This window comes from Tabrizicola sp., assembly GCF_016792905.1.
Lineage (GTDB): Bacteria > Pseudomonadota > Alphaproteobacteria > Rhodobacterales > Rhodobacteraceae > Tabrizicola.
Map to the genome: position 1 here is coordinate 54,371 of NZ_JAEULP010000036.1, position 53,738 is coordinate 108,108.

The following is a 53,738-nucleotide window of genomic DNA, read 5'->3' on the forward strand; positions in this document are numbered from 1 at the left end:
ATTCTCCCGCCGCGGTCATTCGGCGATCTCCGGGCGGCGGCCGTGGCCGTGGACGAGGACGATCGCGAAATAGGGGCAGTCGTGGTCCTCGACCTCGGCCAGCCGCGCGACCCTTTGGCCGGGCATCGTGCCGCGTTCCACCAGCCAGGCGGAATGGAGCCGCCCGGTCCGCTCCAGCGCGCGGCGGACACGGGGCAGGTTGCGGCCGGTCTTCATCACCACCAGCGCGTCCGACCGTTCCATATGCGCGACGAGATCCTCCTCGGGCAGGGTGCCCATCAGGACGGTGAGCACGTCATCGCCCCAGGTGATCGGCGTGTCGGTGGCGTTCCAGCAGCCGGTCATGCCGGTGATGCCGGGGATCACCTCGACGGGAACGCGGCCTTGCAGGCGGGAGTGGAGATGCATGAAGCTGCCGTAGAAGAACGGGTCGCCCTCGCAGAGGACGAGGACATCTTCGGTGGCGGCAAGGGTGGCAAGCCGGTTCGCCCAGTCATCATAGAACCGGGCAAGGGCGTCGGTGTAGGCGGGGCTGTCGAAGGGAAGCTCGGTCGTGACCGGGTATTCCATCGGGTATTCGGTGGCTTGGGGCGACAGCATCCCCTCGACGATCCGCCGGGCCTGACCGGCGCGGCCCGCCTTGCGGAAATAGGCGACATGGCGGGCTTCGCCGATGGCGCGGGCGGCCTTCAGGCTCATCAGTTCCGGGTCGCCGGGGCCGAGGCCTGCACAGATCACGCGGCCCATGGTCATTCCTTCCGGCTGGCGAGGGCGTTGACCGCCGCCACGGTGATGGCGCTGCCGCCAAGGCGGCCCTGGACGATGAGGGAGGGGACCGGCGGGGCTTCCATCAGTGCGTCCTTGGATTCGGCGGCACCGACGAAGCCCACCGGGCAGCCGATGATCGCCGCCGGGCGCGGGCAGGCGGGGTCTTCCAGCATGTTCAGGAGGTGGAAGAGCGCGGTCGGGGCGTTACCGATGGCGACGATGGACCCGGCAAGGTGGGGCCGCCAGAGTTCGAGCGCGGCGGCGGAGCGGGTGTTCTGCATTTTCTTGGCGAGGTCGGGAACCTGCGGGTCGTGCAGGGTGCAGATCACCTCGTTGCCCTTCGGCAGGCGGGCGCGGGTGATGCCCTCGCTGACCATGCGGGCGTCGCAGAGGATGGGGGCGCCGTCTTCAAGGGCCGCGCGGGCGGCGATGGCCATGCCGGGGGTGAAGCGGATGTGGGGGGCGAGGTCGACCATCCCGGCGGCGTGGATCATGCGGACGGCGACGGTTTCTTCCTCCGGGGTGAAGCGGGCGAGGTCGGCCTCGGCCCGGATCATGGCGAAGGAGGCAAGGTAGATCGCGGCGCCGTCGGTTTCATAGAGATGGGGCATGGAGGGCTTTCAGGTGGTCTTCGATGGCCGTGGGGGTGAGGCCCGTCAGGCTGGGGGTGTCGGAGGCGGTGCCGTTGCGGACCAGGTCGTAGCCTTGTCCGGTGGCGGTGAGAGTCAGGTCCGCGCGGCCAGGATGGGCACAGCCCTTGGCGCAGCCGGAAAGGTGGAGGATCTGGCCCTTTGGCAGAAGGGGAGCGAGCTGGCGGGCGAGGGTCCGGGTGTCGCCGAGAGCCTGCGGGCAGCCGGGGGCGCCGGTGCAGGCGGTGACGCGGAGGATCGGGTCGGCGGGATCGGTGATCAGGCCGGGGATCGCCGGGAGGCTGGTCGCGCCGACGATCAGGAGCATCCGCCAGGGGGTCGGCCGGATTTCGTGGCCGAGGGCGGCGAGGGCGTGCAGGGTTTCGGCCCGCATCTGGCCGAAGGCGAGGGCGACGAGGGCGCCGTCGGAGTGAAGGCCGGGTGTGGGCGTCGGCAGCGGTTCGGCGGGGGCGAGGGTGCAGCCGGGGGGGACGGTGCCTTTGGCGACAAGGGCGGCCATGCGGCCCCGGCCATCGGTCACGCCGCCGTTGGCGACGAACCAGTCGGCCATGGCGATGGCATCGGCCGCGAGGTCGGTGACGGGCTGGCCGAGCGGGTGGCCTTCGGGGCGCAGGATCAGGTTTCCGTCGGCGGCGCGTTCGACGCGGATGTCGACGGAGGCCCGGGTCAGGACGGGTCTTGGCCCGGTGTCGAGGGCGAAGCCGAATTTGCCGGGGAGGCGGGGCATCCGGGTCAAGGCCGCGGTGAGGGTGGCGGCGAGGGCGTCGATGTCGTCGGCAATCTGGCGGGCTGCGTGCCCCCCACCCCCATCCCCTCCCCACGAGGGGGAGGGGAGGCGCGGGGTGGCGGTGTTGTGCGAAACAGGGGCCGGTTGCGGCTCCCTCCCCCCGCTGTGGGGGAGGGGTGGGGTGGGGGGGCTGGTCCGGAAGGGCGTGACGATCAGGTTGCGAAGGGTTTCAGTCTCGACATCGGGGTCGATCAGGCCCTGGGCGCGGAGGTCCTCGATCAGCGGGCCGTGGCTGGCGCCGGTCACGCCGCGCAGTTGCAGGTTGGCGCGGGCGGAGAGGTCGATGATGCCGTTGCCGTGGGTTTCCGCCGCTTGCGCGATGGCTTCGGCCTGAGCCGGCGTCAGGCGGCCCAGCGGCGGGCGGATGCGGGTGACGAGGCCGTCTCCCGACTGCATCGGGTGCAGGGCGCCGGGGCACCAGCCCTTGATTTCCCAGGCGGTCATGCGGTGTGCCTCCGCGTTGGGGCGGTTCTTGATCCGAGCGCTTCGCGCAAGCCTTTTGTCTCGCCTCTGCGCGCGAAGGGCGCGCAACCGGCTCGGGCCTTGCCTCCGGCGGGGATATTTCCGGACATGAAATGAGGCGCGTTCATGCGGCACCATCCAGCGTCGCGGCGATGGAGTTGCGGCGGGTCTGCCAGAGGCCCGCATCGCGCAGGCGGCGGAAGAGGTCTTCCATGGCGGCAAGAGCGGCGGGGTTTTCGCGGCTCAGGAAGTCGCGGACTTCGTCGCGGCCGAGGGTGGCCCCGTGGTAGAGGTCGAAGAGATGCGGCGGGACGACCTGCGCCAGATGGGCGAAGGCGGCCATGTGGTCGAGCGTGGCGGCGATTTCCGCCCCGCCGCGGAAGCCGTGATTCATCATGCCTTCGGCCCAGTGCGGGTTTGCAGCGCGGGCGCGGACCACGCGGGCGATTTCTTCGGTCAGGGTGCGGGCGTGGGGTGTGTCGGGGCGGGTGGCGTCGAGATGGTAGAGGGTGGGTTTCGCTCCGCCGAGCTTCGCAACGGCAGCGGCGAAACCGGCCTCGTGCGCGGCGTAGTCGGCGGCGATCAGGACATCGGTTTCGGGCAGGTCCTGGGCGTGGACGAAGGCTTCCGCTGCGAGGACCCGGGCTTCCAGTTCGCTGCGGGCCTCGGAGGACTGGCCGTCGGGGCCGATGGCCCAGCTTGAGGCGTTGAGCCAGGCTTCGCCGGCGGCGGCGCGGGCTTCGTCGGTGAAGCTGTCGGCGGCGGTGCCCATGCCGAGGCCGTAGAGGCCGGGCTTGGGGCCGAAGACCCGTGCGGCCCTGGTGGTGTAGGGGTTGTCCTCGGCCGCCTCGTCGCGTTGGGCCAAAGCTTCGGCCCCGGCCTCGAAGAGTTGCGCGAGGCCGGGGAAGACGTCGCGGAAGAGGCCCGAGACGCGGAGGGTGACGTCGATCCTCGGTCGGCCAAGGAGGGCGAGGGGGAGGATCTCGAAGCCCGAGACGCGGGCGGAGCCGTCGTCCCATTTCGGCGCGAGGCCCGCGAGGTGCAGCGCCATGGCGAATTCCTCGCCCGCGGTGCGCATGGTGGCCGACCCCCAGAGGTCGACCACCAGCCCGCGCGGATAATCGCCGTGGTCCTGCAGGTGGCGGCGGATCAGTTCCTCGGCCAGTTTCACCCCCTGGGCATGGGCGTTGCGCGAAGGCACGGCGCGGGGGTCGACGGAGAAGAGGTTGCGTCCCGTGGGCAGGACGTCGCTGCGGCCTCGGTTGGGCGATCCGGCGGGGCCGGGGGCGACTTTTTGACCGTTGAGGGCGGCGAGGAGGCCTTCACGTTCCCCTGCCCCGTCGCCGAAGATGTGCAGGCCGACTCCGTACTGGCTTTCCTTCAGGTCGCAGACGAAGCGATCGATCCGGGTGATCGCTTCGGCCGGGGTGGCGTTGGCGGAAAGGCCGAGGTCGGCGGCAACGCCCGATGCGCTGGCCTCGTCACGGATCGCGGCGATCAGCCGGGTGCGGCGGGCGGGGTCGAGGCCGTCGGCGGTGGAATACTCGTCGAGCAGGCGTTCGAGGCGGAGAAGCTCGGGGGGGACAGCGCTTTGCGTCAGGGGTGGCGGCAGGTGGCCGAGCGTGACGGCGCCGATGCGGCGCTTGGCCTGTGCCGCCTCGCCGGGGTCGTTGACGATGAAGGGGTAGATCACCGGCAGGGGGCCGATCAGGGCCTCGGGCCAGCAGGTTTCCGACAGGGCGACGGATTTGCCGGGCAGCCATTCCAGCGTGCCGTGCGCACCCATGTGGATCAGAGCATGGAGGCCCTGGGACCGGAGCCAGAGGTAGAAGGCGACATAGGCATGGCGCGGGGTGCGGGAGAGGTCGTGGTAGTCGGTGTCGCGGGTCTTCACCTCGCCGCGTTCGGGCTGGAGGGCGATCAGGACATTGCCCCGGCGGGTGGCGGGGAAGTGGAAGGCGCCGTCCTTGAGCTGGGGGTCGGTGGCGGGGTCGCCCCAGGCTTCTGTCAGGCTCTGGCGGAGGGCTTCCGGCAGGGTGGCGAGGGCGGCCTCGTAGGCGGCAAGCGGCCAGGTGAGGGTTTCGGTCAGGGCCTGCGGCAGGGGCGCGCCTTGGGTGGTCGTGTAGCCCTCGGCTGCGAGGACTTGGAGGAGGGCTTCGGTCGAGGCCAAGGCGTCGAGGCCGACGGCATGGGCCATCTGGTGCGCGCGCCCGGGATAGGTGGAGAGGATCAGAGCAAGGTGGCGGTCTGTGGCGGGGGTGGCGGCGAGGCGGTGCCAATGGGTGACGCGGTCGACGACGGCCTTGATCCGTTCGGCATCGGCACGGTGCGCGAAGCGGGAGAACTGGAGGTCAGGGTGGCGCGTGCCGGGCGACTTGTGGCTGACGAGGCCTGCGAGGATGCGGCCATCCACCTCGGGCAAGACGACGTGCATGGCGAGGTCGGCGGGCGAGAGGCCGCGGTCGGAGGCGGCCCAGTCACGGCGGCGGGCGGTGGAGAGGGCGACCTGGAACACCGGGCAGGGGACGGCGTCGAAGGGGGTGGTGCCGTCGTCGGCCCGGGCGGAGAAGGCGGTGGCGTTGAGGATCGCGACCGGCGGGGTGGCGATCAGGTGGGTGGTCAGCCAGTCGGCGAAACCGGGGGTCTTCAGGCTGGGGGCGAACACGCCATAGGCCGCGAAGCCCTCGGCGCGCAGGGCGTGGATCAGCGCGTCGACCGGGGCGTTGTCGGCGGAGGTCAGGTAGCTGCGGTAGAAGGCGACCAGGACGGTGCCTTTTGTCGTAGGCGCCCCCCCCTTCCCATCCCTCCCCCATGCGGGGGGGAGGGAGGCGCGGGTTGAGGTGTCGGGATGATCCTGCGCGGACGCCTGGAAGGAACCCCGTCCCGGGCTTGACCCGGGACCTCCGTTTCCGGGGCGCGCGCCAGTGTCGGACAGAGGTCCCGGGTCAAGCCCGGGACGGGTATTCTCGGCCGCTGGCGCAGGAATGACGCCGCAGTCAGGATCGTAGAAGCCCATCTGCGGCACGGTCTTCTCGCCGCTCACGGGGGCGGCGTAGATGCCTGCGGCCAGCGCCAGCTGCGCGAGAGCGGCCTGCGCGGCGACCGCCCCGCCTTCGTCGCAGAGCGCCTGCAATCGGCGGAGGGTGGAGACGGGGAGCGTGGAGAGCTGGTCGAGCCGTTCGTCCGGGCGGCCGTCGGCGGGAAGGATGGCGAGCGCCATGCCCCGGCGACGGGCGAGGTCCTGCAGGGTGGCAAGGCCATAGGGCCAGTAGGCCTCGCCCCCGATCAGGCGGACGAGGATGGCCTTTGCGCCGGAAAGGGTGCGCTCGGCATAGGTGTCGACCGAAACCGGATGTTTCAGCGCGACGAGATTGGCGAGGCGAAGGGTGGGCAACCCGGCACGCCCACGATCCCACCCCGCCGCGAAGGCCCCGAGGTCGCTGTCGGAGAAGGACAGCACCACCAGATCGGCCGGGTCCTGGCCCAGGTCGAACGGGGTGTCCGTTTCCTCCAGCCCGTGGCTTTCGCGGAAGACGACGTGCATCGGTCAGGCCCCCCGGTTGGGGAAAGGGACCCCGCCCCGGCGCTGCGACGGCCCCCCCGGCCTTGGCAAGCACGGACGTCGGGGTCCCGGGTCACGCCCGGGACGCCACGATCCCGTGACCGAGGTCTGCGCCCCCCCCCTCCCCGGCCCTCCCCCACGTTGGGGGCAGGGAGGCGCGGTGCGGAGGCGGCGGGACCAAGTGATGCCCGTCGGCGATCGGCGCGAGGCGTGGGTCAGGCGCCTCCCCTCCCCCGCGTGGGGAGGGGCTGGGGGTGGGGGGCATCGGACAAGCACAACGCATGAGGGCGGGCGTGCCCCCCCTCCCCATCCCTCCCCCACGCTGGGGGAGGGCGGCGCGTTTTCTGCGATGCTGGCGCGGATGCCCATCCCGGATCAGGCCCCCAGCACCCTGCGGATCGCCGCTTCGTCGATGTCGTCATGCTCGGCGATGACGACCAGTTGCGACCGGCGGGGCGCGGCTCCCCACGGCTTGTCGAACTGGGTCCGCACCCGCTCGCCCACCGCCTGCACCAAGAGCCGCATCGGCTTGCCGACGACGGCGACATGGCCCTTGACGCGCAGGATGCGGTTCTCTCGGGCAAGGCGCTGGATCGCGGCGGTCAGGGCCTCGGGGTCCGTCACCTCGGGCAGGTCGATCACCACGGAATCGAAATCGTCGTGCTCATGGTCGTCGGCCCCGTCATGATGCGAGGGGCGCGCGGCAAGGTCGTCCTCGGCGGCGGCGGCAAGGCCCAGGACGACGCGGGGGTCGATCACGCCTTCGGTCATGGCCAGCATCGGGACGGGGCGGTTCATCTCGGCGGCGATGACCTCGCGGGCGGCTTGAAGGCCCGCCTCCCCCGCCAGATCGGCCTTGGAGAGAAGGATCAGGTCGGCGCAGAGGATCTGGTCTTCGAAGACTTCGGAAAGCGGCGTTTCGTGATCAAGGCTGGCATCGGCGGCGCGCTGCGCCTCGACCGCCGCCACGTCGGGGGCGAAGCGGCCTGCGGCCACCGCCTCGGCATCGGCGAGGGCGATGACGCCGTCGACGGTGATCTTCGAGCGGATCGCGGGCCAGTCGAAGGCCTTGAGGAGCGGCTTCGGCAAGGCGAGGCCGGAGGTTTCGATCAGGATGTGATCCGGGCGCTGCGGCATCGCCATCAGCGTCTCGATCGTCGGGATGAAATCGTCGGCCACGGTGCAGCAGATGCAGCCGTTCGCCAGTTCAACGATGTTCTCCACCGGGCAGTTTTCATCGGCGCAGGATTTCAGGATGTCGCCATCCACCCCCACGGTGCCGAATTCGTTGACCAGGATCGCGAGGCGCTTGCCCTGCGGGTTCTGCATCAGGTGGCGGATCAGGGTGGTCTTTCCGGCGCCAAGGAAGCCGGTGATCACGGTCACGGGGATTTTGGTGAGATCAGTCATTCGGCGGCCTCTTCTAGGGGCGGATGGGGTGGGATGCGGGCGATGCTCTGCTTGCGGAAGACAGTCGGGCGGTCGCGCCAGGGAACGATGCCGTCGGCACTGGCCGCGTATTTCCCCGCGCCGTCAAGGATTGCGGGGACGTCGTCAAGGGTGAGGCGGCCGTAGACATAGGACCAGGCGCCAGGCTTGGTCAGCGACACCGCGCAGCCGGTGTTGCAGGCGGACAGGCACTCGACGCCCACGATGCGCACGCCATCGGGCGCGCCTGCCCGTTTCAGGGCGGCATAGAGCCGCAGGCCGGGGGGCAGGTCGCCCTCGGCCACCGGCGCACCGGCCTTGCAGGTCGTGCAGACGTATAGGGTCGCGCCCATCGCAGCCTGTCCAATGGCATCGGGGGCATGGGCCAGCGAGGGCGCCTTCACCCTCACCCGGTCGCGGAACACCCCGTCCGCCGGTTCATCCTTTGCGCGGGCAGGTCTCCCGGCTTGCGGATACGGGGGGATCCCCCCACGGCCCCCGCCTTCCCGGCATCCGCCAGTGGCATTGGGACCTCTCCGGTCACGGTCGCGGGGGCGGCTGCTGTGGGTCGTTTCCGACCTGTCGCATTCCCTCTTCGCCTGTCATAAACAGGAACCAGCGCCAGCCCACCTGAGGCAAGCACCCCCCCGTTGTCAAGGACACGACCGACCATGACCGAGCATGTTGCGACACCCGAGGCCGACGACCTGGCCCGCCACGCCCAGAAGATGGCCAAGAAGAAGGCCGCGCGGGACAAGATCATGGCGGGAAAAGAGGGCGAAAAGGGGCTGATCATCGTCCACACCGGGGCGGGGAAGGGGAAGTCGTCGAGCGGGTTCGGGATGATCCTGCGCTGCGTGGCCCACGGGATGCCGTCGGCGGTGGTGCAGTTCATCAAGGGGGCCTGGGATACCGGGGAGCGGCGGCTGATCACCACGCATTTCGCCGACCTCTGCCAGTTCCATGCGATGGGCGAGGGCTTCACCTGGGAGACGCAGGACAAGACCCGCGACATCGCGGCGGCGCGGGCTGGGTGGGAGAAGGCGAAGGAGCTGATCCGGAACCCGGAGATCAGGATGGTGTTGTTGGACGAGATCAACATCGCGCTGCGCTACGACTACCTGGACATCGGCGAGGTGCTGGAGTTCCTGAAGACCGAGAAGCCGCCCTTGACCCATGTCGTCCTGACCGGCAGGAATGCGAAGGAGGAGCTGATCGAGGCGGCGGATCTGGTGACGGAGATGACGCTGGTGAAGCACCCGTTCCGGTCGGGGATCAAGGGCCAGCCGGGGGTGGAGTTCTGAGCCTGTCCACGGTGGACAGAATTTTCGAGCCAATGATATCAATTACTTGATCGTGGACGTTAACAGTCTGGCAAGAAGTCAACAGGAGAGCGAGTGATGCAGAAGACGGGATTGATGCTGATGGCGGCGCTGCTCTTGCTGACGATGGCAGGCTGTGCGCCGCTGATCATCGGCGGGGCCGGGGCCGTGGTCGCCGACGAGGTCGTCGAACAGGACAAGGGCGGCGACGGTCTGTTCTGACGGAGAGTCGGGCTGAAGCCCGACCTACGGAGTGGGAGTGGTGGGTTGGCACCCACTCTACGAGGGCCGCGTCAGCGTTCCGAGGAATGCGCCGAGGTGGATGAGGCCTGCGGGCCAGAGCCCAAGGTCGGCCGCATTGCCCATATGGCCAGCCTGGCCCATGTCGACGAGCGCGGCCCGCCAGGCTGACGCAAAGACCTCGGCACGGTCGAAGGCGACATAGGAATCGTCCCGGCTGGCAAGGACCATCGCGGGGAACGGCAGGGGTTCCAGCACCATCGGGGCAAAGCCGCTGGTGGCTGCCTCGGGCCAGATGTCGGCGGGTCCGCGGTCGGAGGGGGCGACCATGAAGGCCCCCGCGATGCGCGAGGTGTCCGCGGTCTGGGCCCAATGCATGATCAGCGACGTGCCGAGGCTGTGCGCGATCAGGACCACGGGCCGCCGGGCGCGGGAGATATATTCATCAAGCCGGGCCGCCCAGGGGCCAAGCTTCGGCGACACCCAGTCGTCCTGCTCGACCCGCGTCATGTTGGGAAGTGCTGCCTGCCAGTGGCTTTGCCAGTGATCCGGACCGGCATTGTCGCGGCAGGGGAGCAGCAGGAAATCGAAGGACTTGAGGACATCTGGCATCGCCGGGCCTTTCGGGTTCGAAACCGGGGCGCCGCGAGCCTGCGGCACCAGGCCATCGTAACCCGGATGAGATTGCGGGCGACAGGGTCGCGCCAAATTTCCGGTCGGATGGGCACTGATCCATCGCGGCACGGCCTGCGTATCAGTCTGATGATGCGAGAAGCCTGCGGAGCCGCTATGACGGAAAGTATCGGCCTGCCCTCTTTCGGGGCGATGGCTGAAAAGGTCGGTCTGCGCCGGAAGAGGGAAGCGGCATTGGCGGGGGCGGAAGACGAAACGGATTGGGCCGGTCTTCTTGTACGGGTGCGCGACCAGCAGGATCGCGCAGCCTTTGCGGTGCTGTTCCGGCACTTCGCCCCGCGGGTAAAGGGCTACCTGATGAAGTCGGGCGCGGGGGCAGCACTGGCCGAGGAATGCGCGCAGGACGTGATGGCGGTGCTGTGGCAGAAGGCGCATCTTTTCGACCCAGGCCGGGCCAGCGTGGCGACCTGGGTCTTCACCATCGCGCGCAACCGGCAGATCGACGCCCTGCGCCGTGCGCGACGGGCCGAGCCGGAGGCGCTGGACTGGGGACCGGCACCCGAACCGGACCAGTCCGACGCGCTGGCGCTGCAGGAGGAAACCGCGCTTCTGGGGCAGGCGCTGGCGGCGCTTCCCGGTCCGCAGCGGGTGCTGATCGAGCGCGCCTTCTATGGCGATCTGTCGCACGGCGAGATTGCGGCCGAGACCGGGTTGCCGCTGGGAACGATCAAATCGCGCATCCGGCTGGCGCTGGACAAGCTGCGCCGCCAGATGACGAACAGGGACGACGGACGGACATGACGATTCGCCACCATCTTTCCGAGCCACTGCTGATGGCCTATGCCGCCGGGCACCTGCCCGAGGCGTTCAGCCTGGTGGTGGCGACGCATCTGTCGCTGTGCGACGACTGCCGGGCCCGGGCGGGTGCCTTCGAGGCCGTGGGCGGGGCGTTGCTGGATGCAGGGAACGAGACCGCGATGGGCGACCAGGCGCTGGACCGGGCGCTGGCGCGGCTTGACGGACCCTTGCCGCCCCAACGGCCCGAGGCGCGGGCGGCGGGCATCTTCCCGGCGCCGCTGGCGGGCTATGTCGGCGGCGATCTTGCAACAGTGCGCTGGCAACGGGTCGGCGGCGGGGTGCGGCAGGCGATCCTGCCGACCGGCAAGGGGGCGATGGCGCGGCTGGTCTACATCCCGGCGGGCAAGGCCGTGCCGGACCACGGCCACCAGGGGATCGAGCTGACGCTGGTGCTGCAGGGCGCCTTTGCCGACGCGGCCGGCCGCTACGACCGGGGCGATGTCGAGATTTCCGATGACGCCGTCGTGCATACTCCGACCGCGCTTGCAGGGCTGGACTGCATCTGCCTGACCGCCGCCGAAGCCCCGTTGCGGTTCCGCGGCCTGATCCCGCGCGTGGCGCAGCGCTGGCTGCGGATCTGATCAGAGGCCGGAGAGGCGGACGGCGACGACCGGGCAGTCCCCGGCCAGCGTGACCGCCTCTTCAGCAAGGATAAGGTCCCCGGGCGATAGATCGCGACCATTTGCCCGGCAGGGGCCGAGGGCATAGAGCGCCAGAAGACCCCCGGCAGGCAGGTGATCGTTTTGCGCGATCCAGACCGTGGGTTTCGGCAGGGACTTCGCGGTCATCACGTTGAAATCGTCGGACTGACGGCCGCCGGTTTCGCTGGCCATGACCTCCACATCGCCGGGAAAGGCCACCGGAACCAGCGGGTCGCAGCGCAGGTTCAGGCCCGCTCCGGTCAGCCGGAAGCCGGGGCCGGAGAGAACGGTCAGGTTCCGCTCGATGCCGGGGAACAACGAGAAGGGACCATCCTCGACCACCGAAGCGCGTGAGAGCCGCACCAGAAGCTGGCCGTCCTTTTCCAGCCGCCAAAGCTCGGTCGTCAGGCCCTTGCCATTCTTCCAAGGCTGACGCGTGTAGTCGGCGGGCGTGAGGTGGATCATTCGGCGGCGGTCTGGCCGATGACCTTGGCGGGGTCATCCGGGGCCAGTTCCTCGAAGTCGAAATTGTCCAGCCGACGGGCGCGCTTGGTGGCCTTGTCGGAGGAAATCTTGATCTCCTCGATGTCCTTCGCCGCCTGGCCGAAATGGCGGTCGAGGTTTTCCACCCGCGCGCCAAGGCGCTCGACATCGGTGTAGAGGAGCGAAAGCTCGCGGCGGATCGCGCCTGCCTGTTCGCGCATCCTTGCGTCCTTCAACACGGCGCGCATGGTGTTCAGCGTCGCCATGCAGGTGGTGGGCGAGACGATCCAGACTTTCGCAGCAAACCCCTCGCGCACGAGGTCGGGGAAGTTGGCGTGCAACTCGGCGTAGACCGCTTCCGAGGGCAGGAACATCAGCGCGCCGTCGGCGGTTTCGCCTTCGAGGATGTATTTCTCGGCAATGGCGCGGATATGGCTGCGGACGGCGGCGCGCATCTGTTGTGCGGCCTCTTGCGCAAGGCGGGGTGTGTCGGCGCGGCGCAGGGCCTCGTAGGCCTCCAGCGGGAACTTGGCGTCGATGACGATGGGGCCGGGGGGATTGGGCAGGTGGATCAGGCAGTCGGCACGGCGACCGTTGGAGAGGGTCGCCTGCATGGAATAGGCGTCCTTCGGCAGGGCCTTCTGCACGATGTCGTGGAGCTGGATTTCGCCGAAGGCGCCGCGGGTCTGCTTGTTCGACAGGATGTCCTGGAGAGACAGGACATTGCCGGACAGCTTCTCGATATTGGCCTGGGCCTTGTCGATGGTTTCCAGCCGCTGCTGAAGTTCGCCCAGGCTGCGGGCGGTTCTCGTGGAGGTGCCGTGCAGGGCCTCGGTCATCTGGCGCTGCACCTCGGCCAGCCGCTGTTCCATCACCTGCAGCATGGCGGTCTGGCTGACGGCCTGCGCTTCGGAAACGTGGTGGAGGCCCCCGGCGAGGCGTTCCTGCCCGTCGCCCAGCAGCTGGACGCGGGAGGAGAGCCAACCGATTTCGCGCATCAGCGGTTCCGCGGCGGTGGCCGAGCGGCTGGTGCTGCGCAGGATCAGGATGAGGAAGCCGAGCAGGACAAGCGCGACCCCGGCGAGAAGCAGCATCTCGGGATCGTTCCAGCGGAAGGTCTGGCCAAAGAGCGTGATCATCGGCGGCCGAACAGGCGTTCGATGTCGTGGAGCGACAGCTCGACATAGGTGGGCCGTCCGTGGTTGCACTGGCCGGAGAGCGGCGTCGCCTCCATCTCGCGCAGGAGGGCGTTCATCTCCTCGGGGCGCATCTGGCGGCCGGAGCGGACCGAGCCGTGGCAGGCCATGCGGGAGAGGATGCCGTCGATCTTGGCCTGGACAAGCGTCGAGTCCCCGGCGTCGGCGAGTTCGTCGAGGATGTCGCGGATCAGGGCTTCGCCGTTGATCGGGCCGAGGATGGCCGGGGTTTCGCGGATGGCGATGGCAGAGCCGCCGAAGGGTTCGATCGTGAGGCCGATCTGCGCCAGTGCCGGGGCAGCGTCGAGGAGGCGGGCTGCGTCGGCGGGGGAGAGGTCGACGATTTCCGGGATGAGGAGCGCCTGCGCGCGGATGCCGGTTTCGGCCATCTGGCGCTTCAGGCGTTCGTAGACCAGGCGCTCATGCGCGGCGTGCTGGTCGACGATGACGATGCCGGTGGCGGTCTGGGCGACGATCCAGTTCTCGTGCAGCTGGGCCCGGGCGACGCCGAGGGGATGCTCCTCGTTCGACTGCGTCTCCTCCTCGCGGGGCGGCGCGAAGACCGGGGCCATCGGGGCCTCGGCGAAGCCGGGGGACTGGAAGGCGAAGGCGCGGGAGAGGGCCGGTTGGCTGGGGCGGTCCATCTGGTAGACGGGACGGAAGGCCTGAAGCGTCGCCGCGCCGACGGTGGAGGAGGCGCGGTGACCTGCGCCAGCGAGGGCCGATTTCAGCGCGGTGATGATCAGGGAGCGTGCGGCGTCGGGTTCGCGGAAGCGGACCTCGGCCTTGGCGGGATGGACGTTCACATCGACGCGCTGGGGGTCGGCGATCAGGTTCAGGACCGCCGCCGGGTGCCGGTCACGGGAAAGGACGTCAAAATAGGCGGCGCGGAGGGCGCCGTAGAGCATGCGGTCGAGGACCGGGCGGCCGTTGACGAAGAGGTACTGTTGCGCCGAGGAGCCACGGGAGTAGGTGGGGAGCGCGGCATAGCCTTGCAGGCGCAGGCCCTCACGCTCGGCGTCAATGCGCAGGGCGTTGTCGGTGAAGTCGCGGCCGATGACGGTGGAAAGACGGGAGTGCAGCGCGTCGAACAGGTCGCCGCTGGCCGGGTCGGCGCGGAACAGGGTGCGGGCCTCGCCCCCGGTTACGTCGCGCAGGGTGAAGCCGACCTGCGGCTCGGCCATCGCCAGGCGGCGGATCACCTCCGTCACGGCCTGCATCTCGGCCCGGTCGGAGCGCAGGAATTTCAGCCGCGCCGGGGTGGCGAAGAACAGGTCGCGGAGTTCGACGACGGTGCCGCGGGTCAGGGCGGCGGGCTTCACCGGCGACAGGCGGCTGCCCTCGCAAGCGATCTGCGCCGCCTCGCCTTCGGCCCGCGAGGTGATGGTCAGGCGACCCACGGCGCCGAGCGAGGGCAGCGCCTCGCCCCGGAACCCGAAGCTGCGGATGTCAAGGAGGTCGGAGCCGTCGATCTTCGAGGTGGCATGGCGGGACAGCGCCAGCGGCAGGTCCTCCGCCGTCATGCCGCAGCCATCGTCCGTGACCCGGATCAGCGTCTTGCCGCCGTCGGCGATGTCGACCTGGATGCGCCCTGCCCCGGCATCCAGCGCGTTTTCCACCAGTTCCTTCACGGCGGAGGCCGGACGTTCCACCACCTCGCCCGCCGCGATGCGGTTGATCGCGGCCTCGTCCAGTTGCCGGATCACCGGACGACCGGAAGCGCCCGTTATCTTGGGGGTGTGAAGCGTCATGCCCCCATCTGTAGCAGTGCGCGGTGAGTCGGGGAAGAACGAAACAGGACTTTGCGCTGCCGGGGTTGCAGGTTCACGCGGAAGCTCCATATCGGCGGGAAACCGGGGGACAGACATGCAGGACATTCTGGCGCTTGCCAGCGCCAATCTTCTGACGCCGATGATCCTGTGCTTTGCCCTTGGCCTGTTCGCGGCGCTGGCCCGCAGCGAGTTGACCATCCCGGAAGCGGTGGCGAAGGGGATGTCGATCTATCTTCTGTTCGCCATCGGTTTCAAGGGCGGGGTGGCGGTGGCCGATCACGGGCTGGACGCCCGGCTGGTCGCCGCGCTGCTGGCCGGGGTCGCGCTGTCGTTCCTGCTGCCCTTTGTCGCCTTTGCCCTGCTGCGCGGGATGACCCGGTTGTCGGCGACGGATGCGGCGGCTGTGGCGGCGCATTACGGGTCGATCTCGATCGTCACTTTCGTCACCGGGTCTTCGGTCGTTCAGGCCGCCGGGCTGGTGGCCGAGGGCTACATGGTCGCCGTGGCCGCGGCGATGGAGGCCCCGGCGATCATTTCGGCGCTGTATCTGGCGTCGCGATCGGGGGGGCGGGCCGAGAAGATGGATGCCGAGCTCTGGCGGGAAATCTTGCTGAACGGCTCGATCGTGCTTCTGGTCGGATCGTTCCTGATCGGGCTGGTGACGGGTCAGCCGGGGATGGCGCGGATCGAGGCCTTCATCGTGGCGCCGTTCCAGGGGGTGCTGTGCCTGTTCCTCTTGGACATGGGGCTGGTGGCGGGCCGGGGCATGCGGAACGCCAGGGGCGTGCTGACGGCGGGGGTGCTGGCCTTCGGCCTGGCGATGCCCGTGGTCGGGGCGGGCTTCGGGCTGGCAGCGGGGCTGCTGCTGGGGCTTTCGCCGGGCGGGGTGGCGCTGATGATGGTGCTGGCGGGATCGGCGAGCTACATCGCGGTTCCGGCGGCGATGCGGGTGGCGCTGCCCGAGGCCAATCCAAGCGTTTACCTGACGCTGTCGCTGGGGGTGACATTTCCGTTCAATCTGGTGTTGGGGATTCCGGCCTGGGTGGCTGTGGCGCAGGCGGTGGGGGGCTGAGAGATGCAGACGCACAAGGCAAAGCGGGTGGAGATCATCATCGAGGCGCCGATGGAAGGCCGGTTGACTGCCGCGCTGGAGAAGGCTGGGGTCACCGGGTTCACCGTGCTGCCGGTGCTGGGCGGCTCGGGACGGTCGGGGCGCTGGACGCGCGAGGGGCAGGTCGGGCGCAGCGGGATGGTCGCGGTGGTCTGCCTGATCCGGCCGGAGCGGCTGGATGCACTGCTGGAGGCGGCCTACGCGGTGGTGGACCGGCATATCGGGGTGATCGGGGTCACCGATGCCGAGGTGTTGCGGGCAGAGCGGTTCTAGGGGGCGATGGGCAGGCCCCAGTTGTCGGTGAAGCTGCCCGAGGGGGGACAGGCGGGACCGGCGAGCAGTGCGACGATGCGGCGGGCGGCCTCGTCGGGGTCGTCCGGCGCCCCGGGGCCGCCCATGTCCGTGGCGATCCAGCCGGGGTGCAGGGCGAGAACCCGCTGCGGCAGGTCGTCGGCCAGCTTGGCGACGGCGCGGTTCAGGGCGGCTTTCGACAGGCAGTAGGCATAGTCGCCGTCGGGGTCGTGGCCCTCGGTGAACGATCCTGCGCGGCTGGAGATAAAAGAGAGGACGGCGTCGGGAGCCAGAGCGGGGAGGAGGGCGCGGGTCAGCAGGAGCGGACCGGCGACGTTGATGCGCATGACCTCGGCCAGGTGGTCGGCAGTCAGGGTGGCAAGGCCCCCGGTATCGCCCCGGATTGCGGCATTGTGGAGGACGTAGTCGACCGGGGCGGCGATGGCGCTGGCGGCGCGGCGGATCGAGGACTCGTCGGACTGGTCATAGGCGACAGGGGTGACGCCCGGCAGGTCGGGGCCGGGCTTCCGGGCCAGCGCCAGCACGCGCGCGCCTTGCGCTGAGAGGTGGCGGGTCAGCCAGAGGCCGAGGCCCCGCCCTGCCCCGGTTACGACCCAAGTCGTGCCGCTAATGCCGATGGGTGCGGAAGCGGTTTTCGACCCGGGCGACGAGGCTGGCGGCGATGAGGGTGAGGAAGACATAGACGATGGCCACCGTGTTGTAGGGCGCGAAGGTGAGGAAGGTCGCCGACTGGAACTCGCGCATCCTTTGGGTCAGGTCGCGGATCGACAGGATCGACAGGAGCGAGGTGTCCTTGAGGATGGCGATGAACTCGTTGCCCATCGGCGGGATCACGATGCGGAAGGCCTGCGGCAGGATCACATGCCGCGCGGTCTGCCAGCGGGTGAGGCCCAGCGACCGCGCCGCCTCGATCTGGCCTTGCGGGACGGCCTGGATCCCGGCGCGGAAGATCTCGGCGATATAGGCGGAGTAGGCGATGGCCATCGCGGTGATGCCGCGGAGGAGGTTCGGCGGGTCGAGGAAGCCGTTGGTCGAGGATTTCAGCACCCCGGCCAGCGGCAGGCCGATGTAGAGGATGATCACCAGCATCGGGATGCCGCGCAGGGTGTCGATCAGGAACTCGGCGGCGATGGAGAGGGGATGGCGCTGGTAGAGGAAGCCGCAGGCGGCGAGGAGCGCGAGCGCGATGCCGAGGACAAGGGCGGTGGTGGCGAGGTTCGCCTGTGCGTCGGGCAGGACTTCGGTCTGCCAGAGGATCAGGTCTTCGGGGGCAAGGGGCGTGGGGACGACGGCACCGGAGAGCTTGCCGGATTGCACCTGTTCAATGGCATCTTCGGGCTTGACCACGGTCTTGAGCTTGACCTCTCCCTCGGGCGCACCGGGGTAGCTGCCGTGGCGGATGGCCTCGACGATCTGGCCGGGGGTGCCTGCGGTGATGCCGACGGTGCCCTCGCCGGTGCCGATCAGGGTGTAGGCAAGGCGGGGTTGCAGCATCTGCCAGCCGGCCAGCGACAGGGCGGCGACGGTCAGGAGGGTGAAAAGCGGCAGTGTGCGGGGGCCGGGTTTCAGCTGCATCAGCCCGACCCAGACCAGGGCGAGGATCGAGGCGAGGATGTAGGCGGTGACCCCGGCCCGGACGGCGACGGCAAGGCCGGTGGCAAAGCCGAGATGGGCGAAAAGAAGGAGCCAGGCAAGGCCGAGGGCGTTCAGCGCGAGGAAGGCGCGGCGGAGGGCGGGGTGTTGCGAGCGGAAGGTCAGAGCCAGAAGTACGGCATTGGCCAGTGTCAGCGCCGCCGCGATCAGGCGGAAGGTCTGGGCGACCGTTGCCGCGGCGGCTTCGGTCAGGATGCGGGGGGTTTCACCCTGCACGACAAGCGGCGAGGTGGTGGCGTCGACGGCATTGGCGACAGTCGAGGCAAGGAAGGGCTGGCCTATTCCGGTCAGGATAAGGGTAAGACCGGAAATCACCGAAAGGATGGCGGCAGGCAGGGCGAACCGGCGGGGCAGGAGGCTGGCGGCGAGGGGACCGGCAAAGAAGACAAGGCAGAGGAGGAAGCCCGGCAGCAGGGCTGATGCCCCTCGCTCCACCCCGATGATCGCGGCCAGCGAGCGGGTGTAGTCGGCGGAGGTGGCGAAAAGCCAGACCAGGAAGGGCAGGGCGAGGAGGAGCAGCAGGTTCGCCGGGCGCAGGCCGTCGAGCCGGAGGAGGCGATGCACGGGGGTCTCTCCCATTGGGCGGTCAGGGGTGCAGGCGGTCGTCCTGGCGGAGGATCAGCTCCGGCCGGACGAAATGGGTCAGGTGGGCGGGGTCCTCGCCCTCCAGGAGCCGCAGCATGAACTGCGCCAGGACCCGGCTGAGGGTTTCCAGCGGGTAGAGGAAGGTGGTCAGCGGCGGGAAGAAATAGGCGCTGGCGTTGATGTCGTCATAGGCGATGACCGAGGCGTCGCGGCCGATGATGACGCCGGTTTCGTGCAGGCCGGACAACACCCCAAGCGCTGTGGATTCGTTGACGCAGACGAAGCCCGTGGCCGGGTCCGGCAAGGCGCGTAGGGCGAGGGCGGCGGCCTTGCCGTGTCGGGTGGTCAGGTCGCCGCTGGCGATCAGCGCGGGGTCGGCGGGCAGCCCTGCCTCGGCCAGCGCGCGGCTGTAGCCTGCGATCCGGTCCAGACTGTAGGCGAGGCTGGGGTCGGGGTTCACCAAGGCGATGCGGCGGTGGCCACCCTCGATCAGGCGGCGGGTGGCGGCATGGGCGGACCAGCCGCTGTCAATGTCGACAAAGGCATGCGGCGGGGCGTTGCGGCTGCGGCCCAGAGTGACGAAGGGGAAGCCCCGCTCCAGCAGGAGGGCAACGCGGGGGTCATCGGCCAGGATGCCCGAGAAGATCAGGCCGTCGGCCAGGTGCCCCTCGACGATGCTGCGGACGGTGCCGATGCTGTCTTCGGTGTCGCGCACCAGATGCACGGCGATCCGGTAGGGCGAGCCTTCCAGCCCCTCGGCGATGCCGGCGAGGATTTCGGCATGTTCGACCCCGTTCCATTCATGGCTTTTCGCCACCGAAAGCGGCATCAGCACCGCGATCTGGTAGGACTTGCCGGTGCGTAGCGACCGGCCGCGCAAGGACGCCTGATAGCCCACCTTCTCGGCCGCCTCGAAGATGGCCCTTCGCGTCGCCTCGGTGACGACCGGCGAGTTGCCGAGCGCCTTCGAGATGGTGGCGATGGAGAAGCCGGTCATCTCGGACAGGGTCTTGATCGTCGGGCGCGGGGCGGCAGGGGGCAAGGATTACCTCATTCGGGGGGCCATGGGGACACAGTCAGCGGCGGGCTTGCAAGACCTCACGGTAGCAGAGCGCGGACAGCTTGGGACTGCGTTTCTGGGTTTCCAGATTGACATGCACGATGCCGAAGGGCGTGGTGTAGCCATAGGCCCATTCGAAATTGTCGATCAGGGTCCAGGCGAAATAGGCTTTCACCGGCACGCCCTTTTGCCGGGCGCGGTCCAGTTCGGCGATGTGGTCGATGTAATAGGCCGCGCGCTGGCGGTCGTGGATCAACCCGTCCGCCTCCGGCGTCTCGGGCCGGGTGGCCATGCCGCTTTCCGAGATGTGGATGGCTTTGGGCGCATAGTCGCGGTGGACGTACATCAGGATGTCATGGATGCAGGGCGGATAAATCTCATAGCCGACCGCCGTGTAGTCGCCGGGCGGGTTGACCCGGGCGAAGTTCAGCGGCGGCAGTTCGCTGCCCGCCTGCATGACCGAGCGGCGGTAGATGTTGACGCCAAGGTAATCGACCGGGGCGGAAATGGTGGCAAGATCGCCCTCGCGGATGTCGGGCAGGAGGCCGTCGCAGAGGGTCAGCAGTTCCTCCGGGTAGCGGCCCTTGAAGACGGCGTCGAGGTAGAAGCGGTTCTGCGCCAGTTCGAAATGGCGGGCGGCGGTCACGTCCTCGGGGTTGCGGGTCGCGGGTTCGACCACGTTCAGGTCAAGCACGATGCCGACCTCGGCCCCCGGAGCGGCAGCACGGATGCGGGGGACGGAGAGGCCGTGGCCGAGAAGGGCGTGGTGGCTCGCCGCAAGGCCGCCTTTGACGCCATCGAACAGGCCGGGGGCGTCTTCGCCCGAGGCATGGCCCGACCAGCAGAAGGTCCAGGGTTCGTTCAGCGTGGTCCAGTGCTTCACCCGGTCGCCGAAGGTGCGCGCCATCGTCTCGGCATGGTCGGCCAGCCGGTGCGCGGTGTCGCGGTTGTACCAGCCGCCCTTGTCCTGCAGCGCCTGCGGCAGGTCCCAGTGGTAGAGCGTCAGATAGGGGGTGATCCCGGCCTTCAGCAGCCCGTCGATCAGCCGGTCGTAGAAGGCCACGCCCTTCGGGTTCATGGCGCCCTGCCCCTCTGGCTGCACCCGGCTCCAGGCGATGGAGAAGCGGTAGGCGTCAAGCTCCAGTTCCTGCATCAGGCGGATGTCGTCCTGCCAGAGGTGGTAATGGTCGCAGGCGACGTCACCGGAGGAGCCGTCGATGATCACGCCGGGCTTGCGGCAGAAGCGGTCCCAGATGCTTTCGCCCTTGCCGTCGGCATCCCACGCCCCCTCGATCTGATAGGCGGCCGTCGCGCCGCCGAAGACGAAGTCTCGGGGCAGGTGCAGCCTGCGGGCGCGGGCGAGGAGGTCGTCGGAGGCGTGGTCAAGCATGGGTCGGTCCTTCGGAAGCAAATGGTATCGGCGGGAGCCCCCCACCCCCATCCCCTCCCCACGAGGGGGAGGGGAGGCGCGGTGCGGGAGGCGTGGCGGTTATTCGGCGGTCCAGTATTTGCCGACCAGCTTGTCCAGCGTGCCATCGGCCTTGATCGCGGCGAGGCCCTCGTTGAAGGCGGCCACCTTGTCGCTGCCCTTCTGGAACACCAGCCCCAGCGGGTCGGCCTTGAGGTCGCGGATGGTGACGACCAGCTCGCCCGCGAACTCGGCCTCATAGGCCCCGGCATTGGCGCCGTTGATCACCACCCCGTCCACATCGCCGTTGCGCAGCGCGAGGACCGAGCCGTTGAACGTGTCATAGGCCTGCACGTTGTCCTTGCCCGCGATTTCCTCGGCAGTGGCAGCGTCGGTGGTGTTGGCCTGGGCCGACAGCTTGTGCGCGCCGGACTTGAAATCATCGACCGTCAGCGCGGCATCGGCGGCGCGGACCAGGATCGCCTGGCCGTTGACGATGTAGGGTTCGGAGAAATCCATCACCTGCAGGCGTTCCTCGGTGATCGAGACGCCCGAGGCGACGAGGTCGAACTGGCCTTCCTGCAGGGCGGTGAAGATGCCGTCCCAGCCGGTGGTGACGAATTCGGCCTTGCAGTTGATCTTTTCGCAGATGGCATTCACGACATCGACGTCGAAGCCCACGATCGCGCCAGTGGCGGGGTCGACGAATTCCATCGGCGGCGAGGTGGTGTCGGAGCCGACCTTCAGCGTCGCGCCGCCAAGGTCGGCGGCGTTCAGCGCGGTGCCGAGCGAGAGCGCGGCGAACAGGGACAGGACTGCGGATTTCATTCGGGTTCCTCCGGGTTGGTCAGTTGGGTAGGGTGTTGAGGGCGGCTTCGGTTTCGGCGAGCAGGATCGCGGCCTCGGCGGGGCCGAAGACCATGGGCGGTTTGATCTTCAGCACGTTGTCGTCCGGCCCGTCGGTCGAGGCGAGGACGCCGCGCAGGCGAAGTTGGTCGACGATGTGGTCGGCGGCTTCTGGTGCCGGGGTGCGGGCGGTGCGGTCGGTCACCAGTTCGACACCGATAAACAGGCCCATGCCGCGCACGTCGCCGATGATCGGGTGGCGGCGGGCAAGGTCGCGGTAGCCCTGCATCAGCGCCTCGCCGGTGGTGACGGCTTTGGCGGGAAGGTTTTCGGCCTCGATCACGTCAAGGACGGCATGGCCCACCGCCATCGACACCGGGTTGCCGCCGAAGGAGTTGAAATACTCCATCCCGTTGGCGAATTTCGCCGCGAGATCCGGCGTGGTGACCACGGCGGCCAAGGGGTGGCCGTTGCCGATGGGCTTGCCGAGGACGACGATGTCAGGCGTCACGCCCTGCGTGGCGAAGCCCCAGAAGGCGGGGCCGACGCGACCGAAGCCGCATTGCACCTCGTCCGCGATGCAGATCCCGCCCCGGGCGCGGATGCGGGCGTAGACCTCGGCCAGATAGCCCTTGGGCAGGATGACCTGACCGCCGACGCCCGAGAGGGATTCGGCGATGAAGCTGGCCGCGCCGGTGCCGGTGCGCGCCTCCACGGCGTCAAGGCAGCGGTCGATGTCGGCGGCGTAGGCCGGGCCGCTATCCGCGCCGCGATGCGGGCCACGGTAGGGATCGGGGAAGCTGGCGATCTGCACGAAGTCCGGCTGCGGGAAGCCGCCCTTGCGCTTGAACTTGTAGGGGCTGATCTCGACCGTGCCGCCGGAATTGCCGTGGTAGGCCCAGTCGAGGACGACGGTATCCTTCTTGCCCAAGGCGGTACGGGCGATGCGCAGCGCCAGCTCGTTCGCCTCGGTGCCGGAGTTGACGAAAGTGACCACGCGCAACTCGCCGGGCATGGCGGCGGCGATGCGTTCGGCCAGGCGCGGCATGGCCTCGTGCAGGTAGCGGGTGTTGGTGTTCAGTTCCGCCGCCTGCCGCGCGATGGCCGCCACCACATGCGGGTGGCAATGGCCGACATGGGTGATGTTGTTCACCGTATCGAGGTAGCGCCGCCCGGTATGGTCGATCAGCCAGGCGCCGCGACCGCGAACGATCTTCAGCTTCTCGCGGTAGGAGACGGAGAGCGAAGGGCCGATCACCTTCTGGCGGAGGGCGAGGAGGGCCTCCGGCGGCTCCGGGTCGAGGCGGAAGCTTTCCGGCTCCAGCCGCAGGAGAAGGTTCGCATCCGGGCTGATGTCGGCCCAGGTGTCCCAGAGGCTGTCATGTCCTACGCCGAAGAAGTTGCCAGCTTGCGTGAGGAGGCTGGTGACGACCTGCAAATGCAGATGCGGCGCCCAGCCGCCGTTCTCGTGCCAGTCGCCGAGATGGGCGATCAGGTCTCCGGCCTTGATCGCCTGTCCGGGGGTGCAGAGACCGGGCAGCGAGCCGCCGAGATGGCCGTAGAGGGTGAAGAACGGGCGGCCCTGTGCGGTTGCGTGCCGCAGGATCAGGGTGTGGCCATAGTCCAGCGGGTCGGCGTTGTAGGTGACGCTTTCGACCACGCCGTCCAGCGGCGCGTGGATCGCGGTGCCCGCCGGGGCGAAGATGTCGATGCCGAGGTGGCGGGTGCGGCGCTCCTCGCTGGCGGCGTCGGCGAACTGGGCGGCGGTGTAGACCGAGCGCTTCTCGCCGTAGAGGCCGAAGCCGAGGAAGGGGAGGTCTTGCGGCAAGTTGGCCGGGCGTTGCGCCTGCATCCAGCCGTCGAAGGCGCGGTCGGAGAAGGCGGGCATGTCGGGGCGGCTGCCATCGGTCGGCAGGGCGATGCGGGCGGCGCGGCGGGGGTCGGTCGACAGGATCGGGTGCAGGTCGCGGGTGGCAAGGTCGGCGGTGATGTCGCTGGCGCCGGGGATGGCCTCGTACCCGGCGGCCTTGCGGCAGAGGGCGATCAGGAAGGCGGGGTCGATCTGGTCAAGCCGCTCCAGCAGGGCAAAGGCGGGGGCTTGCGAGATCAGCAGGTAGTCGTTCTCGGGGTGCAGCTTCGACTGGCGCGAGGAGAGGCAGACCGAACAGACCAGCCGCATCCGCATCAGGTCGAAGGCCAGATCGGCCTCGTCCTCGGTCAGCGGGAAGGCCCCGGCGAAACCCCCGACCAGTGCGCGGGTGGCGGCGTAAAGGTCGGGCGTGTCAAGGAGGGCATAGGCCAGCGTGATCGCCAGTTCGTTGACCGTCCGGCCATGGCACATGTCGCCGAAGTCGATCAGCCCGGCGATGCGGCTGGGGTCGGCGGGGTCGGTGATGACGTTCCAGTCATTCGCATCCTGATGCAGGACTGAGGCGCGCAAGCCGGGAAGGCGGGGGAGGATCTGCTTTTCGTAGCGGTCGAAAAGCCTTTTCACGATGTCGCGGCGGGCGGGGTCGGCGATGTCCTCGGCGTGGTCGCGAAGCTGGATCACATGGTCGAGCGACCAGGGAAACTCCGGGCGGAAGGCATGGCGGTGGCCGAAGCCCTGCATCGACCGGGTCAGGCCGCCCATGAAGCGGCCAAGGTTTGAAAGCTGCGCCAGTGAGCGCGGCGCTTCGGCGAGGGGCGTGCCGCCGACCCAGGTGACAAGGCGCAGCGCCGCTGGCTGGCCATTGACGCTGACTGTCGCGCGGTCGGCGCCGGAAAGCGTCGGCACCACGCGAGGGATGCCCGCCTGCCCCACCTGGGCAAGATGCAGCATCGTCGCGTTTTGCAGGTCGATCTGGCCGGGGTCTTCCGCCGGGTTGGCGATCTTCAGGACATACTCGCCGTCCTGGCAGACCAGCCGCGCGTTCTGGTCGCGCTCGGAGGGCAGCGGGCGCAGCGTGCCGGTCTTGCCGAAGTGCTGCGCGGCCAGCGCGACGAGGGTGTCCAGCGCGAAGGCGGGGTTGCTGGTGGCGAAGGCGGTCATTTCAGGTCTTCTCGTTTTGCAGCGCGGGCCAGCCAGTCGGCGAAGACCAGATAGACCGCCGAAGTCCAGGCGAAGGCCCGGTCGCGCAGGCCCGCGCCGGTGAGGGCGTCGAAGTTTTCGGCCATGCCCGAGGTTTCGCACAACCGGCAGAAGCGCCGGGCGATGTCGGCGGCAAGGTCGATGCGGTTCTGGCGGCGCAGACCGTCCCAGAGCAGCATCGTCGTCGGCGCCCAGATCGGCCCGCGCCAGTAACCGTCGGGTTCGTAAAGCGGGCTTTGCGGGCGTTCGGTGGCGGGGCCCCAGGCGGTGATCCAACCTTGGCCGAGACGGGTGATCAGGCGGGCGGCGATGTCGCTCGGCAGGCGGGGGCCGAGGAGGAGGGGCATGAAGCCGATCAGGCTTTCGTCCGTCCGCAGCCTGTCGGGGTTCGAGGCCAGCCGGGTGCCGAAGGTCTCGCCGGTCCAGAGGGTGAGAAGGAGGGCGGTGAGTTTGTCGGCCTCGCCCTGCCAGTGCGCAGCGCGGGCGGGGTCAAGCCGGGCAAGACAATCGCAGCTCAGGATCAGGAAGCTGGGCAGGTCGGGCGAGATCACTGGCCCGCCCTCGGCGAAGAAGCTGGCGTTGTCCCAGCCGGAATCGTTGCCGTGGAAATAGGCGGGGAGGCTTTGTTCGCCCTTGCGGGCATGGGTCAGCCAGTAGGACAGTTGCCGTTCCAGCCAGGGCACCAGCGCGCGGCGGCGGTCCTCGGTCAGCCAGTCGGGGTGGTCCTCGATCAGCCGCAGGATGGCCCAGCCGTGGACCGGGGGCTTGGAAAAGGCAAAGCTCGCCTCGCGGTCATTGACGAAGTCCGGCAGCAGGCCCGAGGGGTGCTGGTGGTCGAAGATCGCGGCGAACTGGTCGAAAGCGAGAGCGGGGTCCATTGCCGCGACGCCGAGGGCGGAGAAGGCGTTGTCCCAGGACCAGATGTTGATCATGTGGTTCTTCGACATGAAGACGGCGGGTCGGGTCAGGGTGCCAGCGGCAGGGACGGTGTTGGCCCAGAGGAGCCAGGCGGCAAGGGTTCGGGCCTCGGGTTGGCCCCCGTCCGGGGTGCGGGCCAGCCAAGCCGCGAAATCGGCGGCTGTACTCGCGCGGGCTTGGTCAAAGGTTTCGCGCGACGGGGCGAGTGGGACGGCGGGAAAGAGGTCGATGGTGCCTTCGAAGTCGGCATCACCGCCGAAGACCATTGCCACGTTGTCCGCATGGTCCCGCCGCCAGTCGCCGGTGACATGGACCGACCCCTTGGCCACACGCGGCAGAAGGCGGGTGTTCTCATAGGCCGCGACCAGGCAATGCTCGCCCATTGGGGTGCGATAGGCGTAGTCGTAGCGCGAGCCTTCCAGCGCGAAGGTGACGGGCACGCCCCGCCCGCGCAGATGCAAGCACTCGCCTTCGCCAATAGTGAACTCGACCCGACCCTGTGGCGTTTCCGCGGTAAGGAGATCGGGCGAGAGGGTCCAAACCACATCGCCTTTGCCGACCATGATCCGGCACAGCCGCCCGAGCGACGGCTTCAGGTCGCCCCCCTTCACCAGCCGCAGCCAGACCGCGCCGTCCATGTTGGACAGGGTCAGGAACCGGCCGAAGCGGCTGAAGGGGATATGGACGAAGTCGAACAGTCGCTGCCCGTCGCCGACCCCGATGTCTTCGAAGACATCGGATCGGAGCCTTTGAAGGCTCCGATGCGGAGTTTTCGAAAACTCCGCCTCCCGCGCGCCAAGGGTGGTGGGGCCTGCCATGATCAGCCCTTCACCGAGGAGCCGAGCGCGTTGTCCATGATGTAGCGCTGGACGAAGAAGAACAGGACCAGGGGCGGCAGGCACAGGATCACCGTGATCGCGGCGATGGCAATGTTGTCGACGTCATGCCGCCCCTGGAAGAGGCCAAGTCCCAGCGGCAAGGTGTATTTCGTCTGGTCGTTCAGATAGATCAGGGGCCCCAGGTAATCGTTCCAGGCGTTCATGAAGTGGAACGTCCCGACCAGCACCAGACCCGGCACCATCAGCGGCAGGTGGATGCGCCAGTAGAGCTGCCAGGCATTGGCGCCATCCATCCGGGCGGCCTCGTCGATCTCCATCGGCACGGTCATGATGTATTGCCGGAGAAGGAAGATGAAGAACGCCTCGCCGAACCAGGCCGGGATGATCAAGGGCTTCAACGTGTTGATCCAGCCAAGGAGATTGAACTCCATGTAGAGCGGGATCATCTTGACGTCCCAGGGGATCATCATCGTCGCCAAGAGCAGGACGAAGATCGGGTCGCGGCCGGGGAAGCGGAAGCGGGCGAAGCCGAAGGCCACCAGCGAGGAGGAGAAGACCTGGCCGATGGTCGACAGGACCACGACGGTCGTCGAGTTCCACAGATAGGTGCCGAAGGGCTGCTTGGCCCAGCTTTCGGGGAAGTTCGCCCAACGCCAGTCCTCGGGCCAGAAGACCGGGGGCCAGGTGACAAGCTCCGCCTCGGTCTTCACCGCGGTCAGCAGGGTCCAGAGGAACGGCGCAACGAACAACGCCGACAGGAAGATCAGCGCGCCATAGGTGAGGGTTCTAACCATTGCCGCCCCCCTTCACTTCGCCTTCGTAATGCACCCAGGCGGCGGAGTATTTCAGGACGATCATGCTGAGGGTCAGGATGATCAGGAACATCACCCAGCTCATCGCCGCCGCATAGCCCATGTCGTGGAACTTGAAGGCGTTGTCGTAGATGTACATCGCGAAGAAATACGTGGAGTTGAGCGGCCCGCCCTTGGTGAGGAGAAGCGCGATGGTCAGTTGCTGGAAGGCCGAGATCAGCGAGGTGATGAAGGTGAAGAGGAGCATCGGCGACAGCATCGGGATGGTGATGTAGACCGTCTGCGCCCAGGCGGGCACGCCCGAGATGCGGGCGGCCTCGTACAACTCCTTCGGGATGGATTGCAGCCCCGCCAGCAGGATCAGCATGGTGCCGCCCAGCCCCCAGAGCGAGGCGATGATGATGGCAAGGATCGACCAGTTTGGGTCGCCCAGCCAGTTCGGGCCATCGACGCCCAGCAGCGACAGGCCGTAGTTCAAGAGGCCGTAATCCTTGGAGTAGATCCATTTCCAGATCATCACCAAGGCCACGCCCGAGATGATCGAGGGCAGGTAGAAGGCGGTGCGGAAGAGCGCCGTGCCGCGCACCTTGACGTTCAGAAGGACCGCCAGAAGGAACGACAGCAGGATGTTCAGCGGCACGAAGATCGCGGCAAATTTCACTGTGACGCCAAGGCTTTGCCAGAACTTCGGGTCCTGGGTCAGCATCACGCGGTAGTTGTCGAAGCCGACGAAGCGGCGCTCGCCCACCACCGGCCAGTCATGCAGGCTCATGACCAGCGAGAAGATCATTGGTCCAAGGGTGAAGAACAGGAACCCGAGTATCCACGGAGAGATGAAGAGCCAGGGCACCAGGCAAGGCCTGCGTCGGGAGGAAATCCGTCGGGCGTCTGACATGGCTCTGGCCTTATCTCTCCGTGGAACCCTTGCGGCCTCAGTTCAGGAACCGAGCCGAAGCGGCAACGGCTTCGTCGAGATGGGCCTTGGCATTGCCCTGCTCGACCATCACCGATTCAATCGCCAGCGCCAGGTTGGCCTGGATCTGGCCCCAGTTCGGGTTCTTCAGGAAAGCGTTGGTCTCGCGGTTGGACACGGCCAGCATGTCGAAGAACGGCTTGGTGATCGGGTCGGTCGCGAGGCCCAGCTTTTCGGCCACGGAAGTGCGGATCGGCAGGTCGTTCGTGCGCATCTCGACCGCCTCGGGGGTGGAGAAGAACTTGACGAACTTCCAGGCCAGCTCCGGGTCCTTGGCGTTGGCAGAGATCGACAGGCCAGAGGCGCCGATCACCGAATGCACCGGTTTGTCACCGAAGGCGGGCAGCGGTGCGACGCCATAGTTGATGCCGGACTCGTCGATCCCGGTCTTCGACCACATCGCCGACTGGAACATGGCAATCTTGCCGGTCTTGAACAGCGCCGAACCGGGGGTGTCGTCGCCGATGTTCAGCGCCACGGCCTCTTCGGTCTTGATCATGTCGGCGAACATGTCCAGCACCTCGGCGGCCTCCGGGCTGTTCATGTAGCCCTCCAGCACCTTGCCGTCGTCGGAGATATACTTGGTGCCGTTCGACCAGAAGAACTGCTCGAAATCGAACGGGTCGGGCTTGGCATCGACGGCGAAACCGTAGGTCTTGGTCTCGGCATTGCGGAACTTGGCGGCGTCAGTGCGAAGGTCGGCCCAGGTCCAGCCCGCCTGCGGTTCCGGCACCCCGGCGGCGGCGAACATGTCCTTGTTGTAGAAGACGACCTGCGTGGTGAAGCCGATCGGCATGGCATAGGTCTTGCCTTCGATCTTCGAGATGTTCATCAGCCCGGCGGGGATGTCATCGAGGTTCAGCTCGGCCGCATCGCGGGAAATCAGGTCGTCCAGCGGCAGGAGCGCGTCCTTGTAGGCCGGGAAGTTCCACATATACATCAGGTCCGGCGCATCGCCGGCCCCCATCGCGGCGGTCAGCTTGTCGTCAAACCCGTCGCCGTAGAGCTCGATCTGCACTTTCACGCCGGGGTTGGCTTCCTGAAACTTGTCCACGATGGCCTGGTTGATGGCGATGCTTTCCGGGTCGGTGTTCCAGGTGGCAAAGCGCAGCACCTGATCCTCGGCGAAGCTCGCGCCGGGCAGGGCCAGGATCGTCGCCGCCAGAAGCGTGCGCCTGGTGATCTTCATCGGTCTTCCTCCCTATGGTCGGGCCGGTTCTGTCGGCCCCTCGGTTTCGGTGATCAGCGCTTCGGTTGCCGCGTCCAGCTTGCGGGGCAGTGCCCGACCGTCGGCGTCGAAGACATGCGCATCGGCGGACGGGATGCGCAGCCGAACGGTGTCGCGGGCGCGGGCCGGATGGGTGCCGTCGGTGATGACGACAACCTGCCCGCCCGTCGCAAGGTCGACGTGTAGATGGTTCTCGGTCCCCAGCCGTTCGGCCAGCCGCACGGTGCCGGAGAGCTGGCCATCGGCGGCAATCTCCAGCCGGTCGGGGCGAATGCCCAACGTGACGGGGCCGCTGGGGTCGATCGGGTGGTGCCCGGCGGTCGGAACCGTCAGGGATGCGCCATTCAGTGCCAGCGCGATGCTGTCCGCTCCCTGCCCTGCCACCCGCGCCGGGAGAAGGTTCATCTGCGGGCTGCCGATGAACCCGGCGACGAACAGGTTCGCCGGGCGGTGGAACAGCTCCAGCGGGCGACCCACCTGCGCGACATGGCCCTTGTCCAGCACCACCACCAGATCGGACAGGGTCATCGCCTCGATCTGGTCATGGGTGACATAGATCATCGTCACCCCCAGCCGGTCATGCAGCGCGGAGAGCTCGGCCCGCATGGTGACACGCAGGCTGGCGTCAAGGTTCGACAGCGGCTCGTCCAAGAGGAACAGTTGCGGCTGACGGGTGATCGCCCGGCCGATGGCGACCCGCTGGCGCTGCCCGCCGGACAGCTGGCGCGGCTTGCGGTCCAGAAGCTCGGTGATGCGCAGGATCTCGGCGGCGTTCTTGACCCGGGCGGCGATCTCGGCGGCGGGCATCCCGTTCAGCGACAGGCCGAAGGCCATGTTCTTCCGCACGGTCATATGGGGATAAAGCGCGTAGTTCTGGAACACCATCGCGATGTCCCGCTTGGCCGAGGGCAGATCAGTGATTTCACGCCCGCCAAGGGCGATGCGGCCTTCGGTCAGCTCTTCCAGCCCGGCGATGCAGCGCAGAAGCGTGGACTTGCCGCAGCCCGAGGGGCCAAGAAAGCTGACAAAGGCGCCGTCCGGGATCTCCAGGTCGATCCCCTTCAGCACGTCGACCGCGCCGAATGACTTTCGCAGCCCGGAAACCCGCAATCCAGCCAAACGTCAGACCCTCCCAAGACTCACGCTTGAAGGAAGGCTATACGTTTTTATTCCTGTTGAAAACGTTTTTATTTGATCAACCGGCACCCCCGCCCCGCGCGGCGAAGACATAAAGACAGCGGCAGGGTTCCCGTCCGCCTTTCAGGCAGGCGTGGGGCATGGTTCCGTCGAAATGCACCGTGTCGCCGGGGTGCAGGGTGGCGGGTGCGTAGCCTTCGGTGTGCAGGACCAGCGTGCCCGACAGGACGTGCAACATGTCGTCGGTGTCGTGCCGGTTCCACTCACCGAACGCGGCAAGATCGTCTTGCGTGAACTCCACCAGCATCGACTGGAACGGTCGTCCCCGCAGCTCGGCCCCCAAGGGCCAGAGCCGGGCGTTGGGATTGTCGATGGCCGCGCCCGGCGCGCCCCGCTCCACCACCATCCGACCCACGAGGACCGGCGCCTCGGCCCGCACCAGATCGGACAATTCGCAGCCGAAGCCCTGCGCCAGTTTCAAGAGGATCTCGAAGGTCGGCGACAGGAGCCCGTTCTCGATCTTCGACAGCGTGGACCGCGCGAACCCGGCCCGGTCGGCCAGGGCCTGCTGGTTCAGGCCCCGCGCCTCGCGCCAGCGCTTGATGCGGCTCGCCAGTTCCTGATGCGGTTCCACGCTACGGGGGCGGTCGGTGAGCGGGGCCATGCTGTTCCGTTTGACGACAGGATGTTCCTATAATAACAATTGGCGTCGGAATCACAATGGGGCACGTCATGGCAGGACCGAAATCAGAAAGCTTGTTCGATCGGGGACAAAAGGTGCTGGTCGAGGGGGTCTCTTCCGCTTCGCGCGGCCCGGCGACCTTTGGCGGGGCGCCGCGCTACATGAGCCACGGGGCAGGCGCGCGGCTGTATGACGTGGACGGCAACGATTACATCGACTGGATGATGGCTTTCGGCGCGCTGCCGCTGGGTCATGCCCACCCGAAAGTGGTGGAGACCATCGCCCGCGAGGCCGCGCGCGGCACCCATTTCGCCACCGCGCTGGAGGTCGAGGTCGAAGTGGCCGAGATGCTGGTGGCGCTTCTGCCGCATGTCGACAAGGTGCGCTTCGCCAACACCGGAACCGAGGCCGCAATGGCCGCCTTCCGGCTGGCGCGCGGCCACACCGGGCGGCGCAAGATCATCAAGTTCGAGGGGCACTATCACGGCTGGTGGGATTCGGTCCTGATCAACACCAACCCCTATCCGCCCACCCTGCTGGGCCACCCGAATGACCCGATCCGCATTCCCGATTCGTCAGGCATCCCCGAGGAGGCCTGGAAGGACACCATCGTCGTCCGCTGGAACGACTTTGACGCACTGGAGCGCGCAATGGCGCTGCACGGGGGCACGGCCGCATGCGTCGTCACCGAAGGCGTCATGTCCAACATGGGCGTCATCCCTCCGAAGCCCGGCTATCTGAACCGGATGCAGGATCTGTGCCAGCAGCATGGCGCGCTGTTCTATCTGGACGAGACGGTGACGGGTTTCCGCCTGGCCGCCGGGGGCTGCGCGGAATTGTATGGGCTGACCCCGGACATCGTCACCTATGGCAAGGCGCTTGGCGGCGGGCTGCCGATGGCGATGATCGGCGGGCGGGCCGAGATCATGGCGGGCCTCGAATGGGGCAAGGTCCTGCATTTCGGCACCCACAACGCCGGGCGGCTGGCGCTGCATGTGACCAAGGTGATGCTGGAAACCATGCTGGCCGACGATCAGGCCGGGTTCCGGCGGATCAAGAACCTCGGCAAGGCGATGACGGACGAAATCCGCAAGCTGGCCAAGCACTCCAACCGGCACGGGATGATCGTGCAGGGCGTGAACTCGATGTTCCAGATCTTCTTCACCGACCGGCCCGAGATCACCGACTACCGTGATTTCTGCACCCATGTCGACCGGCTGAAGTTCCGCGACTTCGCCCTGCGGCTGATGGACAAGGGCGTCTACATGAACCCCTCTGCCACGCTGCATTCGCTGTCCTCCATCGCCCATACCGAGGCCGACATCGCCGCTACCGCCGCCACGATGGCCGAGGTGCTGGAGGAGATGCCGTGACCGTGATCGGCATCCTCGGGGTCGGGCATCTGGCCGGGCTGATGGTCAGGGGGCTGCAGGGGGCGGGCTACCGGCTGGTCCTGTCACCCCGGAATGCCGAGACCGCGGCGCGGCTGTCGGCGGAGCATGGCTGCGAAGTGGCTGCCAGCAATCAGGCCGTGGTCGACGCGGCGGAGGGCGTTTTTGTCTGCCTTCCCGCCGCGACGGGGGCGGAGGAGCTTTCGCAACTGACTTTCCGCCCCGGCCAGCCGGTCCTGTCGGCGATGGCGGGGACGGGGCTTGCAAGGCTGCAATCGGTGATCGGCCCGGCCCGCGCGGCGGTCACGATGATGCCGGGCTATGCCAATGCCTATGGCTTCGGGCCGTCGATCCTGTGCCCCGAGGACGGGTTCTGGCGCGACTTCCTGTCGAAGACCGGCCCGGTCCATGCCTTCGCCGACGAGAAGACCTTTACCGCCGCCGCGGCCTTCGGCGCCTTCTCGGGCGCAAGCTTCGGCTGGATGGCCCATGTCATCCATTGGTTCCAGTCGCAGGGCCTGCCGCCCGACACCGCCCGGGCGCTGGTCGCGGCGACGCTGCGCGGCAATGCCGAGGTTCTGTTGCGCGAGGATCGCCCGCTGGACGACATCGCCCGCAGCGTCGTGACCGAAGGCGGCATCAGCGAGATGCTTCTCGCGACGCTCGCCTTCAGCGATGGCCTGCATGCCTGGGACGAGGGGCTGGACCGCGTGTTGAAACGGATCGGAGGCTAGGTCCCGGCACCGGCGGGACCTTCCCCCGCTCAGGCGTGGCGGCTGCGGTGGCCGATGTTGTAGTAGTTGCCGGTCCGCGTCTTCAGATAGGGCTCCAGCGGGATCGCCTCCTGCTTGAGGAAGCCCTGCTGCGGCAGGTGCCCGCCGCGCACCATCTCGATCACGCCCACGACCGAGGCCGAGGTCGTCCAGGCAATAGCGGTGCGCTGCTTGCCGCCGATCTCGATCGGGTAATAGGAGCGGACGAATTCCTTGCGGCGCAGCTGCCCGCCCTGCCAGCCTTCGGCGGCGACATGGACATAGACCACGTCCTCGTCGACCGGGGGCTTGGCGTTGGTCAGGATCCGCCCCGCTTCGGTGCGGTTCTCGCGCATCAGAAGCTCGTGGAAGAAGAAATTCATCAGCTTCACATGGCCCGGATAGCGCATGGTCTTGTAGTCCAGGTTCTCGATCCGGTCGGCATAGGTTTCGCACATGGTGCCAAGGCCGCCCGAGGTGGTGAAGGCCTCAAGCTGCATGCCGTCGATATAGATCGTCTCCAGCCATTCCATCGCCGAGACGGATTTCAGCACGCCTTCCTCGATCACCTCGCAGTCGTTCAGGTATTCGTTGACCACGCCTTCGGGCGACCAGTTGAAGGCATAGCCCAGAAGCCCGGTCGGGTTCTGCGGCAGCGCGCCCACGCGCAGGCGGATCGAGCGGACCTTGTCAAACTGTTCCGCCAGATGCGCGCCGACGATGCCGACGAAACCGGGGGCAAGGCCGCATTGCGGCGCCATCAGGCCCTTGGAGGTCTTCGACAGCTCGCGGATGTGCTTGGTGGTGGGCACGTCTTCGGTCAGGTCGAAATAGTGCAGGCCCAGCGCATGGGCCACGGTCGAGACGCCGATGTTCAGGTGGAACGGCAGGCAGGAGAGGACCGCCTCTTGCCCCTTCAGCAAATCGGCGATGGCCGCCTGGTCCTGCAGATCGACGCTGCGGGTCGGGAACGGGGCCTTCACCTCGCGGGCATCGACGCCGGTCACGTCGAAACCCGACTCCACCAGAAGCTCGGCCGCCAGATGGCCGACTTTGCCAAGGCCGAGCACGGCCACTTTCCTGAACGACATGGGTCTTTCCTTCTTCAGCCGCAGTCCTGCGCGGCGATCTTCTTCGGCGGAAGGCTAACCGCTGCAGGTGCCGGTTCCGCCGGGCCAATCCGCAAAATTGACGGCTTTCCCTGACAGAATGACGATGGCTTCGGCATTGTAACGATGCTGGCCGACAGGCCGGAAAATGAAAAGGCGCGCCGGTCGGAACCGGCGCGCCTTGGTCCTTTCAGCCCCGGTCTCAGACCGGGAATTCGACCCCTTGCGCCAGCGGCAGCTTGGCCGAGAAGTTCACGGTCGAGGTCTGCCGCCGCATGTAGCCCTTCCAGGCGTCCGAGCCGCTTTCGCGCCCGCCGCCGGTTTCCTTCTCGCCGCCAAAGGCCCCGCCGATTTCCGCGCCCGAAGGCCCGATGTTGACGTTGGCGATGCCGCAGTCGGACCCGGAGGCGGAGAGGAACGTTTCCGCCTCGCGCAGGTTCAGGGTGAAGATGCAGGAGGACAGGCCCTGCGGCACCTCGTTCTGCAGGGTGAGCGCTTCGTCGAGGGTGTCATAGGTCAGGACATAGAGGATCGGCGCGAAGCATTCCTCGCAGACTGTCGCCGTTTGTCCCGGCATCTCGACCAGCGCGGGGGTGACATAGGCCCCGCCCTTCACGCCCTCGACCGCCTGCCCGCCATGCACCTTGCCGCCCTCGGCCTTGGCCTTCTCAAGCTGCTTGAGCATCCGGTCGCGCGAGCCGATGTCGATCAGCGGCCCGATCAGCGTTCCGGCCTTGCGGGGGTCGCCCACCGGCAGCTTGGCGTAGACCTTGGCCAGACGCTTGACCAGATCATCGCGGACCGAGCGGTGCACGATCAGCCGCCGGAGCGAGGTGCAGCGCTGACCCGCCGTCCCGACCGCGCCGAAGGCAATGGCGCGAACCGCCATTTCCAGATCGGCGGAAGGTGCCACGATCATCGCATTGTTGCCGCCAAGTTCCAGGATCGGGCGGCCCCAGCGCGCGGCAACCTTCGGGCCGACAATGCTGCCCATCCGGGTCGAGCCGGTGGCCGACAGGACCGGCACGTCTTTCGACGACACCAGCGCATCCCCGACCGCCGGGCCGCCGATGACCAGCTGGCACAGGCCCTCGGGCGCGTCGCCGAAGCGGGCCAGCGCGCGTTCCATGATCTTGTGGGTTGCAATCGCGGTCAGAGGGGTCTTTTCCGACGGCTTCCAGATCACCGGGTTGCCGCAGACCAAAGCCAGCGCCGCGTTCCAGGACCAGACGGCGACCGGGAAGTTGAAGGCGCTGATGATCCCGACCGGCCCCAGCGGATGCCAGGTTTCCGCCATCCGGTGCCCGGGGCGCTCGCTGGCAATGGTCAGACCGTAAAGCTGGCGCGACAGGCCGACCGCGAAGTCGCAGATGTCGATCATCTCCTGCACTTCGCCCAAGCCTTCCGAAGTGATCTTGCCGACCTCCAGCGTCACCAGCGCGCCGAGCGCCGCCTTGGCTGCCCGCAGTTCTTCACCCAGAAGCCGCACCAGTTCACCCCGACGCGGCGCGGGGACGTCACGCCACTGGCGGAAGGCGGCCTGTGAGCGGGCGATGATCGCGGGCATGTCCCCGGCCTGAGTTTCATGCACCTTCGCGATTTCGGCGCCGTCGATGGGCGAATGGACGGCAAGGGTGCCTCCGGCCAGGTCGGTCTTGGTCAGCCCGGCGGCGGCAAGGATTTCGGCGTGGGTCATTTGGGGTCTCCGGTAACGAGGGGGCGCTGGTCGGGCAGCGCCATCGAGATAAGGAAGGGATCTTCGGCCTGCAACCGCTGGAAATCGGCCTTTGAGGCCATCCCGCGCCAGTTGGCACGGATCAGGCTTTGCGCCACCGCCCCGCCCAAAGTCGTGCCGGGGCCGGGGACGATGAAATAGTCAGGGGCGAACTCGCGGGCGGCCGTGCGGATGGCTGCGGTGAAGTCATAGGGCTCCACCACCTGATGACCAAGCGTGTAGTCGCGCAAGGCGCCGGTCGTGGCGGCCCCCGGCCACCAGATCTGGCCACGCCCGTCGATCAGGGGCTTCGCGGGTTGGGTGAACAGGCTTTCCGGCAGGGCCGCACGTCCCTTCGCCGCGACCGGGGCCTGCAAGGCGGTATGGAACGCCGCGTGGTTGCCCAGCCGCAGCGGAAAGCGGCCCTGCACCGGCGGCACGGCGGCTTCAAAGGCCTTCAGGCCCGCCTCGTTCCCGGCGATCACCAGCATCCCGCCAAGGTCGATGGACAGCGCCAGATCATGCCCGGGCCGGTCGCCGATCTGATCGACCAGCGTCAGCAACTCCTCGCGCCGGGCGGGCGCATCGGCCCAGTCCTCGGACATGAACGGATAGACCAGCTGCCCGCCGATCAGCGCCTCCTGCATCAGCGTGCCCATCGTGTTGACCACGGTGAACCCGTCCATCGGCGACACCGCCCCGGCGCAGGCGAGCGCGGAATACCAGCCCATCGAATTGCCGGTGACGGCGACCACCTCCACCCCGCCCAGCGACAGCGCGTCGCCCAGGGTGCAGGCGTAGATCAGCGCCGAGGCATTGTCGCCGCGCGAATGCCGCGACACCGAATAGCTCGGCGCCCCGTCCAGCGCGCTCAGCGTCTCCTGCCCCAGACGGGTGCGTTCTGCGTCGAAGCGGGCCAAGAGCGCGGGGGCCGGGAACTTCGCCAAGGACCCCAGCTCGGTCTTGGTATAGGTCCCGCGACCCGGGCAGATCAGGACGGCGGTCTTCATGCCACCAGCCCCTTCGCCGCCGCCACGATCTGCGCCGCAGACGGCATGGTTGCCGCATAGGCCGGGCCGGTTGCGATGAAGCTGTCCTCCGCCGTCAGGCGGGCCAAGGGCACCCCCGGAGCGGCCTCATGGAAATGTGCCATCAGCGCCTCGGCCACGCCGCCGGAGTGCCGGGTCTCGTCGACGATCAGGATATGCTTGCAACCAGCGACCGCCGCCGTCAGCGCCTCTTTCGGCAGGGGCGAGAGCCAGCGCGTATCGACGATCCGGGCCTTGATCCCCGCCGCCTCGATCTGCGGCAGTGCCTGATGGGACAGGTAGACGCCATTGCCGAAGGTCACGATGGCCAAGTCCGCCCCGTCTCCGCTGATCCCCACTTCACCCAGCGCGATGCTTTCGGACGGGTCGGGGTAGCGGGTCATCCACAGCCCGTCCTTCTCCCCATGCAGGTCGCGCATCGGGTACAGCGCGATGGGTTCCAGGAACACCACCAGCCGCTGCTCCTCGCGCGCTAGCCGCACGCATTCCCGCAGCATCCGCGCGGCATCGGCCCCATTCGACGGCACCGCAAGGATCACGCCGGGAATGTCGCGCAGCACGGCAACCGAGTTGTCATTGTGGAAATGCCCGCCGAAGCCCTTCTGGTAGCCAAGCCCGGCGATCCGCAGCACCATCGGGTTGGTGAAGGCGCCCTTCGAGAAGAACGGCAGCGTCGCTGCCTCGCCCCGCAGCTGGTCCTCAGCGTTGTGCAGATAGGCGAGAAACTGGATCTCCGGCATCGGCACGAAGCCGTTCTGCGCCATGCCGATGGCAAGGCCAAGGATCGACTGTTCGTCGAGCAGAGTGTCGATCATCCGGTCCGGTCCGAACCGCGCGGTCAGCTTCTGGGTGACACCGTAGACTCCGCCCTTGCGACCGACATCCTCGCCCATCATCACGATCTCGCGGTGGGCCAGCATCAGGTCGGTCAGCGCCCAGTTGATGATCCGCGACATGATCTGCGGTTCGTCCATCGCCTTGAGGTCGGCACCGAAGGCCTTCTCCCGCGCCTCGGGCGTCGGTCCGTTCGTCGGCTTGCAGACCCGCGCGGGCGGGATCAGTGAGGCCATCACTTCGGAGGCCGACTTCAGCCGGGGCCGCTTGACCGCATCGCCAGCCACCCGTTCCACCCGGGCGCAGGTCTCACGGTAGACCGCCAGCGCCTGCGCGGCCTCCATCACCCCAGCCTGATCCATGAGCCGCACCGAATGCAGAAGCGGGTCCTGCGCCTCCTCGGCCTCCACCTCCTCGCGCGGCAGGTAGGTCGTCGGCACATCCGCCCCGGCATGACCGTAAAGCCGGATCGTGCGCAGGTGCAGGAAGGCGGGTTTCTTTCGGGTGCGCACGAACTCCGCCGCTTCCGCCGCCACGCGGTAGGTGTCGTAAAGGTCGAGGCCGTCGGCCTTGAAATAGGTCAGGCCGGGACGCGCAGAGAAGGTGGCCTCGATCCAGCCCTTCGGGGTCTTGGTGGAAATGCCGATCCCGTTGTCCTCGCAGACAAACAGCAGCGGCAGCGGGACCGACTGGTAGCTGGTCCATTGCGCCGTGTTGAACGCCCCCTGCGCGGTGGAGTGGTTGGCGCTGGCATCGCCGAAGCTGCACATCACCAGCGCATCCTCCGGCAGGATCGCATGTTCCGGCCGGTGCCGCCGGGCCGCACCAACGGAATAGGCCGCGCCCACCGCCTTGGGTAGATGCGAGGCAATGGTCGAGGTCTGCGGCGGGATCATCAGGCGGCGCGAACCAAGCACCTTGTGCCGCCCGCCCGAAATCGGGTCGTCGGTCGAGGAGGCAAAGGACAGGAGCATGTCCCAGGCCGGGGTTTCGCCCGGAACCTGCCCGGCGCGGGCGATCTGGAAGGCCGCATCGCGGTAATGCAGGAAGGCCATGTCGGTCGGCCGCAGCGCCAGGGCCACCGCCGCCAGTGCTTCATGCCCGGAGGAGCCGATGGTGTAGAACCCCTGCCCCGCCCGCTGCATTGCGCGGGATTGGCGGTCGAGCGCCCGGGTCAGGCAAGCGGCGCGGAAGGCCTGCACCGCAAGCTCGGGCGTCAGCGGCCCTTGCGGCGGCTTGCCCGCAGGGAAATCCCGCGCGGCCACCCGGCGCAGGAAGTTGTCATGCACGATCTCGCAGCGGTCCACGCCTCACCCTCCCACAAAAGCGGGCTGGCCGCCACCGGGGGCAGCGCGACACGGGACATCTGGAAGCTTCATCTCTAGACCGATCGGTGTTTTGACCCGTGTATCTGAAGGAAAACTCCAGTAGAACCGACAAAATGTCGCCAATATGTGAGCTTTCCGCACATGATCGCCCCCCGCCGCTTCCTGCCCTCGGTCAGCTCCCTTCTTGCGCTGGAAGCGGTGGAACGCCTCGGCTCGGCCACCCTGGCGGCGGGAGAGCTGTCGCTGACCCATTCCGCCATCTCGCGCCAGCTGCGGCATCTGGAGGACCAGATCGGCGTTACCCTCTTCGAACGCACCGGCCGCGCGCTGGTCCTGACCCCCGCGGGCCGCGACTATGCCGCCACCGCGCGGGGCTACCTGCAGGACCTCGCCCGCTCCAGCCTGAAACTGCGCGCCGCCGGTGCGCGGATGTCGCTGAACCTCGCCGTCCTGCCTGCCTTTGGCAGCCACTGGCTCCTGCCCCGGCTCAAGGCCTTCACCGACGCCCATCCCGAGGTGACGGTGAACCTCTCCACCCGCCTTGCCTCCTTCGACTTCGCCCGCGAACCCTTCGACGCCGCCGTGCATTTCGGCACCGGCGACTGGCAGGGGGTCGACTACCTGGAACTGATGCGCGAACGGGTGATCCCCGCCGGGGCGCCCTCCCTTCTGCCCGAAGGCCCGCTCCCGCCCGAGCGCCTGCTTACCTTCCCCCTCCTCCACCTCGAAAGCCGCCCCGGCGCCTGGGAAGACTGGTTCGCCCGCCGCAAGGTCCCGGTCGACAGGCTGCGGGGGATGCTGTTCGACACCTTCGCCCACATGTCCGAGGCGGCGGCCCTGGGTTTCGGCCTGGCGCTCTTGCCGTCCTTCCTGTTCGAGGCAGAGGCGGAGCGGGGTCGACTGGTCGCGGCAGTGGAGGGGTTCGAGACGCTGGAAGCCAGCTATTCGCTGGTCTGGCCGAAGGGGCGGGTGGTCAGCAGGCCGCTGGGGATGCTGGTGGAGTGGTTGGGGCGCAACGATTCAGAAATCGACCCGCGCTCCAATTTCACCAATGCCCTTTAGAAAAGTTGACTGGATGCCAGTAGAAAGAAGAAGATAGTTCATAAATTCTTTCTCATTGTCCTTTAGTGCATTCCTGTCACCAAATACAAATGCTCCCTTTTCTCGATCTAATCTGAAAGACGAGACGCTGGAGAGGGAGTTTGGGTGCCCAAAGTTTGACAACCAACCATACGAATCAAGAATAAGCCCAGAACACTGACCGTCCGTTATCGACTTGAGGTATCGATCCGCCTTCTCGATCATTGTCATCACGTTGATAGGCTTTAGAACATCCGGGAAATCCGATCCAGAGTGGCCCAACATTGCTGCTGCAATCTTGTCATGAAGATCCTCAAACGTAAGCCTTGCCTTCTCATAAGCGATGAGTTGATCACAGAGAAAACCAAGTAGCGCGGTCGTTTCAAAGTGACCCCGAGCCAGCAGAGCTAGAGAGTGAGTGTTGTTAAGCCCTAGAAGTCTTGTGAAGCCAATGATTAGATTTATGGAGCGAGTCAAGCTTGCTTGAAAAATTGAATCGAGCGTGAAACGCGCACGCCGTCTTTCTGTAATTTCAGAGATCTCTCCAAATTCAACAGACTCCCTTCTCATTTTGACGAGATCAAGGAAGTAGTCTAATATCTGCGTGCAGTCTTCACCAAGACCCTTCGCACGGAGGGTATGCAGCCTTCTTGGGCTAAAGAGTTGGTTCGTGGTCTTCTTGGTCAATGCTTTAGACTTTAATCCATCCTTACCCCCACTTCACCATCACATGCCGGACCACCGTGTAGTCCTCCAGCGCATAGGCCGACATATCCTTGCCGTAGCCGGATTGCTTCAACCCGCCGTGCGGCATTTCGTTGGTCAGCATGAAATGGGTGTTGATCCAGGTGCAGCCGTAGCGCAGCCGCGCTGCCGTGGCCATCGCCCGGCCCACGTCGCGGGTCCAGACTGAACTCGCCAGCCCGTAGTCGCTGTCGTTGGCCCAGGTGACCGCGTCGTCCACATCCGAGAATGGCGTGACCGACACCACCGGCCCGAAGACCTCCCGCCTCACAATCTCGTCGTCCTGCTTCGCCCCGGCCACCACGGTCGGGCGGTAGTAGAAGCCCTGCTCCATCGCCTCGCCGCCTGTCGTCACCTGCACATGGTTCAGCTCGCGCGCGCGGTTGACGAAGCTCGCCACCCGGTCGCGCTGGCGCTGGCTGATCAACGGGCCGATTTCGTTCGTCGTGTCGTCCTCGGCCCCCAGCACGATGGACGCGGCGGCAGAGGTCAGGTCGGCCACCAGATTGTCGTAGACCTTCTTCCCGGCATAGACCCGGCAGGCGGCGGTGCAGTCCTGCCCAGCATTGTAGAAGCTGAACGCCCGCAGCCCCTCGACCACCTCCGAAATATCGGCATCGTCAAACACGATCACCGGGGCCTTGCCGCCCAGTTCCAGATGCGTGCGCTTCACCGTCTTGGCGGCGGCGTCCAGCATCTTCTTGCCGGTCGCCACGTCGCCGGTCAGGCTGATCATGTCGACGCCCGGATGGTTGATCAGGTAGTTGCCGACCGTCTGCCCCCGGCCCGCGATCACGTTGACCACGCCTTCCGGCAGCACATCCGCCAGCACATGCGCCAGCTTCAGCGCGGTCAGGGGCGTCTGCTCGGAGGGCTTGAAGACCACGGTATTGCCGCCGCCAATGGCGGGGCCAAGTTTCCAGGCCATCATCATCAGCGGGTAGTTCCAGGGGGCGATCGAGGCCACCACCCCCACCGGATCGCGGCGGATCATCGAGGTGTGGCCCGAGAGATACTCCCCCGCCACCGTGCCGGTCATGCAGCGCACTGCCCCGGCGAAGTAGCGGAAACAGTCGACGATGGCCGGGATTTCGTCATTCCGGGCCGCGTTGATCGGCTTGCCGCAGTTCAGCGCCTCCAGCGCCGCGAAGGCATCGGCCTCGGCCTCGATCCGGTCGGCGATGGTCAGAAGCGCTGCCGACCGTTCGGCGGGCGTCGTCCGCGACCAGCCGTCAAAGGCCTTGCGCGCCGCGGCCACGGCCCGGTCGACCTGCGCGGTCGAGGCTTCGGGCACCTCCAGGATCAAGGCACCTGTGCGCGGGTTCAGGACGGATTCCTTGGCCTCCTGCCCTGCCTCGAAGGCAGAGCCGATCAGAAGCGCGGTGTCGATTTTCACATGCTGATTCATGGGTTTGGTCCCTATTTGCCCATTCCGGCGGTTTCGGAGCCGCCGCGAGTCAGGTAGTAGGCTGCAAGGATGGGGAAGAAGGTGGCCGCGAAGACCACGATGGCGACGACGTTCGTCACCGGCCGCTGGCGGGGGCGGATCAACTCGTCCAGCATCCAGATCGGCAGGGTCTTGGCCTCGGCGCCCGATCCGGCGGTGAAGATGGTGACGATCACCTCGTCGAACGACAGCGCGAAGGCCAGCATCCCTCCGGCCAGAAGGGCCGAGCCCATGTTGGGGAGGAGGACGTGGCGGAAGGTCTGGAACGCATTGGCGCCAAGGTCGGCACTCGCCTCCATGATGCCCCCGGACAATCGGCGCAGGCGGGCGACGGCGTTGTTGTAGACGATGACGATGCAGAAGGTCGCGTGGCCCAGGACGATGGTCCAGACGCTGAAGGGCACGTCCATGATCCCGAAGGCCGAGCGCAGCGCCATGCCGGTGATCACCCCGGGCAATGCGATGGGAAGCAGGATCAGGAGGCTGATCTGGTCGCGCCCGAAGAAGGCCGTCCGGGTCATCGCGGCGGCGACCAGCGTGCCGAGGATGAGGGCAATGGAGGTGGCGATGGTGGCCACCCGCAGGGACAGCCACAGCGGCGGCCAGATGTCGGGGCGGTCATACCATGCGGTCGCGAACCACCGCGTCGTCAGGCCGGGCGGCGGGAACTGGAAGCTGCGCTCTTCGGTGGTGAAGGCGTAAAGGAAGATCAGGAGGATCGGCAGGTGGAGGAAGAGGAGGCCGCCGATGGCAGCCGCCCGCAGGGAAAGCGGAGAGCGATCAGAGAGCATCGAACGCCCCCATCCGCCGCGCAATCGCAAGATAGACCAGCATCACCGCGATCGGCACCACGGCGAAGGCCGCCGCCAAGGGGATGTTCCCCGCCGTGCCCTGCAGCTGGTAGACCGCCATGCCGATGAAATTGGCGGAATTGCCGATGATCTGCGGAATGATGTAGTCGCCCAGCGTCAGCGAGAAGGTGAAGATCGACCCGGCGATCACCCCCGGCAGCGCCAGGGGCAGGATCACGGTGCGGAAGGTCTGGCCCCGCGTCGCCCCAAGATCCGCCGAAGCCTCCAGCATGGAATTCGGCACCCGCTCCAAGGCGGCCTGCATCGGCAGGATCATATAGGGCAGCCAGATGTAGACGAAGACCGCGAAGGTCCCCAGCGGCGAGGTCGATAGCGAAGACCCCTCCAGCCCGGGGATCGACAGCAGCCCGTCGATGATCCACGAGCTATGGGTGCGTTCCGCCGCCCAGCCGATGATGCCCTCCTTGGCCAGGATCAGCTTCCAGGCATAGACCTTGACCAGGTAGCTCGACCACAGGGGCAGCATGACGCCCAGGTAGAAGGCGGCCTTCCAGTGCCCCTTGGCATAGCGGGCCGCATAATAGGCGATGGGGAAGGCCAGCGCGGCGCAAGCCAGCGTCACGACCGCCGCCATGATCACCGTGCGGACCAGGATGTCGAAGTTCGACGGGCGCAGCAGCTCGGCATAGGTCTTGAGGGTGAATTCCTGCTTCACCACGCCGGAGAATTCGTCGATCGAGTAGAAGCTTTGCCAGAGCAGAGCGACCAGCGAGCCGAGGTAGACCACCCCCAGCCACAGAAGCGGCGGGGTAAGAAGGATCGCCAGCAGCACCCTCGGATGCCGCCAGAAGGTAGCGGTCATTCGGTCGGCGAACCCGCGCGCGGGCAGGATCGCGGGGGCGCTCATGCCGCGCCCATCAGGTGCAGCGCGCCCTGGTCGAAGGCGATGGCAGTCGTCGTCCCCTCGGCAGGCACCGGCTGGCCTGCGGGGACAAGGGCGGCAATCTCGGTGCCCTGCGCCTCGATCACCACTCTTGTCCCGGATCCCAGATAGCGCAGCGCCGTGACCCTGCCGGAGACCGGGCCACTGGCCGCAAGCCGCGTCGCCTCGGGCCGCAGGCTCGCCCATTCCGCCGGACCGCCCAGCGCGCGGGTCAGGTCGGGGGGCAGCACGTTCGACGACCCGACGAAATCCGCGACGAAGCGGGTCGCCGGACGGTCGTAGATGTCCTGCGGGCTGCCGATCTGGGCGATCCGGCCTTCGTTGAACACCGCCAGGCTGTCGGCCATCGACAGCGCCTCGTGCTGGTCGTGGGTGACGAAGACGAAGGTCAGGCCCAGCCGTTTCTGCAAGGCCTTCAGCTCGTCCTGCATCGCCTCGCGCAGCTTCAGGTCCAGCGCCCCCAGCGGTTCGTCCAAGAGCAGCACCCGGGGCTCATTCACCAAGGCCCGGGCCAGCGCCACCCGCTGCCGCTGACCGCCCGACAATTGCGCGGGCTTGCGGTCGCCGTAGGCACCAAGCTTCACCAAGGCCAGCATTTCGTCAGCCTTGGCGCGGCGCTGGCTGCGGCCCATGCCCTTGACCATCAGCCCATAGGCCACGTTGTCGCGCACGTTCATATGCGGGAACAGCGCATAGTCCTGGAACACCGTATTCACGTTGCGCAGATGCGGGGGCGTGTTCGACACGTCCTCGCCGAAGATGCGGATCGCGCCGCCGGTGGGTTTCTCGAACCCCGAGATCAGCCGCAGGCAGGTGGTCTTGCCCGACCCCGACGGCCCGAGCATGGCGAAGAACGATCCCTCGGCGATGGTCAGGTCGACGCCATCGACGGCCTTCACATTGCCGAAATGACGGGAAACATTGGAAAATTCGACAGCTGCGGTCATGGGACATCCGTAGGGTGGGTGAAACCCACCGTTTCGCGGCGGTGGGTTTCACCCACCCTACAATCGCCCCCGCCCGGTCAGGGACGGGGGCAGGAACCGGACTACCGCCCGCCGATCACGCCGATATAGTCGCTGACCCAGCGGTAATAGGGCACGCAGGCCCCTTCGCCCTGCGAGCAGTTCGACACCGGGGTGGTCCAGAACCGGATCTTGTCGAAATCATCCATCCCGTTCGCGGTGCAGCTTTCCTTGGTCGACATGCCCGACCCGTCGGTGCAGGCCGCCGGAACCGACGGGTTGGCCCCGAACCAGACCGCCAGGTCGGATTGCAGGTTCGACGACAGCGTGTGCTCCATCCACAGATAGGCGCAGGTCGGGTTCTTGGCATCGACATGCATCATCGTGGTGTCGGCCCAGCCCGTCGCGCCTTCCTCCGGGATCGTCGAGGCGATCGGCAGGCCTTCCGACTTCAAGAGGTTCACCTGGAACGGCCAGGAACCGGACGCGACGACGCCCTCGTTCTTGAAGTCGTCCATCTGGATGAAGGCGTCGTGCCAGTAGCGGCTGACCAGCTCGCGCTGGCCGCGCAGCAGGTCCAGCGCGGCCTTGTACTGCTCCTCGTTCAGCTCGTAGGGCGAGGTGATCTTGAGTTCCGGCTTGTGCGCCATCAGGTATTGCGCCGCGTCGGCGATGTGGATCGGCCCGTCATAGGCCTGCACCCGGCCCTTGTTCGACTTGCCGTCGGGCAGGTTCTGTTCCTCGAACACCACCGACCAGGATTTCGGCGCTTCCTTGAAGACATCCGTGTTGTACATCAGCACGTTCGGTCCCCACATGTAGGGCACGCCGTAATGCACCCCGTCGACCGTGTGCCAGGCGGCATTCTGCAACCGCTCGTCCACGTTCTTCCAGGACGGGATCAGGTCGGTGTTGATCGGCTGCACCCGGTCGCCCGCGACCAGCCGCAACGAGGCATCGCCCGAGGCGGTGACAAGGTCGAACCCGCCCTCGTTCATCAGAGCGACCATCTCGTCCGAGGTGTTCGCCGTCTTCACATTGACCTTGCAGCCCGAAGAGGCTTCGAACTTCGTCACCCAGTCGAAAGCCTTGTCGGTCTCGCCCCGCTCGACATAGCCGGGCCAGGCGACGATGGTCAGCTGGCCTTCCGGTTCGCCAAGGGCCGTAACCTGGGCCATCGCGGGGGTCAGGCCGGTCAGAAGCGCAAGCGTCGTGGTTCCCAGAAGTTTGAGACGGTTCATGGCAGACTCCCGTTGGTTTTGTCTCTGGCGGTATCGCGGACGGTCCGTTCCCCGGACTTGGGCAAAAGCGTAGGAGGTCGCCGAACTTTCGCAATAACAAAATTCTGAAGCTAGCTATCGGTTTTTCCGATGGAATGACGATAGGCTGTGGCGGGGCAACGACTCTGCGATACTTGCTCCGGGGTTTCACACCGGATATCCCGCAGCGAACAGGACAGGACGTGATGGCGCGCATGCTGATGATTGCTCCGGCTCCGGTGATCGAGACCGAGGGCCGTGTCTGGCTGGACGTGAAATTCGTCGAGGGGATGCGCGTGCAGCAGGCGCATTGGCCCAGCCGGATCACCTGCCTCCTGCGACGCGGTGCCGCCGCCATCCCGTTCGGGCGCGACTACGATGCCGACGACCTGCCTTTCGACCTGATGCTGCTTGAGCCTGACGAGCCGGTCGCGGCCCGGCACCTGTCGGGCCATGACCTGATCTATGCCGGGGCCGACGATTTCCGCTGCCTTGGCCTGACCGATCTGCTGACGCCGGGGCAGAAGGTTGTCTACGTCATTGAATATACCGACGAAACCCGCCGCCAGATTCTGAACCTCGACCGAAACCGCGGGCCGGTCAGCCGCTTGAAGGGGCGGGTCTGGCTGATGCAGCAGGAACGGCGCCGGCGCCGGGCCTTCCGCGCGGCGCAGGGACTGCAATCGAACGGCTATCCGGCGCACGATCTTTACGGCCCGATGTGCCGCGACAGCCTTCTGTATCTCGATGGGCGCATGACGCCCGACCTCTTCGCGACCGAAGCCGAGATGCGCGCGCGCGAGACCTTGCGCGCGGCGGGCGGGCCGCTGCGGCTGGTCTATTCCGGGCGACTGGAAACCATGAAGGGCGCGCAGGACTTGCTGCCGGTCGCCCGCCGCCTGATCGAACGCGGCGTCGATTTCACGCTGGACATCTTCGGCACCGGGTCGCTGGAGGCCGAGATTGCCGCGAGCATTCGCAGCCTGCCCGTTCCAGAGCGCGTGCGGCTGCGGGGCGTCGTGGATTTCGAGGCGGAACTCGTTCCCTTCACCCGCCAGAACGCCGATATCTTCCTCGGATGTCATCGGCAGTCCGATCCTTCCTGCACCTATGTCGAGGCGATGGGCTGCGGCGTTGCCGTGGCCAGCTACGACAACCGGATGTGGCAACGTCTGAACGGCGAGGCGCAAGCCGGATGGGGCGCACCGCTGGGCAATGTTCTTGCACTGGCCGACCGCATCGCCGACGTGGCGCACGACCCCGGGGCGATCACCCGGTGCAGCCGCAACGCCTGGACCTTCTCGCAGGCGCACGGCTTCCTGCCGGAATTCCGGCGCCGGATGGGGCACCTGGCCCGCATTGCCGGGGTATCCCTGCAGCCGGTTGCCTAGCTGGGCCGCACCGCCGTGGTGCTTTGCGCCGACCGGATGAAATTGCTCGCCGGGGCAGTCATCGGCGCGCCCTTGCGCCAGGCAAGCCCGACCTGCACCGACGGCAGGTCTCCCGAGACATCGCGGATCTCGATCCGGTCCCCTTCCAGCGACCAGGGCCGGTAGACAAGGCTTGGCAGGATCGCGAGCCCCGCCCCCGTGGCGACCAGGCTGCGCACCGCCTCGACGCTGCGGGTGCGGAAGGTGATCTGCGGCTTGACCGGTAGGGCGGCCGTCAGGCTCCGGGTCGATTCCTCGATCTCGTCGACCATCAGCTGGATGATCGGCTGGCCCGCCAGCTCCTCCAGCGTGATCGATTCCTGCTGCGCCAGCGGGTGCCCGAGCGGCATCCACAGCCGGTAGGGCGACACGACCAGCGTCTCCACGTTCAGCGCCAGCCTGTCCTTGACCGACGAGGTCAGAAGCACCGCCACGTCAAGCTCGCCACCGATCAGCAGGTGCTGCAGGTAATCACCGTTGTCCTCGATCACGTTCAGCTCGATCCGGGGATAGGCACGTCGGTAGCGGGCCAGGATATCCGACAGCACATAGCCCGCGACGAGGCTGGTCACGCCAAGCGAAAGGCGGCCCGTCGCGGTTTCGGCTTCCTCGACGAACGCCGACCGGGCCGTGGCCACATCCGCGAGTATCTGCCGCGCGTGGCGCAGGAAGGCGCTGCCCTTGTGGGTCATGAGGATGCCCCGCGCCTGCCGGTCGAACAGCACGACGCCCAGATCATCCTCCAGCCCCCGGATTGCCTCCGTCACCGAGGATTGGCTGATCGACAAGGCCCGCGCCGCCCCGGAAACCGACCCCGCCTCCGCGGCGGCGACGAAGAACTGCAACTGGCGAAGGGTGAAGGCCATGGGAAACTGCGCAGGGGGCTTTCGGCCAATGTGACCGATCCACGCCGCAGGGCAAGGGTTGAAGCCCGACTCGCGCCATGATCAGATACGGAAAAACGAACGGAGGCGTCGATGTGGTGGATCGTGGCGGCTGTCGTGCTGGGTGGAACCGCAATCGCGATGCAGGCCCCGGTCAATGCCGCCCTCGCGCGTGAACTGGGCGGCCCGGTCCCCGCCGCGGCCGTTTCGTTCGGGGTGGGCTTCCTCGTCCTTCTCCTCATCACCCTCCTGCAGGGCCAGGGCGCGGCCTTCCTGAAACTGCCGCAGGTGCCGGCCTGGACGCTGGTCGGCGGCTGCCTTGGCGCCTGGTATGTCCTCAGCGCGGTCTGGGGCGTCTCGACGCTGGGCGTGCTGACGCTGGTCGCCGCGCTGACGCTCGGCCAGATGTCCGCCGCCATGGTGATCGACGCGACCGGAGCCCTGGGTGTCGCGGTCCGCGAAGTGACCCTGACCCGCCTGGCCGCCGCAGGCCTGGTGATGGCCGGGCTGATCCTGTCGCGGGTCTAGCGTCCCGGCGCCCAGCGCCCGTGTTCAAGCGCGGTCCATCCCGGCAGAAGCCCGGGCGGCGGCGGGCCGTCCTGCCAGAAGCACAGCCGCAGGTGGTCGGGCGCCTCGCCCTCGCCCACCAGCGCCCAGTCCATGTGGAACCCGTCGATCAAGAGCCCCTCGGCGTAAAAGGCGATCTCCTCCGCCTCCAGCGCCTCGGACGGGGACGCACCCCAACCCTCCTCCCCGCCCCAGAACACCAGCCCCTCGATATCGCGATGCTTCCGCGCCAGCCGGGCCAGCGGGGCAAGGAAGGCCTCGATCGGCGTCAGCTCCTTTGCCATCAGCGCAGCGCCGCGGCCAGTGCCGGGGTCGCCTCCGCCACCAGGGCCTGATAACCCGCCAGCCGCTCGCGCGTGAAATGCCCGGCCTCGGCCAGGATGTTCACCGTTCCCAGCACCTTGTCGTCCTCCACCACCGGCACGTTGATGCAGGACCCGAGCCCCAGCGAAACGATCAGCGCGTGGTCGAAGAAATACTTCGCGAACTCGGGTGGAGTGTTCGCCACAAAGGTCTGCCGCCCGGCGATGGTGGCATCATACCAGCCGTCCCTTTCCAGCGGTTTCGTGCCGGATAACGGGTATTCAACGGGATGCGAGGTGTAGAGCCGCCGCGCGAGACCTGCGCCCTCGTCAACGGTCGTCACCGTGAACAGCCGTGTGCCAAGGGCTTCGCAGCTGGCGTGCAGGTCGGTAAAGGCGCTCATTTCGGTCTCCTTATCGTCGCGTCATCGCAATGCGGATCAGCGCGCGTTCCATCAGCGCCATGCCCGGCGCCTTGCTGGCGGACCGCAGGGTCAGGTCGGTCTCCAACAGCACCGCCAGCGCCTGTTCCAGCGCCCGCACCCCCCATTGCCCGGCCTGCCGCCCCATCGCGTCCTTCTGCTTGAAGTTCACCCGCGCCTTCTGGATGCCCACCCCCGGACCGGCCGGATCGGTCGCCGCCGCGTGCAACACGCGGAAATGCCGCAGCGCCTGGATGCAGATCGTCACCGGCAGTGTCCCCTGCCCCTCCAGCCGCCGGAACAAGGGGCCAATCTGGGCACTCCGCGCCTCGGCCACCGCGTCGATCAGGTCATCGACCTCGGCCTCGATCGTCGCCGGCGCCATCGCCGCCACGTCGGCGGGCGTCAGGGGTGCGGCATCGCCATATTTGTAGAGCGCGATCTTCTCCAGCGTCTGGCGGAAATCACCGGGGTCGAGAGCGCGCGCAAGGGTTGTCAGATCGGTCATCGCCTCGCGGTCGATGTTCGCAAGACCTGCCTTCTTCAGCGCATCCTCGATCTCTTCCCGGCCGGGTGGTTCGTCGTACAGGCCGATGCTGACGGCCTTGGGATGCTTGTCGAACAGCACCTTCAGCGCCGACTTGCCCGTCAGCCCGCCTGCCGTCACCACGATCGCCGCATCGCCCGGCTTCCATTCCGCCAAGGCAATGGCAACGGTCTCCGCCAGCCCGTCCGTCGCCTCCTCGACAAAGGCCACGCGCGGCCCGGGAAAGAACCCCACCGCCTTGATCGCGTCCAGCAGCAGGCTGCCGTCCTTGCGCAGGTCGCCGCCGGACATCCGCGTCAGGCGCATCTCGGCCTCGCCCTCTGGCCCGATCAGCGCGGCAATCGCCTCCTGCCGCTTCAGCGCCACCCGCATCGCATCGGCGCCGAAGATCAAGAGGCCCGCGCGGCCCGGATCGGGTTTCGCGCAATAGCGGGCGGCCTCGACCCCTTTCAGGATCATGGCAGGCTGGCAGCGGCAGCGATCAGCCGGGCGACGATCTGGTCGGCCAGGATGCGCATCAGGCGATAGGCCGCGTCTTCCTCGGCGGCCAGCCCCGCGACGGTCGATCCCGTGGCGGAATAGGCCGTGAAGCTCTGCACCCGCCCGCCCGTGACCTGCGCGCCCGTCTCCCGCTCGGTCAGGGCGTAATCGACCACGCCCTTCAGGTTGTAGCGGGTGATCTTGTTGTCGGTCGTGATCCCCACGCCCACCGCTTCGGTGGTGATGGTGTAGGACAGGTCATACCGGATCGCCTCCGGTCGGCCCAGTCGCTCCTCCAGCCGTTCCACCAGGTCGAAGGCGTTCTTGTCGGTCGGATCCTGCACCCAAACCGTCCCGGTCAGCTTGCTGGCGCCGCCTCCGGGGCCATAGGCCGGGGTAAACCCGCAGGCGGCAAGCGCGAGGGGGACGAGGAGGACGAAGCGGCGGGACAGGTTCCCCTCTCCACCGAGGGAAGAGGTGGGCGACACTCCTCGGGCGCCTCGATTGCCGATACGGGCAACAGGTTCCCTCTCCCCGGAAGGGGGAGGGCTGGGGAGGGGGTCTGTACGATCAGACGACGACATTGATGATGCGGCCCGGCACGACGATGATCTTCTTCACCGGCTGCCCGGCAAGAAACTTGATCACATCCTCATCCGCCAGAGCCAGCTTTTCAACCTCCGAGCCGGGCATATCCTTCGGCACGCTGATTTCCGCCCGCCGCTTGCCGTTGATCTGGATCGGCAGGGTCACGGTGTCGTCGACCAGCAGCGCCGGGTCCGCCCTGGGCCACGCCGCCTGAGCACACAGCCCCGCGCCGCCCTGATAGGACCAGATGGATTCGGCGATATGCGGGGTCATCGGCGACATCAGCTTGGCCAGCGTGCGGATCGCTTCCTTCATCACGGGCGTCGAGGCATTGGCCTTGGCGATGGTGTTGGTGAACCCATAAAGCGAGGCAATGGCCTTGTTGAAGGCAAAGCCCTCGATCCCCTTCGTCACCTCGTCGATCGCCTTCGCGGTGGCCTTGGCCAGGTCGATGTCGCCCTCGCCCTTGTGATCCGCGGGCATCTCGCCAATCCGGGAACACAGGGACCACACCCGCGACAGATGCTTGTGCGCCGCCTCGGCCCCCGAGGAGGTCCATTCCACGTCCCGCTCCGGCGGCGAATCCGACATCACGAACCAGCGGGCGGTATCGGCCCCGAAGGCCGCGATGATGTTCATCGGATCGACGACATTCTTCTTCGATTTCGACATCTTGGCCGAAGGGATCACTTCGACCAGCAGCCCCTCGTCGCTCAATGCGCGAATCCAGGCGTCGACATCGTCGATCATGTCCACGGGCGGCGGCACGTTGCCCGGCACGACGATCCTGCGGTCCGCCACGTTGAAAACGGTCACGTCCTCGGGCAGGTGATAGACCGGACGGCCCTGCGCGTCGCGGGTCTGGTAGATCTCGTGCGTCACCATGCCTTGCGTGAAAAGGGCATTGAACGGCTCGATGGCCTTCTGCGGCAGGTGGCCGGCCTTCTGCATCGCCCGGGCGAAGAACCGGGAATAGAGGAGATGCAGAATCGCATGCTCGACCCCGCCGATGTATTGGTCGACGTTCATCCAGTAATCCGCGTCCTCCATCACCGTCGGCGTCGTCGCGCGGGGGGCGGTGAAGCGGGCGTAGTACCAGCTTGAATCGACGAAAGTATCCATCGTGTCCGTCTCGCGCCGGGCCTTGGCGCCGCATTTCGGACAGGTGCAGTCGCGCCAGGTCGGATGGCGGTCCAGCGGATTGCCCGGCACGTCGAAGCTGACGTCATAGGGCAGCTCGATGGGCAGGTTCTTCTTGTCTTCGGGCACCACCCCGCAGTCCGCGCAATGGATCACCGGGATCGGACAGCCCCAATAGCGCTGGCGGCTGACGCCCCAGTCGCGCAGCCGGTACTTGGTGACGCCCTTGCCGTAGCCCTGCGCCTCGGCATGGGCGATGGCTGCCGCCACACCCTCGTCGCCCGTCTGCACTTCGGCGCCCGCAAAGCGCCGCACATAGCGGACCTTTTCCGACTTCATCGGCAGGAAGGCCTCGTCCAGCCTCGCATCTGCGCCGCCCTCGGCGACATAGACCGACTTGATCGGCAGCCGGTACTTGGTGGCGAAGTCGAAATCCCGCTGGTCATGCGCCGGGCAGCCGAAGATCGCCCCGGTGCCATAGTCCATCAGGATGAAGTTGGCGATCCAGACCGGCA

At 67.3% G+C, this 53,738-nt stretch carries 50 protein-coding genes and 1 riboswitch (1 of these 51 cut by a window edge); of the genes, 11 read left to right on the top strand and 39 right to left on the bottom strand.

All coding sequences use genetic code 11. From position 1 onward, the window contains the following. The 7 genes from cobJ to JNL31_RS07915 form a co-directional block, all read right to left on the bottom strand. Nucleotides 1–19, bottom strand: partial view of a precorrin-3B C(17)-methyltransferase gene (cobJ, locus tag JNL31_RS07885; RefSeq protein WP_294971962.1) — the 5' end (the start) only. Its footprint begins 731 nt before the window's first position; 19 of the gene's 750 nt are visible here — the first part of the coding sequence; the start codon lies at nt 17–19; its stop codon lies off the left edge, out of view. Then, entirely contained in the window at nt 16–747 is a 732-nt protein-coding gene (locus JNL31_RS07890; RefSeq protein ID WP_294971964.1) for a precorrin-2 C(20)-methyltransferase, read from the bottom strand. The genes cobJ and JNL31_RS07890 overlap by 4 nt, the downstream gene beginning before the upstream one ends. Nucleotides 748–749: 2 nt before the next feature. After that, complete coding sequence (locus tag JNL31_RS07895) at nt 750–1,379, bottom strand: precorrin-8X methylmutase (RefSeq protein WP_294971967.1); 630 nt, start codon at nt 1,377–1,379, stop codon at nt 750–752. Next, on the bottom strand, nt 1,363–2,649 hold the full coding sequence (locus JNL31_RS07900) for a precorrin-3B synthase (RefSeq protein WP_294971969.1): 1,287 nt from the start codon (nt 2,647–2,649) through the stop codon (nt 1,363–1,365). The genes JNL31_RS07895 and JNL31_RS07900 overlap by 17 nt, the downstream gene beginning before the upstream one ends. Nucleotides 2,650–2,791: 142 nt before the next feature. Beyond that, entirely contained in the window at nt 2,792–6,211 is a 3,420-nt protein-coding gene (gene cobN / locus JNL31_RS07905; RefSeq protein WP_294971972.1) for a cobaltochelatase subunit CobN, read from the bottom strand. Nucleotides 6,212–6,604: 393 nt separating this feature from the next. Beyond that, a complete protein-coding gene (cobW, locus tag JNL31_RS07910) occupies nt 6,605–7,639 on the bottom strand; it encodes a cobalamin biosynthesis protein CobW (protein ID WP_294971974.1) in 1,035 nt (344 codons plus the stop codon). After that, on the bottom strand, nt 7,636–8,010 hold the full coding sequence (locus JNL31_RS07915) for a DUF1636 domain-containing protein (protein WP_294972075.1): 375 nt from the start codon (nt 8,008–8,010) through the stop codon (nt 7,636–7,638). Before JNL31_RS07915 ends, cobW begins: the two co-directional genes overlap by 4 nt. 81 nt (nt 8,011–8,091) lie before the next feature. Then, nucleotides 8,092–8,292: riboswitch (cobalamin riboswitch) on the bottom strand. A 36-nt stretch (nt 8,293–8,328) separates the two neighbouring features. Between JNL31_RS07915 and cobO the strand changes: the two genes are divergently transcribed. Further along, on the top strand, nt 8,329–8,961 hold the full coding sequence (gene cobO, locus JNL31_RS07920) for a cob(I)yrinic acid a,c-diamide adenosyltransferase (protein WP_294971975.1): 633 nt from the start codon (nt 8,329–8,331) through the stop codon (nt 8,959–8,961). A gap of 96 nt (nt 8,962–9,057) precedes the next feature. Further along, nucleotides 9,058–9,201 carry a hypothetical protein gene (locus JNL31_RS07925; protein ID WP_294971977.1) on the top strand — a complete coding sequence of 48 codons (144 nt, stop codon included), beginning with the start codon at nt 9,058–9,060 and terminating at the stop codon, nt 9,199–9,201. Nucleotides 9,202–9,258: 57 nt separating this feature from the next. Here JNL31_RS07925 and JNL31_RS07930 read toward each other — a convergent pair whose 3' ends face one another. Next, nucleotides 9,259–9,831: an alpha/beta fold hydrolase gene (locus tag JNL31_RS07930; RefSeq protein WP_294971979.1), complete on the bottom strand. Its 573-nt coding sequence runs from the start codon at nt 9,829–9,831 to the stop codon at nt 9,259–9,261. A gap of 177 nt (nt 9,832–10,008) precedes the next feature. Here JNL31_RS07930 and JNL31_RS07935 point away from each other — a divergent pair, with 177 nt between their 5' ends. Further along, a complete protein-coding gene (locus JNL31_RS07935) occupies nt 10,009–10,653 on the top strand; it encodes a sigma-70 family RNA polymerase sigma factor (protein WP_294971982.1) in 645 nt (214 codons plus the stop codon). After that, nucleotides 10,650–11,291: a ChrR family anti-sigma-E factor gene (locus tag JNL31_RS07940; RefSeq protein ID WP_294971984.1), complete on the top strand. Its 642-nt coding sequence runs from the start codon at nt 10,650–10,652 to the stop codon at nt 11,289–11,291. Before JNL31_RS07935 ends, JNL31_RS07940 begins: the two co-directional genes overlap by 4 nt. Here the strand turns inward: JNL31_RS07940 and JNL31_RS07945 are convergent, their stop codons facing one another. The 3 genes from JNL31_RS07945 to mutL are packed head-to-tail and all read right to left on the bottom strand — an operon-like array spanning nt 11,292 to nt 14,781. Further along, on the bottom strand, nt 11,292–11,816 hold the full coding sequence (locus tag JNL31_RS07945) for a HutD family protein (protein WP_294971987.1): 525 nt from the start codon (nt 11,814–11,816) through the stop codon (nt 11,292–11,294). It abuts the gene before it with no gap. Then, nucleotides 11,813–12,973 (bottom strand): DNA recombination protein RmuC, encoded by a 1,161-nt coding sequence (locus tag JNL31_RS07950; RefSeq protein ID WP_294971988.1) that lies wholly within the window; start codon nt 12,971–12,973, stop codon nt 11,813–11,815. The genes JNL31_RS07945 and JNL31_RS07950 overlap by 4 nt, the downstream gene beginning before the upstream one ends. Further along, nucleotides 12,970–14,781 (bottom strand): DNA mismatch repair endonuclease MutL, encoded by a 1,812-nt coding sequence (mutL, locus tag JNL31_RS07955; protein WP_294971990.1) that lies wholly within the window; start codon nt 14,779–14,781, stop codon nt 12,970–12,972. Before mutL ends, JNL31_RS07950 begins: the two co-directional genes overlap by 4 nt. 115 nt (nt 14,782–14,896) lie before the next feature. On the opposite strand from mutL, the gene JNL31_RS07960 reads away from it, so the two are divergent. Continuing rightward, on the top strand, nt 14,897–15,874 hold the full coding sequence (locus JNL31_RS07960; RefSeq protein WP_294971993.1) for a sodium-dependent bicarbonate transport family permease: 978 nt from the start codon (nt 14,897–14,899) through the stop codon (nt 15,872–15,874). Between the two features lie 3 nt (nt 15,875–15,877). Next, on the top strand, nt 15,878–16,186 hold the full coding sequence (locus JNL31_RS07965) for a transcriptional regulator (RefSeq protein WP_294971995.1): 309 nt from the start codon (nt 15,878–15,880) through the stop codon (nt 16,184–16,186). Here the strand turns inward: JNL31_RS07965 and JNL31_RS07970 are convergent. From JNL31_RS07970 to JNL31_RS08025, 12 genes are all read right to left on the bottom strand, one after another. After that, nucleotides 16,183–16,905 carry an SDR family NAD(P)-dependent oxidoreductase gene (locus JNL31_RS07970; protein WP_294971996.1) on the bottom strand — a complete coding sequence of 241 codons (723 nt, stop codon included), beginning with the start codon at nt 16,903–16,905 and terminating at the stop codon, nt 16,183–16,185. The genes JNL31_RS07965 and JNL31_RS07970 overlap by 4 nt on opposite strands. Next, nucleotides 16,832–18,457, bottom strand: coding sequence for an amino acid ABC transporter permease (locus JNL31_RS07975; protein ID WP_294971998.1), 1,626 nt, complete (start codon nt 18,455–18,457; stop codon nt 16,832–16,834). The genes JNL31_RS07970 and JNL31_RS07975 overlap by 74 nt, the downstream gene beginning before the upstream one ends. A 7-nt stretch (nt 18,458–18,464) precedes the next feature. Next, nucleotides 18,465–19,505, bottom strand: coding sequence for a LacI family transcriptional regulator (locus tag JNL31_RS07980; protein WP_294971999.1), 1,041 nt, complete (start codon nt 19,503–19,505; stop codon nt 18,465–18,467). Nucleotides 19,506–19,539: 34 nt separating this feature from the next. Beyond that, nucleotides 19,540–20,913 (bottom strand): GH1 family beta-glucosidase, encoded by a 1,374-nt coding sequence (locus JNL31_RS07985; protein WP_294972001.1) that lies wholly within the window; start codon nt 20,911–20,913, stop codon nt 19,540–19,542. Nucleotides 20,914–21,012: 99 nt separating this feature from the next. Then, nucleotides 21,013–21,759, bottom strand: coding sequence for a transporter substrate-binding domain-containing protein (locus JNL31_RS07990; RefSeq protein WP_294972003.1), 747 nt, complete (start codon nt 21,757–21,759; stop codon nt 21,013–21,015). A gap of 19 nt (nt 21,760–21,778) precedes the next feature. Continuing rightward, entirely contained in the window at nt 21,779–24,808 is a 3,030-nt protein-coding gene (locus tag JNL31_RS07995; protein ID WP_294972006.1) for an aminotransferase class III-fold pyridoxal phosphate-dependent enzyme, read from the bottom strand. Next, entirely contained in the window at nt 24,805–26,583 is a 1,779-nt protein-coding gene (locus JNL31_RS08000) for a hypothetical protein (protein ID WP_294972009.1), read from the bottom strand. Before JNL31_RS08000 ends, JNL31_RS07995 begins: the two co-directional genes overlap by 4 nt. A 2-nt stretch (nt 26,584–26,585) precedes the next feature. Further along, nucleotides 26,586–27,398 (bottom strand): carbohydrate ABC transporter permease, encoded by an 813-nt coding sequence (locus JNL31_RS08005; protein WP_294972012.1) that lies wholly within the window; start codon nt 27,396–27,398, stop codon nt 26,586–26,588. Further along, nucleotides 27,391–28,311 (bottom strand): carbohydrate ABC transporter permease, encoded by a 921-nt coding sequence (locus JNL31_RS08010; RefSeq protein WP_294972015.1) that lies wholly within the window; start codon nt 28,309–28,311, stop codon nt 27,391–27,393. Before JNL31_RS08010 ends, JNL31_RS08005 begins: the two co-directional genes overlap by 8 nt. A 37-nt stretch (nt 28,312–28,348) precedes the next feature. Next, nucleotides 28,349–29,578: a sugar ABC transporter substrate-binding protein gene (locus JNL31_RS08015; RefSeq protein ID WP_294972016.1), complete on the bottom strand. Its 1,230-nt coding sequence runs from the start codon at nt 29,576–29,578 to the stop codon at nt 28,349–28,351. Between the two features lie 12 nt (nt 29,579–29,590). After that, on the bottom strand, nt 29,591–30,736 hold the full coding sequence (locus tag JNL31_RS08020; RefSeq protein ID WP_294972019.1) for an ABC transporter ATP-binding protein: 1,146 nt from the start codon (nt 30,734–30,736) through the stop codon (nt 29,591–29,593). Nucleotides 30,737–30,812: 76 nt separating this feature from the next. Next, nucleotides 30,813–31,418, bottom strand: a complete 606-nt coding sequence (locus tag JNL31_RS08025) for an XRE family transcriptional regulator (RefSeq protein WP_294972021.1) — start codon at nt 31,416–31,418, stop codon at nt 30,813–30,815. Nucleotides 31,419–31,486: 68 nt separating this feature from the next. Here JNL31_RS08025 and JNL31_RS08030 point away from each other — a divergent pair, with 68 nt between their 5' ends. Next, entirely contained in the window at nt 31,487–32,809 is a 1,323-nt protein-coding gene (locus JNL31_RS08030) for an aspartate aminotransferase family protein (protein WP_294972024.1), read from the top strand. Further along, the gene (locus tag JNL31_RS08035) at nt 32,806–33,561 is read left to right on the top strand and encodes an NAD(P)-binding domain-containing protein (RefSeq protein ID WP_294972026.1); all 756 of its coding nucleotides are present in this window, start codon (nt 32,806–32,808) and stop codon (nt 33,559–33,561) included. The genes JNL31_RS08030 and JNL31_RS08035 overlap by 4 nt, the downstream gene beginning before the upstream one ends. Nucleotides 33,562–33,590: 29 nt before the next feature. Here the strand turns inward: JNL31_RS08035 and JNL31_RS08040 are convergent, their stop codons facing one another. The 4 genes from JNL31_RS08040 to JNL31_RS08055 all read right to left on the bottom strand — a co-directional run bounded on the left by JNL31_RS08040 (nt 33,591) and on the right by JNL31_RS08055 (nt 39,592). Beyond that, on the bottom strand, nt 33,591–34,670 hold the full coding sequence (locus tag JNL31_RS08040; protein WP_294972029.1) for a saccharopine dehydrogenase C-terminal domain-containing protein: 1,080 nt from the start codon (nt 34,668–34,670) through the stop codon (nt 33,591–33,593). Nucleotides 34,671–34,890: 220 nt separating this feature from the next. Beyond that, a complete protein-coding gene (locus JNL31_RS08045; RefSeq protein WP_294972031.1) occupies nt 34,891–36,384 on the bottom strand; it encodes an aldehyde dehydrogenase family protein in 1,494 nt (497 codons plus the stop codon). Then, nucleotides 36,381–37,412 (bottom strand): ACP S-malonyltransferase, encoded by a 1,032-nt coding sequence (locus JNL31_RS08050; RefSeq protein WP_294972034.1) that lies wholly within the window; start codon nt 37,410–37,412, stop codon nt 36,381–36,383. Before JNL31_RS08050 ends, JNL31_RS08045 begins: the two co-directional genes overlap by 4 nt. Further along, complete coding sequence (locus tag JNL31_RS08055) at nt 37,409–39,592, bottom strand: thiamine pyrophosphate-dependent enzyme (protein WP_294972037.1); 2,184 nt, start codon at nt 39,590–39,592, stop codon at nt 37,409–37,411. The genes JNL31_RS08050 and JNL31_RS08055 overlap by 4 nt, the downstream gene beginning before the upstream one ends. 162 nt (nt 39,593–39,754) lie before the next feature. Between JNL31_RS08055 and JNL31_RS08060 the strand changes: the two genes are divergently transcribed. Continuing rightward, nucleotides 39,755–40,675 (top strand): LysR family transcriptional regulator, encoded by a 921-nt coding sequence (locus tag JNL31_RS08060; RefSeq protein ID WP_294972039.1) that lies wholly within the window; start codon nt 39,755–39,757, stop codon nt 40,673–40,675. Here JNL31_RS08060 and JNL31_RS08065 read toward each other — a convergent pair. The 6 genes from JNL31_RS08065 to JNL31_RS08090 all read right to left on the bottom strand — a co-directional run bounded on the left by JNL31_RS08065 (nt 40,634) and on the right by JNL31_RS08090 (nt 46,845). Further along, nucleotides 40,634–41,380, bottom strand: coding sequence for a hypothetical protein (locus tag JNL31_RS08065; RefSeq protein ID WP_294972042.1), 747 nt, complete (start codon nt 41,378–41,380; stop codon nt 40,634–40,636). The genes JNL31_RS08060 and JNL31_RS08065 overlap by 42 nt on opposite strands. 22 nt (nt 41,381–41,402) lie before the next feature. Continuing rightward, on the bottom strand, nt 41,403–42,845 hold the full coding sequence (locus JNL31_RS08070) for a gamma-aminobutyraldehyde dehydrogenase (RefSeq protein WP_294972045.1): 1,443 nt from the start codon (nt 42,843–42,845) through the stop codon (nt 41,403–41,405). An 11-nt stretch (nt 42,846–42,856) separates the two neighbouring features. Beyond that, nucleotides 42,857–43,675 (bottom strand): ABC transporter permease, encoded by an 819-nt coding sequence (locus JNL31_RS08075; protein WP_294972048.1) that lies wholly within the window; start codon nt 43,673–43,675, stop codon nt 42,857–42,859. Beyond that, nucleotides 43,665–44,558: an ABC transporter permease gene (locus JNL31_RS08080; protein ID WP_294972051.1), complete on the bottom strand. Its 894-nt coding sequence runs from the start codon at nt 44,556–44,558 to the stop codon at nt 43,665–43,667. The genes JNL31_RS08075 and JNL31_RS08080 overlap by 11 nt, the downstream gene beginning before the upstream one ends. Nucleotides 44,559–44,599: 41 nt before the next feature. After that, complete coding sequence (locus JNL31_RS08085) at nt 44,600–45,586, bottom strand: ABC transporter ATP-binding protein (protein ID WP_294972052.1); 987 nt, start codon at nt 45,584–45,586, stop codon at nt 44,600–44,602. A 101-nt stretch (nt 45,587–45,687) separates the two neighbouring features. Continuing rightward, complete coding sequence (locus JNL31_RS08090; protein WP_294972054.1) at nt 45,688–46,845, bottom strand: ABC transporter substrate-binding protein; 1,158 nt, start codon at nt 46,843–46,845, stop codon at nt 45,688–45,690. Between the two features lie 224 nt (nt 46,846–47,069). Here JNL31_RS08090 and JNL31_RS08095 point away from each other — a divergent pair, with 224 nt between their 5' ends. Next, on the top strand, nt 47,070–48,254 hold the full coding sequence (locus JNL31_RS08095) for a glycosyltransferase (RefSeq protein WP_294972057.1): 1,185 nt from the start codon (nt 47,070–47,072) through the stop codon (nt 48,252–48,254). Here the strand turns inward: JNL31_RS08095 and JNL31_RS08100 are convergent. Then, entirely contained in the window at nt 48,251–49,159 is a 909-nt protein-coding gene (locus JNL31_RS08100) for a LysR family transcriptional regulator (RefSeq protein WP_294972058.1), read from the bottom strand. The genes JNL31_RS08095 and JNL31_RS08100 overlap by 4 nt on opposite strands. A gap of 111 nt (nt 49,160–49,270) precedes the next feature. Here JNL31_RS08100 and JNL31_RS08105 point away from each other — a divergent pair, with 111 nt between their 5' ends. Beyond that, complete coding sequence (locus tag JNL31_RS08105) at nt 49,271–49,705, top strand: DMT family transporter (RefSeq protein ID WP_294972061.1); 435 nt, start codon at nt 49,271–49,273, stop codon at nt 49,703–49,705. Here JNL31_RS08105 and JNL31_RS08110 read toward each other — a convergent pair. The 5 genes from JNL31_RS08110 to JNL31_RS08130 form a co-directional block, all read right to left on the bottom strand. Continuing rightward, the gene (locus tag JNL31_RS08110; protein ID WP_294972063.1) at nt 49,702–50,028 is read right to left on the bottom strand and encodes a hypothetical protein; all 327 of its coding nucleotides are present in this window, start codon (nt 50,026–50,028) and stop codon (nt 49,702–49,704) included. The genes JNL31_RS08105 and JNL31_RS08110 overlap by 4 nt on opposite strands. Next, on the bottom strand, nt 50,028–50,450 hold the full coding sequence (locus tag JNL31_RS08115) for a GAF domain-containing protein (RefSeq protein ID WP_294972066.1): 423 nt from the start codon (nt 50,448–50,450) through the stop codon (nt 50,028–50,030). Before JNL31_RS08115 ends, JNL31_RS08110 begins: the two co-directional genes overlap by 1 nt. A 10-nt stretch (nt 50,451–50,460) precedes the next feature. Further along, nucleotides 50,461–51,474 (bottom strand): DNA polymerase III subunit delta, encoded by a 1,014-nt coding sequence (gene holA, locus JNL31_RS08120; RefSeq protein ID WP_294972068.1) that lies wholly within the window; start codon nt 51,472–51,474, stop codon nt 50,461–50,463. Further along, the gene (gene lptE, locus JNL31_RS08125) at nt 51,471–51,983 is read right to left on the bottom strand and encodes an LPS assembly lipoprotein LptE (protein ID WP_294972071.1); all 513 of its coding nucleotides are present in this window, start codon (nt 51,981–51,983) and stop codon (nt 51,471–51,473) included. Before lptE ends, holA begins: the two co-directional genes overlap by 4 nt. Nucleotides 51,984–52,065: 82 nt before the next feature. Then, the coding region (locus JNL31_RS08130; RefSeq protein WP_294972073.1) for a class I tRNA ligase family protein at nt 52,066–53,738 on the bottom strand (1,673 nt) is incomplete at its 5' end.

Coding starts and splice junctions, on each gene's coding strand:
- JNL31_RS07890 (WP_294971964.1), bottom strand. CDS start 747: ATGGGCCGCGTGATCTGTGCAGGCCTCGGCCCCGGCGACCCGGAACTG.
- JNL31_RS07895 (WP_294971967.1), bottom strand. CDS start 1,379: ATGCCCCATCTCTATGAAACCGACGGCGCCGCGATCTACCTTGCCTCC.
- JNL31_RS07900 (WP_294971969.1), bottom strand. CDS start 2,649: ATGACCGCCTGGGAAATCAAGGGCTGGTGCCCCGGCGCCCTGCACCCG.
- cobN (WP_294971972.1), bottom strand. CDS start 6,211: ATGCACGTCGTCTTCCGCGAAAGCCACGGGCTGGAGGAAACGGACACC.
- cobW (WP_294971974.1), bottom strand. CDS start 7,639: ATGACTGATCTCACCAAAATCCCCGTGACCGTGATCACCGGCTTCCTT.
- JNL31_RS07915 (WP_294972075.1), bottom strand. CDS start 8,010: ATGGGCGCGACCCTATACGTCTGCACGACCTGCAAGGCCGGTGCGCCG.
- cobO (WP_294971975.1), top strand. CDS start 8,329: ATGACCGAGCATGTTGCGACACCCGAGGCCGACGACCTGGCCCGCCAC.
- JNL31_RS07925 (WP_294971977.1), top strand. CDS start 9,058: ATGCAGAAGACGGGATTGATGCTGATGGCGGCGCTGCTCTTGCTGACG.
- JNL31_RS07930 (WP_294971979.1), bottom strand. CDS start 9,831: ATGCCAGATGTCCTCAAGTCCTTCGATTTCCTGCTGCTCCCCTGCCGC.
- JNL31_RS07935 (WP_294971982.1), top strand. CDS start 10,009: ATGACGGAAAGTATCGGCCTGCCCTCTTTCGGGGCGATGGCTGAAAAG.
- JNL31_RS07940 (WP_294971984.1), top strand. CDS start 10,650: ATGACGATTCGCCACCATCTTTCCGAGCCACTGCTGATGGCCTATGCC.
- JNL31_RS07945 (WP_294971987.1), bottom strand. CDS start 11,816: ATGATCCACCTCACGCCCGCCGACTACACGCGTCAGCCTTGGAAGAAT.
- JNL31_RS07950 (WP_294971988.1), bottom strand. CDS start 12,973: ATGATCACGCTCTTTGGCCAGACCTTCCGCTGGAACGATCCCGAGATG.
- mutL (WP_294971990.1), bottom strand. CDS start 14,781: ATGACGCTTCACACCCCCAAGATAACGGGCGCTTCCGGTCGTCCGGTG.
- JNL31_RS07960 (WP_294971993.1), top strand. CDS start 14,897: ATGCAGGACATTCTGGCGCTTGCCAGCGCCAATCTTCTGACGCCGATG.
- JNL31_RS07965 (WP_294971995.1), top strand. CDS start 15,878: ATGCAGACGCACAAGGCAAAGCGGGTGGAGATCATCATCGAGGCGCCG.
- JNL31_RS07970 (WP_294971996.1), bottom strand. CDS start 16,905: ATGTCTTCCTCACCCTCATCGCCGCCAGCCTCGTCGCCCGGGTCGAAA.
- JNL31_RS07975 (WP_294971998.1), bottom strand. CDS start 18,457: ATGGGAGAGACCCCCGTGCATCGCCTCCTCCGGCTCGACGGCCTGCGC.
- JNL31_RS07985 (WP_294972001.1), bottom strand. CDS start 20,913: ATGCTTGACCACGCCTCCGACGACCTCCTCGCCCGCGCCCGCAGGCTG.
- JNL31_RS07990 (WP_294972003.1), bottom strand. CDS start 21,759: ATGAAATCCGCAGTCCTGTCCCTGTTCGCCGCGCTCTCGCTCGGCACC.
- JNL31_RS07995 (WP_294972006.1), bottom strand. CDS start 24,808: ATGACCGCCTTCGCCACCAGCAACCCCGCCTTCGCGCTGGACACCCTC.
- JNL31_RS08000 (WP_294972009.1), bottom strand. CDS start 26,583: ATGGCAGGCCCCACCACCCTTGGCGCGCGGGAGGCGGAGTTTTCGAAA.
- JNL31_RS08005 (WP_294972012.1), bottom strand. CDS start 27,398: ATGGTTAGAACCCTCACCTATGGCGCGCTGATCTTCCTGTCGGCGTTG.
- JNL31_RS08010 (WP_294972015.1), bottom strand. CDS start 28,311: ATGTCAGACGCCCGACGGATTTCCTCCCGACGCAGGCCTTGCCTGGTG.
- JNL31_RS08015 (WP_294972016.1), bottom strand. CDS start 29,578: ATGAAGATCACCAGGCGCACGCTTCTGGCGGCGACGATCCTGGCCCTG.
- JNL31_RS08025 (WP_294972021.1), bottom strand. CDS start 31,418: ATGGCCCCGCTCACCGACCGCCCCCGTAGCGTGGAACCGCATCAGGAA.
- JNL31_RS08030 (WP_294972024.1), top strand. CDS start 31,487: ATGGCAGGACCGAAATCAGAAAGCTTGTTCGATCGGGGACAAAAGGTG.
- JNL31_RS08040 (WP_294972029.1), bottom strand. CDS start 34,670: ATGTCGTTCAGGAAAGTGGCCGTGCTCGGCCTTGGCAAAGTCGGCCAT.
- JNL31_RS08045 (WP_294972031.1), bottom strand. CDS start 36,384: ATGACCCACGCCGAAATCCTTGCCGCCGCCGGGCTGACCAAGACCGAC.
- JNL31_RS08050 (WP_294972034.1), bottom strand. CDS start 37,412: ATGAAGACCGCCGTCCTGATCTGCCCGGGTCGCGGGACCTATACCAAG.
- JNL31_RS08060 (WP_294972039.1), top strand. CDS start 39,755: ATGATCGCCCCCCGCCGCTTCCTGCCCTCGGTCAGCTCCCTTCTTGCG.
- JNL31_RS08070 (WP_294972045.1), bottom strand. CDS start 42,845: ATGAATCAGCATGTGAAAATCGACACCGCGCTTCTGATCGGCTCTGCC.
- JNL31_RS08075 (WP_294972048.1), bottom strand. CDS start 43,675: ATGCTCTCTGATCGCTCTCCGCTTTCCCTGCGGGCGGCTGCCATCGGC.
- JNL31_RS08080 (WP_294972051.1), bottom strand. CDS start 44,558: ATGACCGCTACCTTCTGGCGGCATCCGAGGGTGCTGCTGGCGATCCTT.
- JNL31_RS08085 (WP_294972052.1), bottom strand. CDS start 45,586: ATGACCGCAGCTGTCGAATTTTCCAATGTTTCCCGTCATTTCGGCAAT.
- JNL31_RS08090 (WP_294972054.1), bottom strand. CDS start 46,845: ATGAACCGTCTCAAACTTCTGGGAACCACGACGCTTGCGCTTCTGACC.
- JNL31_RS08095 (WP_294972057.1), top strand. CDS start 47,070: ATGGCGCGCATGCTGATGATTGCTCCGGCTCCGGTGATCGAGACCGAG.
- JNL31_RS08100 (WP_294972058.1), bottom strand. CDS start 49,159: ATGGCCTTCACCCTTCGCCAGTTGCAGTTCTTCGTCGCCGCCGCGGAG.
- JNL31_RS08105 (WP_294972061.1), top strand. CDS start 49,271: ATGTGGTGGATCGTGGCGGCTGTCGTGCTGGGTGGAACCGCAATCGCG.
- JNL31_RS08110 (WP_294972063.1), bottom strand. CDS start 50,028: ATGGCAAAGGAGCTGACGCCGATCGAGGCCTTCCTTGCCCCGCTGGCC.
- JNL31_RS08115 (WP_294972066.1), bottom strand. CDS start 50,450: ATGAGCGCCTTTACCGACCTGCACGCCAGCTGCGAAGCCCTTGGCACA.
- holA (WP_294972068.1), bottom strand. CDS start 51,474: ATGATCCTGAAAGGGGTCGAGGCCGCCCGCTATTGCGCGAAACCCGAT.